The organism is Herbiconiux sp. A18JL235 (assembly GCF_040939305.1).
GTDB lineage: Bacteria > Actinomycetota > Actinomycetes > Actinomycetales > Microbacteriaceae > Herbiconiux.
Genome location: NZ_CP162511.1, coordinates 3212743 through 3270413, shown reverse-complemented (window position 1 = coordinate 3270413; position 57671 = coordinate 3212743). Strand labels below are relative to the sequence as shown.

General features: G+C 72.0%; 47 protein-coding genes and 1 tRNA gene (1 of these 48 running past the window's edge). 27 read left to right on the top strand and 21 right to left on the bottom strand.

Features of this window, described 5'->3' with window-relative positions; all coding sequences use genetic code 11:
• Nucleotides 1–30: 30 nt before the first annotated feature.
• Nucleotides 31–1305 (top strand): alpha-hydroxy-acid oxidizing protein, encoded by a 1275-nt coding sequence (locus tag ABFY20_RS15310; protein WP_368497099.1) that lies wholly within the window; start codon nt 31–33, stop codon nt 1303–1305.
• Nucleotides 1306–1774: 469 nt separating this feature from the next.
• On the opposite strand, the gene ABFY20_RS15305 is transcribed toward ABFY20_RS15310, so the two are convergent.
• The 3 genes from ABFY20_RS15305 to ABFY20_RS15295 all read right to left on the bottom strand — a co-directional run bounded on the left by ABFY20_RS15305 (nt 1775) and on the right by ABFY20_RS15295 (nt 3809).
• Nucleotides 1775–3007, bottom strand: coding sequence for an LLM class flavin-dependent oxidoreductase (locus ABFY20_RS15305; protein WP_368497098.1), 1233 nt, complete (start codon nt 3005–3007; stop codon nt 1775–1777).
• A 156-nt stretch (nt 3008–3163) separates the two neighbouring features.
• A complete protein-coding gene (locus ABFY20_RS15300) occupies nt 3164–3352 on the bottom strand; it encodes a hypothetical protein (protein ID WP_368497097.1) in 189 nt (62 codons plus the stop codon).
• Between the two features lie 130 nt (nt 3353–3482).
• Entirely contained in the window at nt 3483–3809 is a 327-nt protein-coding gene (locus ABFY20_RS15295; protein WP_368497095.1) for a hypothetical protein, read from the bottom strand.
• 122 nt (nt 3810–3931) lie between these two features.
• Here ABFY20_RS15295 and ABFY20_RS15290 point away from each other — a divergent pair, with 122 nt between their 5' ends.
• Nucleotides 3932–4216 (top strand): GNAT family N-acetyltransferase, encoded by a 285-nt coding sequence (locus ABFY20_RS15290; RefSeq protein ID WP_368497094.1) that lies wholly within the window; start codon nt 3932–3934, stop codon nt 4214–4216.
• A 78-nt stretch (nt 4217–4294) separates the two neighbouring features.
• On the opposite strand, the gene ABFY20_RS15285 is transcribed toward ABFY20_RS15290, so the two are convergent.
• Nucleotides 4295–4717: a nitroreductase/quinone reductase family protein gene (locus tag ABFY20_RS15285; RefSeq protein ID WP_368497093.1), complete on the bottom strand. Its 423-nt coding sequence runs from the start codon at nt 4715–4717 to the stop codon at nt 4295–4297.
• 88 nt (nt 4718–4805) lie between these two features.
• Nucleotides 4806–5927: a hypothetical protein gene (locus tag ABFY20_RS15280; RefSeq protein WP_368497091.1), complete on the bottom strand. Its 1122-nt coding sequence runs from the start codon at nt 5925–5927 to the stop codon at nt 4806–4808.
• Nucleotides 5928–6171: 244 nt separating this feature from the next.
• On the opposite strand from ABFY20_RS15280, the gene ABFY20_RS15275 reads away from it, so the two are divergent.
• Both ABFY20_RS15275 and ABFY20_RS15270 read left to right on the top strand, forming a co-directional pair.
• A complete protein-coding gene (locus tag ABFY20_RS15275; RefSeq protein WP_368497090.1) occupies nt 6172–7584 on the top strand; it encodes a glycosyltransferase in 1413 nt (470 codons plus the stop codon).
• The gene (locus ABFY20_RS15270) at nt 7581–10370 is read left to right on the top strand and encodes a right-handed parallel beta-helix repeat-containing protein (protein WP_368497089.1); all 2790 of its coding nucleotides are present in this window, start codon (nt 7581–7583) and stop codon (nt 10368–10370) included. Before ABFY20_RS15275 ends, ABFY20_RS15270 begins: the two co-directional genes overlap by 4 nt.
• Before the next feature lie 142 nt (nt 10371–10512).
• On the opposite strand, the gene ABFY20_RS15265 is transcribed toward ABFY20_RS15270, so the two are convergent.
• Nucleotides 10513–11085, bottom strand: coding sequence for a TetR/AcrR family transcriptional regulator (locus ABFY20_RS15265; protein ID WP_368497088.1), 573 nt, complete (start codon nt 11083–11085; stop codon nt 10513–10515).
• A 138-nt stretch (nt 11086–11223) separates the two neighbouring features.
• On the opposite strand from ABFY20_RS15265, the gene ABFY20_RS15260 reads away from it, so the two are divergent.
• Together ABFY20_RS15260 and ABFY20_RS15255 are read left to right on the top strand one after the other, a co-directional pair.
• Nucleotides 11224–15351, top strand: a complete 4128-nt coding sequence (locus ABFY20_RS15260) for a Pls/PosA family non-ribosomal peptide synthetase (RefSeq protein WP_368497087.1) — start codon at nt 11224–11226, stop codon at nt 15349–15351.
• A 34-nt stretch (nt 15352–15385) separates the two neighbouring features.
• Nucleotides 15386–16723 (top strand): M1 family metallopeptidase, encoded by a 1338-nt coding sequence (locus ABFY20_RS15255; protein WP_368497086.1) that lies wholly within the window; start codon nt 15386–15388, stop codon nt 16721–16723.
• Nucleotides 16724–16853: 130 nt separating this feature from the next.
• Here ABFY20_RS15255 and ABFY20_RS15250 read toward each other — a convergent pair whose 3' ends face one another.
• Nucleotides 16854–17525: a 4'-phosphopantetheinyl transferase superfamily protein gene (locus tag ABFY20_RS15250; RefSeq protein WP_368497085.1), complete on the bottom strand. Its 672-nt coding sequence runs from the start codon at nt 17523–17525 to the stop codon at nt 16854–16856.
• Nucleotides 17526–17652: 127 nt separating this feature from the next.
• Between ABFY20_RS15250 and ABFY20_RS15245 the strand changes: the two genes are divergently transcribed.
• Nucleotides 17653–17973, top strand: coding sequence for a putative quinol monooxygenase (locus tag ABFY20_RS15245; RefSeq protein ID WP_368497084.1), 321 nt, complete (start codon nt 17653–17655; stop codon nt 17971–17973).
• Between the two features lie 64 nt (nt 17974–18037).
• Nucleotides 18038–20200, top strand: coding sequence for a cell wall-binding repeat-containing protein (locus tag ABFY20_RS15240; RefSeq protein ID WP_368497083.1), 2163 nt, complete (start codon nt 18038–18040; stop codon nt 20198–20200).
• Between the two features lie 143 nt (nt 20201–20343).
• Here ABFY20_RS15240 and ABFY20_RS15235 read toward each other — a convergent pair whose 3' ends face one another.
• Nucleotides 20344–21480: an LLM class flavin-dependent oxidoreductase gene (locus tag ABFY20_RS15235; RefSeq protein WP_368497082.1), complete on the bottom strand. Its 1137-nt coding sequence runs from the start codon at nt 21478–21480 to the stop codon at nt 20344–20346.
• Nucleotides 21481–21571: 91 nt separating this feature from the next.
• Between ABFY20_RS15235 and ABFY20_RS15230 the strand changes: the two genes are divergently transcribed.
• Together ABFY20_RS15230 and ABFY20_RS15225 are read left to right on the top strand one after the other, a co-directional pair.
• Entirely contained in the window at nt 21572–25327 is a 3756-nt protein-coding gene (locus tag ABFY20_RS15230) for an AAA family ATPase (RefSeq protein ID WP_368497081.1), read from the top strand.
• Nucleotides 25328–25474: 147 nt separating this feature from the next.
• Nucleotides 25475–25696, top strand: a complete 222-nt coding sequence (locus ABFY20_RS15225) for a hypothetical protein (protein ID WP_368497080.1) — start codon at nt 25475–25477, stop codon at nt 25694–25696.
• An 86-nt stretch (nt 25697–25782) separates the two neighbouring features.
• Here the strand turns inward: ABFY20_RS15225 and mscL are convergent, their stop codons facing one another.
• The 3 genes from mscL to ABFY20_RS15210 are packed head-to-tail and all read right to left on the bottom strand — an operon-like array spanning nt 25783 to nt 27219.
• The gene (gene mscL / locus ABFY20_RS15220) at nt 25783–26241 is read right to left on the bottom strand and encodes a large conductance mechanosensitive channel protein MscL (RefSeq protein WP_368497079.1); all 459 of its coding nucleotides are present in this window, start codon (nt 26239–26241) and stop codon (nt 25783–25785) included.
• Nucleotides 26242–26250: 9 nt separating this feature from the next.
• Nucleotides 26251–26610, bottom strand: coding sequence for an FmdB family zinc ribbon protein (locus ABFY20_RS15215; RefSeq protein ID WP_368497078.1), 360 nt, complete (start codon nt 26608–26610; stop codon nt 26251–26253).
• A 21-nt stretch (nt 26611–26631) separates the two neighbouring features.
• Nucleotides 26632–27219, bottom strand: a complete 588-nt coding sequence (locus tag ABFY20_RS15210) for a 5-formyltetrahydrofolate cyclo-ligase (RefSeq protein ID WP_368497077.1) — start codon at nt 27217–27219, stop codon at nt 26632–26634.
• Between the two features lie 93 nt (nt 27220–27312).
• Between ABFY20_RS15210 and galU the strand changes: the two genes are divergently transcribed.
• The 8 genes from galU (at nt 27313) to ABFY20_RS15170 (ending at nt 35098) form a co-directional block, all read left to right on the top strand.
• Nucleotides 27313–28203, top strand: coding sequence for a UTP--glucose-1-phosphate uridylyltransferase GalU (gene galU / locus ABFY20_RS15205; RefSeq protein WP_368497076.1), 891 nt, complete (start codon nt 27313–27315; stop codon nt 28201–28203).
• A gap of 48 nt (nt 28204–28251) precedes the next feature.
• Nucleotides 28252–28905 (top strand): GNAT family N-acetyltransferase, encoded by a 654-nt coding sequence (locus ABFY20_RS15200; protein WP_368497075.1) that lies wholly within the window; start codon nt 28252–28254, stop codon nt 28903–28905.
• Between the two features lie 90 nt (nt 28906–28995).
• A complete protein-coding gene (locus ABFY20_RS15195; RefSeq protein ID WP_368497074.1) occupies nt 28996–31566 on the top strand; it encodes a LuxR C-terminal-related transcriptional regulator in 2571 nt (856 codons plus the stop codon).
• 75 nt (nt 31567–31641) lie between these two features.
• A complete protein-coding gene (locus ABFY20_RS15190) occupies nt 31642–32691 on the top strand; it encodes a hypothetical protein (RefSeq protein ID WP_368497073.1) in 1050 nt (349 codons plus the stop codon).
• 124 nt (nt 32692–32815) lie between these two features.
• Nucleotides 32816–33082, top strand: coding sequence for a Rho termination factor N-terminal domain-containing protein (locus tag ABFY20_RS15185; protein WP_368497072.1), 267 nt, complete (start codon nt 32816–32818; stop codon nt 33080–33082).
• A 70-nt stretch (nt 33083–33152) separates the two neighbouring features.
• Nucleotides 33153–34526: an acyltransferase gene (locus tag ABFY20_RS15180; protein WP_368497071.1), complete on the top strand. Its 1374-nt coding sequence runs from the start codon at nt 33153–33155 to the stop codon at nt 34524–34526.
• A 29-nt stretch (nt 34527–34555) separates the two neighbouring features.
• Nucleotides 34556–34631: transfer RNA gene (locus ABFY20_RS15175), tRNA-Ala, on the top strand.
• Nucleotides 34632–34657: 26 nt separating this feature from the next.
• On the top strand, nt 34658–35098 hold the full coding sequence (locus ABFY20_RS15170; RefSeq protein ID WP_368497070.1) for a hypothetical protein: 441 nt from the start codon (nt 34658–34660) through the stop codon (nt 35096–35098).
• A 127-nt stretch (nt 35099–35225) separates the two neighbouring features.
• On the opposite strand, the gene ABFY20_RS15165 is transcribed toward ABFY20_RS15170, so the two are convergent.
• Nucleotides 35226–35639: an NUDIX domain-containing protein gene (locus ABFY20_RS15165; protein WP_368497069.1), complete on the bottom strand. Its 414-nt coding sequence runs from the start codon at nt 35637–35639 to the stop codon at nt 35226–35228.
• Between the two features lie 59 nt (nt 35640–35698).
• Between ABFY20_RS15165 and ABFY20_RS15160 the strand changes: the two genes are divergently transcribed.
• Entirely contained in the window at nt 35699–37156 is a 1458-nt protein-coding gene (locus tag ABFY20_RS15160) for an SDR family NAD(P)-dependent oxidoreductase (protein ID WP_368497068.1), read from the top strand.
• A 27-nt stretch (nt 37157–37183) separates the two neighbouring features.
• On the opposite strand, the gene ABFY20_RS15155 is transcribed toward ABFY20_RS15160, so the two are convergent.
• Complete coding sequence (locus ABFY20_RS15155; RefSeq protein ID WP_368497067.1) at nt 37184–38731, bottom strand: family 43 glycosylhydrolase; 1548 nt, start codon at nt 38729–38731, stop codon at nt 37184–37186.
• Nucleotides 38732–38785: 54 nt separating this feature from the next.
• Nucleotides 38786–39796, bottom strand: coding sequence for a LacI family DNA-binding transcriptional regulator (locus tag ABFY20_RS15150; RefSeq protein WP_368497066.1), 1011 nt, complete (start codon nt 39794–39796; stop codon nt 38786–38788).
• 148 nt (nt 39797–39944) lie between these two features.
• Here ABFY20_RS15150 and ABFY20_RS15145 point away from each other — a divergent pair, with 148 nt between their 5' ends.
• The 7 genes from ABFY20_RS15145 to ABFY20_RS15115 all read left to right on the top strand — a co-directional run bounded on the left by ABFY20_RS15145 (nt 39945) and on the right by ABFY20_RS15115 (nt 48718).
• Nucleotides 39945–41234 (top strand): extracellular solute-binding protein, encoded by a 1290-nt coding sequence (locus tag ABFY20_RS15145; protein ID WP_368497065.1) that lies wholly within the window; start codon nt 39945–39947, stop codon nt 41232–41234.
• Nucleotides 41235–41277: 43 nt separating this feature from the next.
• Nucleotides 41278–42258, top strand: coding sequence for a carbohydrate ABC transporter permease (locus ABFY20_RS15140; protein WP_368499804.1), 981 nt, complete (start codon nt 41278–41280; stop codon nt 42256–42258).
• The gene (locus ABFY20_RS15135) at nt 42255–43142 is read left to right on the top strand and encodes a carbohydrate ABC transporter permease (RefSeq protein ID WP_368497064.1); all 888 of its coding nucleotides are present in this window, start codon (nt 42255–42257) and stop codon (nt 43140–43142) included. Before ABFY20_RS15140 ends, ABFY20_RS15135 begins: the two co-directional genes overlap by 4 nt.
• A gap of 3 nt (nt 43143–43145) precedes the next feature.
• Nucleotides 43146–45473, top strand: coding sequence for a beta-glucosidase (locus ABFY20_RS15130; RefSeq protein WP_368497063.1), 2328 nt, complete (start codon nt 43146–43148; stop codon nt 45471–45473).
• A 190-nt stretch (nt 45474–45663) separates the two neighbouring features.
• On the top strand, nt 45664–46746 hold the full coding sequence (locus ABFY20_RS15125; RefSeq protein ID WP_368497062.1) for an acyltransferase family protein: 1083 nt from the start codon (nt 45664–45666) through the stop codon (nt 46744–46746).
• A 26-nt stretch (nt 46747–46772) separates the two neighbouring features.
• Nucleotides 46773–47921 carry a Dyp-type peroxidase gene (locus ABFY20_RS15120; RefSeq protein ID WP_368497061.1) on the top strand — a complete coding sequence of 383 codons (1149 nt, stop codon included), beginning with the start codon at nt 46773–46775 and terminating at the stop codon, nt 47919–47921.
• A complete protein-coding gene (locus tag ABFY20_RS15115; protein WP_368497060.1) occupies nt 47918–48718 on the top strand; it encodes a family 1 encapsulin nanocompartment shell protein in 801 nt (266 codons plus the stop codon). The genes ABFY20_RS15120 and ABFY20_RS15115 overlap by 4 nt, the downstream gene beginning before the upstream one ends.
• A gap of 100 nt (nt 48719–48818) precedes the next feature.
• Here the strand turns inward: ABFY20_RS15115 and ABFY20_RS15110 are convergent, their stop codons facing one another.
• From ABFY20_RS15110 to ABFY20_RS15085, 6 genes are all read right to left on the bottom strand, one after another.
• Complete coding sequence (locus ABFY20_RS15110; RefSeq protein WP_368497059.1) at nt 48819–49097, bottom strand: hypothetical protein; 279 nt, start codon at nt 49095–49097, stop codon at nt 48819–48821.
• Nucleotides 49098–49304: 207 nt separating this feature from the next.
• Nucleotides 49305–51101, bottom strand: a complete 1797-nt coding sequence (locus ABFY20_RS15105; RefSeq protein ID WP_368497058.1) for an ABC transporter ATP-binding protein — start codon at nt 51099–51101, stop codon at nt 49305–49307.
• On the bottom strand, nt 51098–52900 hold the full coding sequence (locus tag ABFY20_RS15100) for an ABC transporter transmembrane domain-containing protein (protein WP_368497057.1): 1803 nt from the start codon (nt 52898–52900) through the stop codon (nt 51098–51100). Before ABFY20_RS15100 ends, ABFY20_RS15105 begins: the two co-directional genes overlap by 4 nt.
• Before the next feature lie 38 nt (nt 52901–52938).
• Nucleotides 52939–54021 (bottom strand): FecCD family ABC transporter permease, encoded by a 1083-nt coding sequence (locus ABFY20_RS15095; RefSeq protein WP_368497056.1) that lies wholly within the window; start codon nt 54019–54021, stop codon nt 52939–52941.
• On the bottom strand, nt 54018–55058 hold the full coding sequence (locus tag ABFY20_RS15090; RefSeq protein WP_368497055.1) for a FecCD family ABC transporter permease: 1041 nt from the start codon (nt 55056–55058) through the stop codon (nt 54018–54020). The genes ABFY20_RS15095 and ABFY20_RS15090 overlap by 4 nt, the downstream gene beginning before the upstream one ends.
• 7 nt (nt 55059–55065) lie before the next feature.
• On the bottom strand, nt 55066–56118 hold the full coding sequence (locus tag ABFY20_RS15085; protein ID WP_368497054.1) for an ABC transporter substrate-binding protein: 1053 nt from the start codon (nt 56116–56118) through the stop codon (nt 55066–55068).
• A 120-nt stretch (nt 56119–56238) separates the two neighbouring features.
• Between ABFY20_RS15085 and ABFY20_RS15080 the strand changes: the two genes are divergently transcribed.
• Nucleotides 56239–57042, top strand: coding sequence for a helix-turn-helix domain-containing protein (locus ABFY20_RS15080; protein WP_368497053.1), 804 nt, complete (start codon nt 56239–56241; stop codon nt 57040–57042).
• An 84-nt stretch (nt 57043–57126) separates the two neighbouring features.
• On the opposite strand, the gene ABFY20_RS15075 is transcribed toward ABFY20_RS15080, so the two are convergent.
• A protein-coding gene (locus ABFY20_RS15075) for an Fpg/Nei family DNA glycosylase (protein ID WP_368497052.1) crosses the window boundary here: on the bottom strand, nt 57127–57671 show its 3' portion. Its footprint extends 322 nt past the window's final position; the window shows 545 of its 867 coding nt (coding positions 323–867); the start codon falls outside the window, past its right edge; the stop codon is at nt 57127–57129.

The window sequence follows — 57671 nt, the reverse complement described above, 5'->3', positions numbered from 1 at the left end:
CCGACCACCCCACCGACCGACAGGATCCCCATGGTTCAGCGCCGCATCCCGAAGATCAGAGACCTCGCGCCCCTGATGCAGTTCAAGAAGCCCGAGCTCGACGCGAAGAAGCGCAGGCTCGACTCGGCGCTCACCATCTACGACCTGCGTGCCATCGCCAAGCGCCGCACCCCGAAGGCGGCCTTCGACTACACCGAGGGCGCGGCCGAGGCCGAGCTGTCGCTGGCGCGGGCGCGGCAGGCGTTCGAGGACATCCAGTTCAACCCGGCGATCCTCCGCGACGTGTCGACTGTGTCGACGGGGTGGGACGTGCTCGGCGCCCCCGTTTCGATGCCGTTCGGCATCGCGCCCACGGGCTTCACGCGCATGATGCAGACCGAGGGCGAGATCGCCGGTGCCGGTGCTGCAGGTGCTGCGGGCATCCCGTTCTCGCTGTCGACGATGGGCACGACCGCCATCGAGGACGTGAAGAAGGCGAACCCCGCGGGCCGCAACTGGTTCCAGCTGTACATGTGGAAGGACCGGCCGCGCTCGATGGCGCTCGTCGAGCGGGCGGCGGCCGCCGGGTTCGACACCCTGCTCGTCACCGTCGACGTGCCTGTCGCGGGTGCGCGGCTGCGCGACAAGCGCAACGGGTTCTCCATCCCGCCGCAGCTGACGCCCGGCACCGTCATCAACGCGCTGCCCCGGCCGGAGTGGTGGATCAACTTCCTCACCACCGAGCCGCTCTCCTTCGCGTCGCTCGACCGCTGGTCGGGCACGGTGGGCGAGCTGCTCGACTCGATGTTCGACCCGACCGTGACCTTCGACGACCTCGAGTGGATCAAGGCCCAGTGGCCGGGCAAACTCGTCGTCAAGGGCGTGCAGTCGATGTCGGATGCGCGCCGGCTCGCCGAGCTCGGTGTCGACGGCATCACCCTGTCGAACCACGGTGGGCGACAGCTCGACCGGGCCCCCATACCCTTCCACCTGCTGCCGGACGTGGCCCGCGAGTTCGGCAAGGACTACGAGGTGCACCTCGACACCGGCATCATGTCGGGCGCCGACGTCGTGGCGTCGGTCGCGCTCGGCGCGCGGTTCACGCTGGTCGGGCGCGCGTACCTGTACGGGCTGATGGCGGGTGGGCGCGAGGGGGTCGATCGCATGATCGCGATCCTCGGCGAGCAGATCACCCGCACCATGCGGTTGCTCGGCGTGAACTCGCTCGAGGAGCTGAACCCGTCGCACGTCACGCAGCTCGAGCGCCTCGTGCCGCGCGCGGTCACCCCCGCGGCGGTCGCCGCCGCGGAGCGCGTAGGCGCGTAGCGCGCGCGGTCGCGGGGCGCGCGCGGGCGCGGGGCGCGCCCCTTGCGGCGCCCGCACTGGCAGCGAGTGGGCGCGAAGTGCCGGCTCGGCGCCGGGGAGGCGGCACTTTGCGCCCAGTCGAGGGTTGGCGCCGCCGCCTCGGGGGTCGAGCGCCTGGGGGAGCGTGCGCTCGGTGCCCTGGACGGGGCGCCGTCGGCCCGGTCGGGTGGTGGCCCCCGCCTGGGATGCGAGTGGGCGCGAAGTGCCCTCTCCGCACCGGGGAGGCGGCGTTTTGCGCCCTGTCGCGGAGTGGCGGATCCGCCGGGTGGGATGCGAGTGGGCGCGAAGTGCCCTCTCCGTACCGGGGAGGCGGCGTTTTGCGCCCTGTCGCGGAGTGGCGGATCCGCCGGGTGGGATGCGAGTGGGCGCGAAGTGCCTGGTCGGCGCCAGGGACGCGGCGCTTTGCGCCCGGTCGGGACCGTGGGCATAGTCACGGGAGGGCGGTGGCCAGGGAGTCGAGGGCGGCGAAGGGGTCGGGGCCCGCGGGGATGAGCACCGAGCTCGTCACGCCGGCGCGCGCCAGCGACTCGTGGCGGGCACGCACCTCGCCGGCGGTGCCGGCGAGCGCGAGGCGGGCCACCCACTCGTCGGGGAGGGCGGCGGCGAAGCCGGCGCGGTCGTCGTCGGAGAAGCGGGCGCGCAGCGCGGCGAAGTCCTCGGCGAAGTCGAGCGGCGCGATGTGCGGGGCCCAACCCGAGTCGCCCACGTACTCGAGCCCCGGGCGGGCGAGCTCGAGCGCCGTCGCGGTGTCGGCGGCGACGGCCGCGACGTTGTAGGCCACGAGCGCGTGAGGACCGGATGCGGCGATCGCCTCGAGCGCCGCCCGCGCGTACTCGGGCGTGGTCGGCTCCGCCAGCACGGTGCCGTCGGCGACCCGCCCCGACAGCGCGAGGGACTTCGGCCCCCTCACCCCGAGCAGCACGCCCGGAACCACCTCGGGCACCGAACCCGGCTCGAGCGCCACGCCCCGCAGCCCTCCCGGTCGCTCCGCGGCGTCGGCCCGCGCATTCGCTCGCGAGGCGTCGGGCGTGGTGCCGACATGGCTGCCGCTAACGGTGCCAACCCTTTCCGCGCCGACGACTTGGGCGTCCGCGCCAGGGGACGTAGGGATGGTGCCGAGGGTGTCTCCGCCCCGGTGGGGCGGTTGCGTCATCGGGTGGAGCTGCGCGTCCGCTCCGGCGGGCTGCGCGCCTGCGCCGGCGGGCTGCGCGTCCGCGCCGGCGGGCTGCGCATCCGGGCCGGTGGGGGTGGGTGCGGTGCCGACGCGCTCGCCGCGGAGGAGGGAGCGGAGGGCGGTGGTGTGCTCGCCGAGGTAGCGGAGGGGGCGGTCGGGCCAGGCGCCGACCGAGCGCATCCAGTCGGGCATGCCGTGACCGATGCCCACATCGAGGCGGCCGGGGAAGAGCTGGGCGAGGGTCGCGACCTCCATCGCCTCGAAGGCCACGTTGCGGGCCGCCGCGGGCAGGATGCCGATGCCCACCCGGATGCGCGTCGTCACCGCCAGCACCGCCGCCGCCTGCGCGATACCTCCCCGGAACCCCATGTCTTCGACCACCCACAGCTCGTCGAAGCCGAGCTCCTCGGCGCGCCGAGCGAACTCCAGCACGCGGGCGGGGTCGAGGTCGCGGGGCAGCATGACCCCGACTCGGAGTGGTGCGGTCACGGCTCGTCCTTCGGCGTCGGCGGCGGGGTTCCTTCAGGCTAGCGGGCGACCCGCCCACGACCCGCCCACGACGTTCTTGCGGACAAAGTCCGTGATAACGGAGTTCTTCATGGACTTTGTCCGCAAGGAACGGAGGGGTGGCCGAGGCGGGAGGCCCTACGGCCTCCGTGAGCGCGGCCGCCGCACACCCGGGAGGGTGGCGACGGAGGCGACGCCGATCACCGCGAACACCGCCGCGATCTCGGGGTGGCCGACGGCCAGGGCGAACACGCCGAAGCCGAGGCAGACGCCCATGGCGAGGATTCCCGCCACCCAGAAGAAGGTGGTGCTGCGTGATGCGGTCATGGACGGTCCCCTTTCGTCACCACCACGCTACGCAGACCCGACGGGCCGCCGCCTCCACCGATCGGGCGATCCGCCTCCACCTGAGGAAGGAGGCGGACGGCCCGAGGACGGGGAAGCGAGCGCGCGCGCCCTACGCCCGACCGGGGTAGTTCGCGTCGATGCGCGCGGCGACGTGCTGCGCCATGCTGTGGATGCGCCAGTGCTCGTCGACCCCGTCGGGCGCGGCATACGGTGCCTGCCGAGCGTACGCCGCCGACAGCGCCGAGGCGTACTCCATCGCCGACTCGGGCGTGGGCGAGACCAGCAGCCGGGCCTCGTCGAACCTCACGGGCAGGTCGCTGCGCCGCAGCCTGATGTCGCGCAGCACCAGCACCGTTCCCGTCACGACGATGCGATCGGAGAGGTGCATCGCCCCCACCCACGCGGCCGGCCGTACCGTCTCGGTCTCCACACCCATGAGCCCGAGGGTAGCGAGAATGCATGGGACGGGTACTCCCAAACCCTGCAGATCAGCCTGAAGGATGAGTGATCCCGGCCCCGAACGGCCCGCCCCCGCGCGCCCCGTCGTAGGCTGACGCCATGGCACGCGAATTCGAGCACGACGCCGAGCGGCGCCGCTACACCCTCAAGGTCGACGGGGCGCTCGTGAGCGCCGTCGACTACGTCGCGAACGAGGGGACCGTCTCGTTCACCCACACCTTCACCGACCCGAAGCAGCGCGGGCACGGCTACGCCGGCGAGATCGTCGCCTACGCCGTCGACGACGTCGAGCAGACGACGGATGCGCGCATCATCCCCATGTGCTGGTACGTCGGCAAGTGGTTCGACGAGCATCCGGAGCGCGCATCCCTCCTCAACCGCTGAGTGTTGCTATAGTGGTGTGTGGGGAGGGCTTCGGCCCTCTCCACCAATGTTTAACGGGGGGCTGCACGGTCTGGCTGCTCAGCCGCGACGCGTGAGCATCAGCACCGGGATGGTGCGGTTCGCCGCCTTCACCCGGTAGTCGTCGAAGCCGGGGGCGTCGGCGACCACCCGTTTCCAGGCCGTGGCGTACTCGTCTCCCGACAGCGCTCGGGCCGTGACCTCGACCGTCTCGATGCCGTCGCCGGCGGGCGCTTCGACCGTGGCATCCGGATGCGCGACCAGGTTCGCGTACCAGGCGGGGTTGTCGGGCGCGCCGGCCTTCGAGGCCACGACGAGCCAGCCGTCGGGCTCGGGAAAGCCCATCACGGGGCTGATGCGCGCGGCGCCCGTCTTCGCGCCCGTGGTGTGCAGCAGCACCAGCTTGTCGCCGAATCCGGCGGTGGTGACCGTGCCCCCGTTGGCACGGAACTCCTCGACGATGCGCTCGTTGAAATCGCTCATGTGCTCACGCTAGCGGTCACCGCAGACCGGTGGCAGCCCCGTCGATGTCGAGTCCCGGCGTCGAGCAGCGGCCGCCACCACCGCCCGCTCAGCGGGTGCACGCGACGTTGCTCACCGCATCCGGCTCGTCGACGCCGTCGATCTCGGCCACGTTGTCGCAGCCGACCCGATTGCGCGCGCCCGACGCGGTCGCCGCCGTGCGCGCATCGCCCACGAGCCGAACCGCGACACCGCCGGCGGGCACGGCGAAGCGGTTCGCGGTGAACACGGTGCCCGCGCCGCCCAGGCCGTCGATGACGTGCACCTGGGCGCCGTCGCCCGGGGCCGCCGTGCCCCGGTTGTCCGAGACGACCCAGCCGGACCCTTTCACGTCGATCAGCGAGTCGGCGTCGGTGACCGACGAACCGTCGAGCACGTTCCCGCTGAGCTCGCCTCCGGTCGTACCCTCTTTCACGTCGATCGGCTCGGCCGTCGTGCCCGAGACGGTGGTGCCGGTGACGCGGTTGCGGTCGCTGGCATCCGGCTCGCAGTCGGTCAGGTCGCACCAATTCGAGCGGGCACTGCCGATGTAGACGCCCTCGCCGAAGCGAGGCTCCCGCAGGCCTGTGCGGTCGATCACGGAGTCGGCGAGCACGTTGTCGCTCGAACCGGAACGGAAGTGCACGGCCTCGTCCCCGGTTCCCGACACGGTGAGGGAGCGCAGCTCGTTGTGCGAGGAGCCGTCGAGCATGACGCCCTTCTGGCCGCCGGTGACGGTGAACCCCGCGACGACCCAGCGGGAGGCGTCGTCGAGGTGGAGGGTGTAGCCGGTATCGGTCGAGCCCCCGTCGAGCACGGCGTCGGCGCTGCCGCAGAGGGTGATCGGGTCATCGGCGGTGCCCTGGGCGCTCGCCGTGAAGGTGCCCGCGAAGCGACCGTCAGCGAGCACGATGCGGTCGCCCGCCGACGCGTCGCGGAGTGCTTCGACGAGCTCGTCGGCGGTCGACACGACGATCGCGCCGGTGGGGTCGCAGTCGACGGATGCGCCGGACGACCCGCCCGCACCCTGCCCGGAACCCGGAGCGGCAGAGCCGGAGTCAGCGCCGGGAGAAGGTGCCGCAGACGACGCGGAACCGCTGCCGCCCGTGCCGCCCGGCCCACTCGGGCCACCTCCGTACCCGCCGGGTTCGGCCCAGTACGCACCGTTCGCGCATCCGGACAGCAAGCCCACGACCAGTCCTCCCAGCACGACGGCCCGCACCCGCCCTCGACCGCTGCGGCGCACGCCCGCCCACCGCGCGGAACGCGCCCAGAAAGGGGGGTCCGACGGGTCGCGCGGTGCAGGGGTCACGGTCACTACACTGACAGACGGCCGGAGTGCGACGCGGCCGAGCGCACCGCGGGCCACCCATCCGCCGTGTCGCGCACCCTCCCGAGCCCCGTCGCGCATCCGTTGAGAGGCTGGCGGCGACCCCGTGCCCAGCGAGCTTTCGTCGTTCCTCGGCGACCTCGGCCGCACCGTGATGTGGCTGCTGCCCTTCGGGGTGTTCGGCATCGTGTCGTGGAGCTTCTGGCTGGTGCGCAAGGTCATCTCGGCGTCGACGAGGCCGGTGGTGAACGACTACCGCACCACGACGACCGTGGTGGTGCCGTCGTACCACGAAGACCCGGATGTGCTGCTGCGCTGCCTCGAGACCTGGCGGCGGCAGCATCCGTCTCGCATCGTGATCGTGCTCGACGTCGCCGACGTCGAGGCCGAGCAGCGCATCGAGGCGCTCGGGCTGCCCGAGGTCGACGTCATCATGTTCGAGCACCGGGGGAAGCGGTCGGCGCTCGGGGTGGGCATCCGTGCCGCCGACACCGAGCTCGTCGTGCTCGTCGACTCCGACACGGCGTGGGAGGACGGGATGCTCGCGGCTGTGCAGATGCCGTTCATCGACGCGGCGGTCGGCGCGGTGAGCACGCGGCAGAACGTGTACCTGCCGAAGACGAGCACCTGGCGGCGGGTCGCGGACTGGATCATCGACCAGCGCTACTACGACTACGCCCCCGCGATGGGGCGCTTCGGCGGGGTGATCTGCGCGTCGGGGCGCACGAGCGCGTACCGGCGCGAGGTGATCCTGCCGAAGCTGCCCGATCTCGAGCACGAAGTGTTCATGGGCCGCGAGTGCGTGGCGGGCGACGACGGGCGGCTGACCTGGCTGGTGCTGTCGGAGGGCTATCGCGTCACCCACCAGGACTCGGCGCGGGCGTTGTCGATGTTCCCCGACACCTTCCGGGCGTTCGTGAAGCAGCGGGTGCGGTGGAGTCGCAACTCGTACCGCTGCTACCTCACGGCGATCCGCCTCGGGTGGATCTTCAGGGTGCCGTTCATCTCGCAGATCACGGTGATGCAGATCCTCTTCACCCCCGTGTCGATGGCCATCGCCGTGGCGTACGTGTTCCACTCGCTGTCGTCGCCGGTGCCGTGGCTCGCGTTCTCGATGGCGTTGCTGTGGGCGTTCGTGGGGCGGGGCATCCGCGGGGTGTCGCACCTGTGGCGGCGGCCGGAAGACATCGTCATCCTGCCGCTGGTCACGGGCATCACGGCCCTCGTGGCGTTGCCGATCAAGCTGTTCGCGCTGTTCACGATGAACACGCAGGGCTGGCTGACGCGCTCGGCCGACAGCGTCGGCGGGGAGGGGCAGACGGAGCGCTCGCTGCGGCCCGAGCCGCAACCCCCGCACCAGGCGGCGCCGCACGGTGGTGCGGGCGATGGGGATGCTGCCGTGGGTGGTGCCGGTGGTGCGGGTGCCGTGGGTGGTGCCGGTGGTGCGGGTGCCGTGGGTGGTGCGGGTGCCGTGGGTGGTGCGGGTGCTGTGGTGACGGATGCGGTGACCACCCGATGAACGACGACGATCAGCCCGACGACCATGCCGCCGCCGGTGCTGACGAGGTGGCGGAGGATGGTCTCGTCGCCGCGGATGACGCGGATGACGCCGAGGTGGCGGCCGACGGTCTCGTCGCCGCGGATGACGCCGATGAGGCGGACGGGTCGGCCACAGCCGACCTTCCCCCGGCGGACGGCGTCGACGATCGGGCGGAGGGTGGCGACAGCGGATCGCTGACCGCGGTCGAGCGGGGCGACACGATGGGGCGCGGCAGGCGGATGCTCGTGCGGCTCGGTGTGGGCATCCTCATCGTCGGATCGGTGGCAGCCGTGGTGCTGGTGTTGAACGGCGTGCCGGCGCGGGTGAGCGCGTTCCTCGGCAGCGTCGCCTCGGCGGTCGTGGGCGCCCCGGCCACGCCCGGAGCGAGCGGCACTCCTTCGGCCCCCGCGGCCACCACGACTTCCGCGGCAGACACCCCCGCGACTGCAGCTGGGCCCGCCACTCCCGTGGAAGCCGCGCCCGCCGTCGACGGTGAAGGCACCATAGACGTTCCACCCGCGCCCGGCGACGGCACCACCGATGCGGCCCCCGCGCCCGGCGACGGCACCACCGATGCGGCGCCCGCCACCGGCGACGGCACCACGGACGTGGCCCCCGCCACCGGCGACGGCACCACCGATGCGGCATCCGCCGCCGGCGACGGCGAAGCCGATGCACCACCGGTCTCGGGGGACAGGGCGCTGGTGGAGGCCGCGGCGCAGGCGGTGGCGACGATGGGGCCGACGCCGACGTGGGCGCCGTACCCGGTCGACGAAGACTCCGCGTACGAGGCCGCCCTCGTTGCCGCCCATGACGCGCGGTGGTCGATGCTCGCGCGCGGGCTCTCGATCGTGAGTGACCCCGCCGGGTCGGTGATGGTGCTGTCGCCCATCGGCCGCCCCTACACGCTCGACGACCTCATCGATCTCGGCGGCATCACCCGGGTCGACGACACCACGGTGCTCATGACCAAGACGATCTTCGTGGGGCGAGGTGCCGAGCTCGACCTCTCGGCGCCGGGGCAGACCCTGCGGATGTCGAGCGGAGCATCCGGATTCACCCCCCTCGTCGTCTGGGGTGGCACGCTGAAGCTGACCGGCGCCGAAGACGCCCCCTTCTCCGTGACCTCGTGGAACGCCGCAGACGGCGGGCCCGACCTCGACACGAACGACGGACGCGCCTACATCCGTGTGCATGAGGGCACCCTGGTCGCCGATCGCATCGCCGTGGCGAACCTCGGCTTCTACAGCGGACGCACCGGCGGCCTCGCCCTCACCGGGTCGACCGCCGCTCTGTCGACCGGCACCATCTCGCACTCCCGCGTCGACGGCGACCACATCGGGCTCTTCCTCGACTCCGCGACGAAGGTCGCCGTCGACGACACGACCTTCGCCGGGTCGCTCGACAGCGGGGTGCTCGTCAGCGGTGTGCTGGGCCTCGAGCTCGACACGGTGACGGTCTCCGGCTCGGGGGCGCAGGGCGTGGAGGTGCGTCCGGGCAGTGCGGATGTCGCCATCCGCTCGTCGACCCTCAGCGACAACGCGCGCTACGGCCTCGACTTCGACGGCACACCGCCGGTCGCGGGCGCGAACCCCGGCGGGCTGTCGCCCGGCAACGCGTGGTGGCTGACGCTCGAGAAGAGCACGCTCTCCGGCAACGGCTCGGGCGGGGCGCAGGTGAGCGGCACCAGCGGGGTGCAGCTCACCGACAACGCGGTCGAGCAGTCGCGGCTCGGCCTCCGGCTCACCGACTCGCAGGGATCGGTGACGGGCAACCGGGTGTCGGTCGCGTCGGGCTCGGGCATCGTCGTCGAGGGCGCCCACACGTCGCTGACGGTGAGCGGCAACACGGTCTCCGGCGAAGGGCCCTCGGCCATCGTCACCCGCGACGGCGCCGACGACGTCACCGCCACCGGCAACGACGACTCCGGCTGGACGGAGCGCTGGGAGGTGCTGCTCTGGGTGGAGGCGCATCCGCTCGCTCTGCTGTGGGGGCTGCTGCTCGTCATCCCGGTGCTCGGAATCGCCTTCGTGTTCTACCGGGTGCGGCGGCAGCGCACGATCCGTGAGCTGGTCGAGTCGACGACCATCGCGCTCGCGCGCGCCGACCTCGAGCGGTACCGGCTGGCGCGCGGCGTCGCGGTGTCGGCGGATGCTCCGAGTGCGATGGTCTCGGATGCGGTGGTCGCGGATGCGGTGGTCGCGGATGCCGTGCTCGCAGGCGCCCCGTCGACGGGCGCCGGGCTGGGGGTCGGGCTCGTGGCGGCTGCCGGTGCGGGGGTCGGGGCCGCGGCCGGGGACCCGCTCGTTCCCCGGCGCACGAAGCTGTCGGGCGTCGCGGCCTCAGGCGGATCGAGTGACGTGTGGCTGGTCGGCGGCCCGCCAGGGCGCGACGTGGTCGAACCGGCGCCGCGTGGTGCTGCGTCGCCGCCGGGAGCGTCTGCCGCGCCGGGCGCCCGATCAGCGGTGGCCGCGGCCCCGCGATCAGGGGTGGACGCGGGGGCGGGTGCTGCGCCGTCTGCGAGCGCGGTTCCGTCGAGGAACTCGGTGCCGAGCCTGCCCGCGTCGATCGCCTCCCTCTCGACCGGACGTGGCGCACCGGGTGCCGGCCTCGGAAGCTTCTCCTCCGTCGAAGAACTGGCCGTCGCCGCCGTTCTCGACGCAGGCAAGCCCATCGACCGCGTCGCGCATGCCCTCCGCGTGCCCGTCGGCTCCGTCGCCGGCTGGGTCGCCAAGGCCCGCCGCGCCCGCGAGTCCGCCCTCTGAGCTGCGGGCTCGCGCTGCGCTCGTCACGCATCCTGCATCGAGTCGTCACGAAGCGCCCTGTGCGGGGCTCGAGAGGGCGGATCGTGACGGGTCGATCGTGCTTGGGTCAACGCGCGCAGGGCGCGGCGCGGCTGCCGCCCGCTCAGAACAGGGCGCGGGCGGTGGCGAGGAAGGCCGTGCGGGCGGTGGCGGGGTCGTCGAGGTAGCCGCCGACGAGGGCGCCGTCGCGGAGGAGCACGATGGCAGCGGTGGTGGTGTCGGGGTCGGGAGCGCCGGCGAGCGCGAGGCGGGAGCGCACTGCCGACGCGAACCAGTCGCGGTGGGCGCGCACGATGCGGCGCACCTCGCTGTCGGGGTCGGGGTACTCGGCCGCAGCGTTGATGAACGGGCAGCCGCGGTCGTGGTGCCGCACCACGTCGTCGGCGATGCCCACGAGCAGTTCGTCGAGGGCCGCCCGCGACTGCTCGGGGGACGTGCGCGGCAGCGCCTCGGCCTGCGTGCCGCGTGACGGGTCGGGGAACGCGGCGCGCAGCGCCTCGTCTTCGCGTCGCAGGTAGGCGGCGACGAGCTGCTCCTTGCCGTCGAAGTACCGGTACATGGTGGCGCGGGTGACACCGGCCTCGCGCAGGATGCGGTCGATCCCGACCCGCGTGATGCCTTCGCGGTAGAACAGCTCGGAGGCCACTCGTAGCAGCCTCTCCCGCGCTTCCGACATGCCCCCACGGTAGCAGAACAGTCGTTCTGCTCGGTCGCCCACCCCATCCGTTCACCTCCGTGTCACCTGCGCTCAGTAGCTTGTGCGGCGCGTACGGTGGTCGAACGAACTCGCCGGCCGAAGTGAGAGGTTCACCGGGTGACTGACGACGCCGATCCGCAGAACGTGCTCGACGCCGGAGACCGCGCCGCGCCGGCCCGCACGCTGATCGACATCGTGATGAGCGCCGCCGCCGACCACCCGGATGCGCTCGCCCTCGACTCGCCCGAGGGCGCGGTGAGCTACCGCCGACTGGTGCGACTGCTGAACGCGCAGGCCGCGGCGCTCACCCTCGCGGGCGTGCGCCGGGGAGACAAGGTGGGAATCCGCATCCCGTCGGGCACCCGCGAGCTGTACGTCTCCATCCTCGCCGTGCTCACCGTCGGCGCCGCCTACGTGCCCGTCGACGCCGACGACCCCGAGGAGCGGGCACGCCTGGTGTTCGGCGAGGCCCGCGTCGTCGGCGTCATCGGCGCCGGCGGCGTCTTCGCCGCGGGCAACCCCGCTTCGGCACCCGATGGTGCGGGCGCGCGCCCCGCCTCGGCCGCTGACGGCACCGATGTGGGGGAGCACCCGGCCCCCACCCCGCTCGACCCGGCCGCCGCATCCGCCGCCGTCGACCCCGCCGTGGCGCTCGCCGCACGCGAGCTCCCGCTCGGTGCCCCGCCCACCCTCGCCACGCCCACCGGCACCGTGCCGGCGCTCGGTACCCCGACGCCCGACGACGACGCGTGGGTGATCTTCACCTCGGGGTCGACCGGGGTGCCCAAGGGCGTCGCCGTCACCCACCGCTCGGCAGCCGCGTTCGTCGACGCCGAGGCGCGTCTGTTCCTGCAGCGCGAGCCGATCGGCCCCGGAGACCGGGTGCTGGCGGGCCTCTCGGTCGCCTTCGACGCCTCCTGCGAGGAGATGTGGCTCGCCTGGCGCCACGGCGCCTGCCTCGTTCCTGCCCCGCGTTCGCTCGTGCGCTCGGGTGTCGACCTCGGTCCCTGGCTCATCGCCCACGGCATCACGATCGTCTCGACGGTGCCCACCCTCGCCGCCCTGTGGCCCGAGGAGGCCCTCGAGTCGGTGCGCCTCGTCATCTTCGGCGGCGAGGCCTGCCCGCCCGAGCTCGTGGCCCGCATCGTCGCCCGCGGCCGCGAGGTGTGGAACACCTACGGCCCCACCGAAGCCACCGTCGTCGCCTGCGGCGCCCTGCTCGACCACGGCCCGGTACGCATCGGTCTGCCCCTCGACGGGTGGCGCCTCGCCGTCGTCGACGCCAGGGGCCACCGTGTCGCCGAGGGTGAGGTGGGCGAGCTCATCATCGGGGGAGTGGGCCTCGCCCGCTACCTCGACCCGGCGAAGGACGCCGAGAAGTACGCCCCGTTCCCCACGCTCGGCTGGCAGCGCGCCTACCGAAGCGGCGACCTCGTGCGCTACGAGCGTGCCGGGCTCGTCTTCGTGGGTCGCGCCGACGACCAGGTGAAGCTCGGTGGTCGTCGCATCGAACTGGGTGAGGTCGACGCCGCGCTCCAAGGGCTTCCCGGCGTGGCGGGTGCGGCGGCGGTGGTCAAGACGACGGCTGCCGGCAACCAGATCCTGGTGGGCTACCTCGCCCTCGCCGACGGAGCCGAATTCGACCGTGACGCCGCGAACTCCCGCCTGCGCGAGGAGCTTCCGGCAGCTCTGGTTCCCCTGCTCGCCGTCGTCGACTCCCTTCCCACCCGCACCTCGGGCAAGGTCGACCGCGCGGCGCTGCCCTGGCCCCTGCCCGGGGCGGGCGGCGGCACCGACGGTGCCGAGAGCCTCGGCCTCACCCCGACCGCGGCCTGGCTGGCAGGCCACTGGTCGGCGATCCTCGGCACCCCGGTCGAGAGCCCCGACGACGACTTCTTCGCCCAGGGCGGCGGCTCGCTGTCGGCGGCTCAGCTGGTCTCCGCCATCCGGGAACGCTACGCAGACACCCGCGTCGCCGACATCTACGACCACCCGCGCATCGGCTCGCTCGCCGACGAGCTCGACGCCCGCGATCCCCAGGCCGCAGCGCAGGCGGAGGGTCGGGGCGAGGGCAGGGCGACGGATGCGCGCACCGGCACCTCCGCATCCGCCCCCGTCTTCCTCACCCCCGCCTCGAGCCGCCTTGCGCAGACCCTCCTCGGCATTCCCCTGCACGTGCTCGTCGGCCTGCGCTGGCTCGTCTACCTCGCCACCGCGAACAACCTTCTCGACGCGTTCACCGGCAGCAGCTTCGCCCCCACGCTCTCCTGGTGGTGGGTCGCCGCGGGCTTCGTGCTCTTCGTCACACCGCCGGGCAAGATGCTCGTCTCGGTGGTGTTCGCCCGCCTCCTCCTGGTGGGCGTGAAGCCGGGTGCCTACCCGCGCGGCGGCGGCGTGCATCTGCGCGTGTGGCTCGCCGAGCAGGTCGCGAACACCGTCGGGGCCGTCAGTCTCGCCGGGGCGCCGTGGATGGTCTACTACGCCCGCGCCCTGGGCGCCAAGATCGGCGACGGGGTCGACCTGCACACCCTTCCACCCGTGACGGGCATGCTCAGCATCGGCAGCCGCGCGGCGATCGAACCCGAGGTCGACCTGGCGGGCCACTGGCTCGACGGCGACACCTTCCACCTCGGCCACGTGCACGTGGGCGCCGACGCCACCGTCGGTTCCCGCAGCACGCTGCTCGGGGGCACGAACATCGGTCGCGGTGCCGAGGTCGAGCCCGGAGCATCCGTGTCGGGTCGCGTGCCGGCCGGCGAGCGCTGGGCCGGCTCGCCCGCCTCCAGGGTCGGCCAGGCCCGCCGCCCCTGGCCGTCGGTGCGGCCCGAGCCGGCCCGCCAGTGGCTCGTCGCCTACGCCCTCGGCTCGCTCGCCATGGCCGCGATGCCCGCGGTCGCCGTCATCGCGGGCGCGTTCGTGCTCGGCGCCGGCATCGGCGGCTCGACGTCGCTCGGCGAGGCGGCCGTGCGCGCCGCGCTCGTCCTCCCGCTCGCCGTCGTCGTGACGGGGTTCGTCTACGCCCTGCTCGTGCTCGGCGCCGTGCGCCTGCTCGGCATGGGCCTCCACGAGGGCTTCCACCCGGTGCGCAGCCGCATCGGGTGGAAGGTGTGGTCGACCGAGCGCATCCTCGACGCCGCGCGCACCCTCCTCTTCCCGATCTACTCGAGCCTGTTCACCCCGATCTGGCTCCGGATGCTCGGAGCCAAGGTGGGCAAGAACGTCGAGGCCTCGACGGTGCTGCTGCTGCCGGCGCTCACGACGATCGCGCCCGGCGCGTTCCTCGCCGACGACACCATGGTCGGCTCGTACGAGCTCGGCGGCGGCTGGTTGCACATCGCGCCGGCGAAGGTGGGCCGGCGCGCCTTCCTCGGCAACTCGGGCATGGCGGGCCCGGGCCGCACGGTGCCGCGCAACGGCCTCGTCGCGGTGCTCTCCTCGGCGCCGCGCAAGGGCAAGCGGGGGTCGTCGTGGCTCGGCAACCCCGCGGTGCGGCTGCGCCGCACGGTCACCGACTTCGACGAGGCGCGCACCTTCGAGCCGCCCACCCACCTCAAGGTGGCGCGGGCGGTGTGGGAGATCCTCCGCATCGTCCCCGTCGTCGTCACCGGGTGGGTGGCGCTCGGCATCCTCGCGGTGCTCGAGCTGCTCTGGATCGAACTCGGACTCGGCTGGGCCGTCCTCCTCTCCGGCGTCGTGATGCTCGCCGCGGGCGGGGTGGCCGCGCTCGTCACCACCGTGGCGAAATGGCTGCTGGTGGGGCGCATCCGGGCGGAGGAGCATCCGCTCTGGTCGTCGTTCGTCTGGCGCAACGAACTCGCCGACACCTTCGTCGAGACCGTCGCGCGGCCCTGGTTCGCGGCGAACGCGGGCGGAACCCCGGCGCTCGCCGTCTGGCTGCGAAGCCTCGGCGCCCGCGTCGGGCGCGGCGTCTGGTGCGAGTCGTACTGGCTGCCCGAAGCCGACCTCATCACCCTCGGCGACGGGTCGACGGTGAACCGCGGCTGTGTGGTGCAGACGCACCTGTTCCACGACCGCATCATGCAGCTCGACCGGGTGGCGATCGCCGAGGGTGCGACGCTCGGCCCGCACAGCGTCATCCTGCCTGCCGCCTCCATCGACCGGCTCGCGAGCGTGGGGCCGGGGTCGCTCGTGATGCGGGGGGAACGGGTGCCGAAGGGAACGGTGTGGGCGGGCAACCCGATATCACCGTGGGTGCTTCCCGTCGAGCCCCGAGTGAGATCCTGAGCGTGCGCGGCGTCGGGCGCGCGGAGTGGCAGACTTGAGCGCACCCATGGCCTCCCACCCCTCCACCTTCGGTGCGTCGACAGCCGGAGACGACTACCTTCCGACGAGCGGCAACGGCGGGTATTCGGTCGTGCGCTACGACCTCGACCTCGACTACCGGGTCGCCACGAACAGGCTCACGGCGACCGCCCTCATCACGGCTCGGGCGACGATGGACCTCACCCGGTTCAGCTTCGACTTCGCCGGGCTCAGCGTGGTGCGGGTGACCGTGAACGGCGTGCGCCCGCGCAAGATCGCCGAGACGGTGCGCAAGCTCGTGGTGACCGTCGACGAGGTCATCCTCGACGGCACCGAGTTCGTGGTGGAGGTGCGCTACCGCGGTGCGCCGCATCCGGTGCGCAGCGCCTGGGGCGAGGTGGGCTGGGAAGAGCTCGCCGACGGGGTGATCGTCGCCGGGCAGCCCTGCGGCGCCGCGTCGTGGTACCCGTGCAACGACCAGCCGGCCGACAAGGCGACCTACCGCATCACCATCACCTGCGAGGCGGCCTACACCGCCGTCTCGAACGGGCCGCTGGTGGCGCGGTCGACGCGCTCGGGGCGCACCTCGTGGACGTACGAGATGCGGCAGCCCATGGCGAGCTATCTCGCCACCGTGCAGATCGGGCGGTACCGGTCGCGGCGGCTCGCCGCCGAGCCCGTCGTGCAGACGGTGTTCCACCCCGGGCGGCTCGAACGCGAGGTGTCGATCGACTTCGCACCCGTTCCGCAGATGATGGCGGTGTTCTCCGAGTTGTTCGGGCCCTACCCGTTCGACGAGTACACGGTGGTGGTCACCGACGACGCGCTCGAGATCCCGCTCGAGGCTCAGGGGCTCGCCGTGTTCGGCAGCAACCACGTGAACGGGATGCACGGGGCCGACCGCCTCATCGCCCACGAGCTCGCGCATCAGTGGTTCGGCAACAGCCTCACGGTCGCGCGCTGGCGCGACATCTGGCTGCACGAGGGCTTCGCCTGCTACGCCGAGTGGCTGTGGGCGGAGTCGAGCGGGGGAGTGACCGCCGACGCGAACGCAGCCGTGCACCGGGCCGCGCTCGAGGCCCAGCCGCGCGACATCGTCATCGGAGACCCCGGCCCGCGCGCCATGTTCGACGACCGCGTCTACAAGCGCGGGGCGCTCGCGCTGCACGCCGTGCGGAGGGCCGTGGGCGACGAGGCGTTCTTCGAGGGGCTGCGGGCGTACGTCGCCGAGTGCACCCACGGGCTCGTCGCGCCCATCGACTTCGTCGAGATCATGGAGCAGCACTCCGGCGGCGTCGACGTGGGGTCGGTCGTCGACCGCTGGGTGGAGAAGCGCTCGCTGCCGAAGGGGTAGGGGCGCGGCGCACCGCCTGGCCGGTGCCGTTCGAACCACGGAGTTGCGGCGCGAAGGCGGGCCGTGCATCCGTCGTTCGGCTGCGGGTGGGATCGCATCGTTTCGCGCGGCGCAGACGCGGGCGGTGCGGTCAGAGCAGGGTGATGCGGATGCTCGGGGTCGGGGCGCAGAGGAGGGCCAGCGTTGCGATGAGATCGGCGGGGGTCGGGGTGGGGAGGCCGATCACGGTCGTGGTTGACGGAGCGACGCCCGGAACCGAACTGCGCGCCAGGCGGACGGCGGTCGTCGTGGAGCCCGGGTCGACGGGGGCTGAGGGGGCCGCGAAGTCGAGGGTGAGGAGGCGGGGGTCGGTGAGGAGGCCGGTGCGGTGGGCTTTGAGGATTGCTTCCTTGGCTGTCCAGGCGGTGACGCGCATCCGGTCGGCGGTGTGTCGGGGGAGGGCGGCGAGGGCGCGGATCTCGTCATCGGTGAAGGCGACGTCGTCGAAGGGGGCGGCGCCGGCGGCGGCGAGCGACTCCAGGTCGACACCGACGGGCGCGGCCGTGGTCGCCGCGAGGGCGACCCAGCCGCCGGTGCGGCTCAGGCTCACGTGCACGAGGGATGCCGCGGTCTCGGCTGCGGCTGCCACCCGAAGCGGGCCGTGGTCGGGGGAGTCGCAGCGGGGGCAGCGCTGCTCGAGGCGCGTCATCGTGGTCTCGGCGCATCGCGCGGCGAGGTCGAGCAGCGCCGCGTGATCGGCCTGCCGATCGCCGCCGTCGGGGATGAAGGTCACCAGCACCTCGGGTGGCGGGGCGGCGGGCATGGGGCAATCGTACGCATCCGGCGCCCCGCGCCTGCGCGCAAGCTCGCATGCCCGCGGGCTCGCAGGCTCGCAGGCTCGCATGCCCGCGGGCTCGCCATCGTCTGATCGTCATACATAGAATGGGCGCATGTCCGACTCCGTCGTCGCCGTCGTCACCTTTCGTCCACTGCCCGGTCGTGGGCCCGAGGTGGTGGAGCTGCTCGCGCCGATCATCGCGGGGGTGCACGAGGAGCCCGGATGTCTGCTCTACGCGCTGAACGAAGCATCCGACGGCAGCTTCTGGTTCGTCGAGAAGTGGGCGACCGCCGCTGATGCCGAGCGTCACAGTCGCTCCAGCCCCGCACTGCCCGTGCTCGCGGAGCGGCTCAGCCCGTTGCTCGAGGGGGTGCCGGTGATCGTGCAGGGTGTCGCGCATCCGCTCGGCGATCCGGTCAAGGGTGCGCTCTGACGCGCCCCGGATGTTCACCCTCCCGCTCTGGACGGCACCTGTCGTCTGCGCGTAGCATCGCCGAATGAGCTCACGCGGCAGGATGCGCACCACGGCCTCGGCAGGAGTCGCCGCGGCGGCGCTCCTCGCCTCCCTCCTCTCCGGGCCGGGCGCCGCGTTCGCGGCGGGTTCCGCGCCCACGCCGCCCCCTGCGCCCGCCGCCACGGCCGAGCCGTCGCCGGCCACCGCCCCCGAGCCGCCGACATCCGCCGCCCCCGCGACCGACACCGCCGAGGCCGATGCCCCTACTGGCGACGTGCCCACGCCCGCGACCGAAGCGCCCACCACTGACGCGCCCGCTCCGGCGACCGAAGCGCCCACCACTGACGCGCCCACCCCTGCGACCGGCGCGCCCACCACCGACGCGCCCGCTCCTGCGACCGACGCGCCCACCACTGACGCGCCCACCCCTGCGACCGGCGCGCCCACCGGCGCGCCCGCAGCCGATACCCCCACCCCCCGGGACGACGCGCCTGGCCCCGCCATCGACGCGCAGGCCCCCGAGCCGACCGCCGAGCCCACCCCCGAGCCGCGCTCTAGCGACGAGTTCCCTGGCGACCTCTCGCCGCTCGCGTCGTTCTCGACGCAGAGCTTCACCGCGAGCGACATCGTCTCCGACCGGCACATGTTCACGGGTGGCGAGCTGTCGGCCGCCGAGGTGCAGGCCTTCCTGCAGCAGCAGGTGCCCACCTGCCGCGACGGCTACACCTGCCTCAAGGACTACCGCGTCACCACGACCACCATCGCCAAGAGCGACGAGTGCAAGGCCTACCAAGGAGCCTCGAACGAGTCGGCGGCGACCATCATCTCCAAGGTCGGCGTCGCGTGCGGGGTGAGCGAGAAGGCGCTGCTCACGCTCATCCAGAAGGAGTCGCAGCTGGTCGAAGACGACTGGCCCGTGAAGAAGCAGTACGACCAGGCGACGGGTTTCGACTGCCCCGACAGCGCACCCTGCAACCCCGACTACGCCGGATTCTTCAAGCAGGTCTACTGGGCCGCCTGGCAGCTCGAGAACTACCGCATCAAGCCCGACCAGGCGCAGTACCGCGTCGGCCAGACCGCACCCGTGCTCTTCTTCCCGGGGAAGGCCGGCGACACGTGCAACCCGACGAGCGCGCTCAACCTCACCTTCCGCACCGCCGCCACCGCCGCGCTCTACAACTACACGCCCTACCAGCCGAACGCCGCGGCCCTCGCGCCCGGCGACGGCGACGCCTGCTCGAGCTTCGGCAACCTCAACTTCTGGGGCATCTACACCGACTGGTTCGGCTACGCCCAGGTCGACGTCGACCGCGTGAGCGGCGCCGACCGCTACTCGGGCGCCGTCGCCATCGCGAAGGCCGCGTACCCGGGCACCGCCCCCGTCGTCTACGTCGCGAGCGGTCAGAACTACCCCGACGCCCTCTCGGCCGGCCCCGCCGCCGCAGCGGGTGGCGGACCGCTCCTGCTCACCGACCCCGCCTCCCTCCCGCAGTCGGTCGCCGACGCCATCAGGGTGCTGGCGCCGAAGCGCATCGTGGTGGTGGGCGGCACCAACTCGGTCTCGGATGCGGTGAAGACCCGCCTCGCCGGTCTCGTCCCCGGCGTGAAGGTCGATCGCCTCGGCGGCGCGAGCCGCTACGCCACCTCGCTGCTGCTCGTGAAGGACGCGTTCAAGACGGGCGCATCCGGGGCCTACCTCGCCACCGGCGCGAACTTCCCCGACGCCTTGAGCGCGGGTGGCGCGGCGGGCTCGAAGTCGCAGCCCGTGGTGCTCGTCGACGGATCGGCCGGCTCCCTCGACGCCTCGACGACGGATGCGCTCCGCGGCCTCGGCGTCTCATCCCTCACCATCGTTGGCGGTGTCAACTCCGTGAGCACGGGTGTGGAGAACTCGGCGAAGGCGATCACTCCTGGAAAAGTCACCCGAGCATCCGGTGCCGACCGCTACGCGACCTCGCGCGCGGTGAACGCCGCCGCCTACACCTCGAGCGATCGGGCGTTCCTCGCCACGGGCGCGAACTTCCCCGACGCCCTCGCCGGCTCCGCCTGGGCGGGCGCGGCGAAGGCGCCCCTCTGGGTGGTGCCCGGCACCTGCGTGCCCACCGAGGTGCGCACCTCGCTGAAGCCCCTCGGAGTCGTGAACGTCACCCTCCTCGGCGGCCCCAACTCCCTGGCCCCGGCCGTCGAGTCCCTCAGCCCGTGCTGACGGGGGGCCTTCCCGACCCTCGGGTTTCGCCCCCACCCCACGTTCTCGCGGACAAAGTCCGTGATAACTGACGTCTTCACGGACTTTGTCCGCGAGAAATCGGATGCGCGGGGGAGGTGGCGCGTGGGAGGGGTGGGCCGCGGCTACGCCGCGGCGCCGGTGGGGGCGGCAGCCGCCGCCCCCACCTCCACAGCGAGCTCGGGGAACTCGGGGGCGAGCAGCTCGAGGGCGCGCGAGCGCGCCGGGGTGCGGTCGAGCGGGTCGGCGTCGCGGACGCCCGCGACGGGGGAGAGCATGACCTCGTCGACCCCGTAGCGCGAGGCGGCCGAGCGGATGCGCGCCGCCACCTCGTCGGGCGTGCCCACGAGCCAGCGTTGCGCCTGCTCCTGCACCGACTGCTCCTCCATCGGCGACAGGGCGGTGGCCTGCGCCTCCTCGATGGTGAGCTGGGCGGCGAGCGCGCCGCCGGTGCGCAGCCGCGCCATGGTGATGAGCTGGGGGAGTGCCTGCGCGTACGCCTCGGAGGCCGTCGGCGCCACCGAGGTGTTCAGGGTGAGGAACGTCTTCGGCGCCTCGAGCGTCAGCGACGGCTGGAACCGCTCGCGGTAGAGCGCGAGCGCCTCGTCGAGCCCGGGCTGCCCGAAGTGGTTCGCGAACACGAACGGCATGCCGAGCGAGGCCGCGAGCGTGGCGCTGAAGTTGCTCGACCCGAGCAGCCACATCTCGGGGGCGCTGGCGACCACGGGCGTCGCCTTCAACTCGTACGACCGACCCCGGATGTTGAGCCCGACCCCCGGCTGCTCGTCACCCCCGAAACCGTCGCCGACCCCCCGATCCGACCCGAGCAGTGCCGCCACCGTCTCCACGTCGGTCGGGAACGTCGCCGCCGGGTCGGAGTCGGTCGTCGACCGCTGCCCGCGCAGCATGTAGGAGGTCACCGGGTCTGACCCGGGCGCACGTCCGAGCCCCAGGTCGATGCGCCCCGGGTGCATCGCTTCGAGCAGCGCGAACTGCTCGGCGATCGACAGCGGCGCGTGGTTCGGCAGCATCACCCCGCCCGACCCGAGGCGGATGCGCGAGGTCTGCGCCGCGAAGTGCGCGATGAGCGTCGACGGCGAGGTGGAGGCGACGGCGGGCATGTTGTGGTGCTCCGCCACCCAGTAGCGGGTGAAGCCGAGTCGCTCGGCGGTGCGCACGAGCTCGAGGCTCGCCGCGATGGCGTCGCCTGAGCTCTGACGGCTGCGGACGGGGATGAGGTCGAGAACGGAGAGTCGCGTCATGGCTCTCTTCTCAGCCACCGCATCCGTCGCTTTATTCCGAAACTCGCGCGGATTGCCGGGCTTTTCCGCCACCCGCACGTACGGTAGCGGTGTGTGGCGCGCCGATAAGAAACGAGAAGCAGACGATTCGACGTCTGCCGCCGACTCCGTCGAGTCGGCGTGGGGTCGGAACGGTCAGGCCGCGGAGGGTTCGCAGCTCGGTCAGGTGTACACGACCGAGAGCCTCGTCGAGCCCACCCGTGAGCGCTGGCGGGAGGAGATCGCGGCGCTCGGAGGCGAGTCGCCGCTGTTGCACTTCGACGATTCGCCCAGGTCGCGCATCGAGCTGAGCACCACGCATCCCGGTGGTCTCGCGCAGTTCATCACGGGCAACACGACGCTCTTGTCGAGCCTCATCCGCGACGAGCTCGCGCTCCGCAACGCCCGCATCGCCGCCGGCGCCATCACCGACAAGGGTGTCGAGCTACGGTCGGTGCGCGGCATCGACTCGGTGCAGCTCGCGATCGGCCTCGCCGAGTGGCGGGTCGAGGAGCAGCAGTTCCGCGCCCCCGTGCTCCTGCGCCCCATCTCGGTGCGCCGCTACGGCCGCGACTTCGAGCTGAAGCTGCGCGGCGTGCCGTTCGTCAACCCGGTGCTCGCCGCCGTGCTGCAGGAGCAGTTCCAGATCACCGTCGACCGCGAGAGCCTCGTCGCCCTGGCGCAGCAGAACGGCGTGTTCAAGCCGCAGCCCGTCATCGACCGGCTGCGCAGCCTCACCTCGCACCTGCCCTGGTTCCAGGTGCAGCCGCGGCTCGTGGTCTCCAGCTTCGCCGATGTCGCCAGCGGCATGCTCGCCGACAGTGCCGAGCTCGCGCATCCGGTTCTCGACGCCCTCGCCGGCAACCTCACCAGCCGCCGTGCGGTGCAGGATGCGTACCGCCCCGTCGAGCCGTCGCCGCAAGACAAGCGCGCCCCCAGCACCGACACCCTGCTGCTCGACGCCGACAGCGAGCAGGAGAACGTGATCGCGCAGATCGCGGGCGGCAACTCGCTGGTCGTGAAGACGCTTCCGGGTACCGGTGGCACGCAGACCATCGTGAACGCCATCGGCGCCCTGGTGGCGCAGAACAAGCGCGTGCTCGTGGTGAGCCCGCGGCGCCTCAGCCTGAGCGGCATCGACCGCCGGCTGTCGGATGTGGGTCTCCCCGGTGTGGCGGTGTCGCCGCGCACGCTGCGGCGCGACCTCATCCAGTCGATCGGCCGCAACGAGAAGGCGAAGCAGCCGCAGGTGGCCGATGTCGACGACGCCCTGGTGCGCCTGCGCACGGTGCTGCTCGACTACCGCGCCTCGATGTCGCGGGTCGACCCCACCCTCAAGGTGTCGGTGCTCGACGCCCTGCGCGAGCTCGCGCGCCTCGCGCTGCTGCCGAACCCGCCGGCCACCACGGCGCGGCTCGACCGCAGCGCCCTCGAGTCGCTCGCCTCGGGCCGGTCGAAGGCTGCCAAGACGCTCAGCCGCGCCGCCGAGCTCGGCCAGTTCCGCTACGGGCCCGACGACTCGCCGTGGTACGGCGCCCAGTTCTCCTCGAGCGACGACGCCCAGCGCGCCCACCAGCTCGCCAAGCGACTCGACCGCACCGACCTCCCCAAGCTGCTGAGCGGCGCCTACGAGCTCATCGGGCAGACCCGCATGCGCCCGTTCACCTCGCTCGCCGAGCTAGGCACCTACCTGCGCCTCCTCGCCGACCTGCGCGAGACGCTCGACAAGTTCCTCCCGGTCGTCTTCGACCGCTCGCTCACCGATCTCATCGCTGCCACCTCACCGCGCCGCGACGCCCCGCAGATGTCGTCGACCTCGCGCCGACGCCTGAAGTCGCTGGCGAAGGAGTACGTGCGCCCCGGCGTGCACATAGGCGACATCAACGAGTCGCTGCGCCGCATCCAGCAGCAGCGCACGCTCTGGTACCGCTTCGCGGCAGCGGGCATCCCGCCCGAGATCCCCGTCGGCATCAACGAGGTGCAGATGGCGTTCCAGCGCGTCACCGAAGACCTCGCGCAGCTCGACCTGCCGCTCGGCAACGTCGGCACCGCGCGCCAGCTCTCGACGCTGCCGATCGACCAGCTCATCGGCATGGTGGAGGGGCTCGCCGCCGACTCCGAGGTACTCGCGAACCTGCAGGAGCGCACCGCCCTGCTCGACTCGCTGCACGAGCACGCCCTCGACCCGCTGCTCATCGACCTGTCGAACCGGCACGTGCCCGAGACCGCCGTTCCCGACGAGCTCGAGCTCGCCTGGTGGCAATCGGTGCTCGAGCTCATGCTCGCCGGCGACCGTGCGCTGCTCGGCGCGAACACGGGGGTGCTCGACCGGCTCGAAGGCGACTTCAGGCTGGTCGACGAGGCGCACGCCTCGATGAACGGGCAACTGCTGGCCTGGCAGCTGGCCGACACCTGGAGCGTCGGGCTGCTCGACCACCCCGAGGAGGCCGCCGCGCTCAAGCAGCTGCTGCGCTCCGACTCGGTCACCTCCGAGTCGCTGCACGCCGCCGCCCCGCACCTCGGCAAGGTGCTGGCGCCGGTGTGGCTGGCGTCGCCCTACGAGGTTCCGCGCATCACGGATGCGGTCACCTTCGACACGGTCGTGCTCGTCGACGCCGGGGCCACGACGCTCGCCGAGAACGTGGGCGCCATCCGTCGTGCCCGCCAGGTGGTGGCGTTCGGCGACCCCGTCACGCAGACCCCCTCGCACTTCGAGATAGCGATCAGGGCCGTCGACCAGCAGCGCACGCGCCCCGCATCCGACGCCGTCGTCGCCGAGGAGCTGCACACCGACTCGGCGCTGGCGCGCCTGGCCGACCTCGTGCCGACGCTGTCGCTCACCCGCAGCTACCGGGCCGGCGGTGAAGACCTCGCCGAACTCGTCAACCACCGCTTCTACGGCGGCAAGATCGACTCGCTGCCCTGGGCGGGAACCTTCCTCGGCCACGGGTCGCTGGCGCTGCACTACGTCGAGGGGCGCGGCGGCATGCCCGACTCCGAGACCGGAGCGGTCGAGTCGATCGACGCCGAGGTCGATGAGGTCGTCTCGCTCGTGCTCGACCAGGCCATCAACTACCCGCGCGAGTCGCTCATGGTCATCACGGCCTCGGCGAAGCACGCGGTGCGGGTGCAGCAGGCGGTGCTCGCCGCGTTCGCGAAGCGCAGCGACCTCGCCGACTTCATCCTGAAAGAGCGTGCCGAGCCGTTCATGGTGGCGACCCTCGAGCAGTCGGTGGCGCAGAGCCGCGACCGCGTCATCTTCTCGGTCGGCTACGGCAAGACCACCCACGGGCGTGTGCTGTCGAACTTCGGCGGGCTCGCCCGCCCGGGGGGCGAGCGGCTGCTCGCGGTGGGCATGACCAGGGCGCGCCGCTCGATGGACATCGTGAGCTGCTTCACCCCCGCCGACATCGACGAAGACCGCATGAACTTCGGCGTCGTCGCGCTGCGCCAGATCCTGCAGGAGGCCGAGAACGGCCCCACGCCCGACACCTTCTCGTCACCCGGCGACGCGCTGCTCATCGACCTCGCACGGCGCCTCGGCGCCCGCGGGCTCGAGGTGGCCTTCGAGCACCGCGGCAAGCTCACGCTCGTTGCCTCGCACGACGGCCGCGCCATCGCCATCGAGACCGATGCGGTGGTGCACTCCACCTCGCTCCGCGAGTCGCTGCGCCTGCGCCCCGACATGCTGCGGCGCCTCGGCTGGCACTACCTGCGGGTGCACTCCTTCGAGCTGTTCGCGAACCCCGAGGCGGTGGCGGCACGCATCGCCGACGTGCTCGGCATCCGCGAGCTCTCCCTGGTCGAGACCGCCCCCATCTCCATCTGACCTCCTCGCGAGTCGTCCCACCTCCTCGCGAGTCGCCAATATCCGGCCCATCCGCGCCATTTCAGCCCGTATTCTGGCGAGTCGCGAGGAGGGCGGGCGCGGCGGGCGCGGGCGACCCCGCGAGGGTGGAGGGCGTAGGGTGCTGGGGTGCAGGTGAAGAAGACGGGTCGGCGGCGGGTGTCGACGGATGCGGTGGCCGGCAGCGACCCCACACCCCAGACCGCGCCCCCCGGCTCCACCACCGCACCCACCCGGGCCGCGGAAGACACCGACGAGGCCTGGGGTGCCGCACCGGCCGCCTCGCCTGCGCGAGCATCCGAGGGCCCGAACGACGACCGCCTCCGCCGCGACGTCCCCCCGCACTGGTAGAGGCCGCGAGAAAGCGCGAAGTGCCCCCTTCCAGGACGGGAGGGGGCACTTCGCGCTCTCTCGCGGCGGGAGACGCGCGCGGGGGCCTAGTGCTTGGGGGTGTGGGGCGTGGCGGGGGGCTCGCCGGCGGCCTCGGCGCGCTGGTCGGCGAGGAGGTCGCGGATCTGGATGAGCAGCTCGGTCTCGGTGGGCGGCAGCTCCTCGTTCTGCTCCTCGAGCGACTCCGCGGGAGTCTTCTTGAGCGAGAACGCGACCTTCTTCAAATGGTTGATGGGCACGACGAACACGAAGTACACCACGATCGCCACGAGCAGGAACTGGATGAGCGCGCCGAGCACGGCACCGAACTTGATCTCGGCGTCGCCGATGGTGACGGTCGCCACGTTGTCGAGGCTGTCGGCCTTGAACAGGGCGCCGATCAGCGGGTTGAACACGCTGTTCACGATGGCGTTCACGACCGCGGTGAAGGCGGCTCCGATGACGACTGCGACGGCCAGGTCGATGACGTTGCCGCGGAGGATGAACTCCTTGAATCCCTTGATCATGGCCCCAGCCTAGGGGGTGGGCTTCGTCGCGGCCTTGGGTGCTGCGGCGGGTGCCGAACCCGAGGACGAGCTCGACGAGGAGCCCTTGTCGCCCCCGCCCGAGCTCGACGAGGACGAGGACGAGCTCGACGACGAGGAGTCGGACCCCGACCCCGACGACCCTGATGACCCGGACCCCGATGACCCCGACCCGCTGCGCGAATCGGTGCGGTAGAACCCCGACCCGTTGAACGTCACGCCCACCGGGCTGAACACCTTGCGCAGCTTGCCGCCGCACACCGGGCAGACCGTGAGCGAGTCGTCGGTGAAGGACTGCTGGATGTCGAACGCATTGTCGCACTCGGTGCAACGGTAGGAGTAGGTGGGCACGAGGCTCGATTCTACCGGCGACTACCGACGCTCGAAGCGCAGGATGCGCGTCGGCGTGACGATGCCGTCGACCGGCGCGTCGTGCACCTCCCGCGGCACCTCGTCGAGCACCTCGTCGTCGAAGACGACCGCGTACACCGGGGGGCACTTCTCCATCGATCCGAGGGTGCGGTCGTAGTAGCCGCGCCCCCACCCCATGCGCGTGCCGGCGACATCGACGGCGGACGCCGGGATGACGATGAGGTCGGCGTCGTTGATGGCGATCGGCCCGAGGATGCCGCCCACCGGTTCCGGCATGCCGTACAGCCCCTCGGTCTCGGTCTCGCCGTCGCCCTCGGCCCAGTCGAGCAGGCCGTCCTGCCGGGCGATGGGCAGCAGGATGCGCCGGCCGTCGGCGAGCGCCCAGTTGAGGAAGGGCCGCGTGTCGGGCTCGAAGGAGTTCGAGAGGTACGCAGCGATGGTGCGCGCCCCGGTCTCCAGAGCGAGCTCGGTGAGTCGGGCCGTGAAGCCCTCGTTGGCGGTGTCGACCTGGTGCGCAGGCCTCGTGCGGCGGCGCTCACGCAGCTCGGCGCGCAGCGCCCTTTTGTCGAGAGTCGCATCCTCAGCCATGGTGGCCAGTGTAGATCGCACAGTGTGTCGCGGGTGTTTCGGCGTACCGGTCGCGCGCATCCGCTCGACTCCGATCCCCGATACGCTTTCCCCATGGGGACACCTCTGACGAAAGCAGTTATTCCGGCGGCCGGACTGGGCACGCGCTTCCTCCCGGCCACGAAGGCCATGCCGAAGGAGATGCTCCCGGTCGTCGACAAACCGGCGATCCAGTACGTGGTCGAGGAGGCCGTCGACGCCGGCCTCAACGACGTGCTCGTCGTCACCGGCCGCAACAAGGCCGCCATCGAGAACCACTTCGACCGGGTCTACGAGCTCGAGTCGACGCTCGAGCAGAAGGGCAAGGGCGACATGCTCCGGGTGGTCAACGAGTCGACCGCCCTCGCCGAGATGCACTACGTGCGTCAGGGCGACCCGCTCGGCCTCGGCCACGCCGTGCTGCGCTCGAAGATGCACGTCGGGCACGAGCCGTTCGCCGTGCTGCTCGGCGACGACATCATCGACGCTCGCGACCCGCTGCTGAAGCGGATGCTCGAGGTGCAGTCGGCCCGCAGCGCCACCGTCATCGCACTGATGGAGGTCGACCCCTCGATGACCCACCTCTACGGTGTCGCCTCGGTCGAGTCGACCGACGAAGACGACGTGGTGAAGGTCACCGGCCTCGTCGAGAAGCCCGAGGCGGGCACCGCCCCCTCGAACCTCGCCGTCATCGGGCGGTACGTGCTGATGCCCGAGGTGTTCGACATCCTCGAGAACACCCCTCCCGGAAAGGGCGGGGAGATCCAGCTGACGGATGCGCTGCTCACCCTCGCCGACGACGACACGATCGCAGGCGGTGTCTACGGCGTCGTCTTCGGCGGCCGCCGCTACGACACCGGCGACAAGCTCGACTACATCAAGGCCATCGTGCAGCTCGCGAGCGACCGCAAAGACCTCGGTCCGTCGCTGCGGCCGTGGCTGCAGGAGTTCGTGAGCGGACTGTAGCTCGGCGTCGCGGCGGCGCCCCCGACTAGGCGGTAGTGTTCGACCACCATGTTCGTCCCCACTCTCTCCGAGGGCCCGATCGCGATCAGGCCCATCCGCGTGCGCGACGCGAAACCACTCGAGCGTGAGCTCATCGAGAACCGCTCGTGGCTGCGCAAGTGGGAGGCGACCAATCCCGGCGGACCGATGTCGTTCGACACGCGGGCGAGCATCCGTTCGTTGCAGTCGAACGCGCGGGCGGGGCTCGGGCTGCCGTTCATCCTGGAGTACGAGGGTGAGCTCGCCGGGCAGTTGAACGTGTCGTCGATCAGCTACGGCTCGGTCGCCTCGGCGTCGATCGGGTACTGGGTGTCGGAGCGATTCGCCGGCAGGAACATCACCCCCGTGGGGGTGGCGCTCGCCACGGACTACTGCTTCTACTCGGTGGGGCTGCACCGCATCGAGATCTGCATCAGGCCCGAGAACGGGCCGAGCCTTCGGGTCGTGGAGAAGCTGGGGTTCCGGTACGAGGGCCTGCGGCGACGCTACATCCACATCAACGGCGACTGGCGCGACCACTTCTGCTTCGCGCTCGTGCGCGAGGAGCTGCCCTCTGGTGTGCTCCGCCGGTGGCAGGAGGGACGCATCCCCTCCGGCGCCGGCACCGTCCCCGAGACCGATCGCACCGCCGCCACCCACCCCCTCCCCACCCCCGCCCGCTGACCCATGCACCTGGTCGCGCGGGCGCCGGCCGCCGCGCTTCCTCGCGCGCACCCTTTACAGCGCACGCGTCCCGGCCGCACAATCGGGTCTGTGAAGGGCGAACGTGCGTACTCCGAGCCGTTCCTGGGCCGAGCCGACGAGTTCGCCCACGCGTCTGCCTGTCTCGCAGCCGGCACCGGCCTGATCATCGTCGGCGCCGAGGGATCGGGGCGCACACGATTCGCACGAGAGCTCGGGGCCCAAGCCGGTACCGAGCTGCGTGCCCGGCTCCGGGTGGGCGACGACCTGGCCCTGTTCAGCGATGACGACCTCGGGCGATGGGCGGCAGCGGTGCGGTCGGGGAGCATTCTGCCCATCGCCACCGCGCCGGCGTTCCACAGCCAGCCCGTCATCGACGATCTCGTGCGGCGCGGGCGGGTGAGATCGATCGTGCTGGGGGCTCTCACGGCGCGCGAGCTCCACGCGATCGTCGAGCACGACCTCGGAGCACCGGTCCATCCGGGTAGCCTGCCCGAGCTCGTGCCGGCTCGTGGGGGAGACGACATCGTCTCGCTCCGCGAGACCGTCGCCGAGGCGACGAGGACGGGCGCCCTCGTCCTTCGCGACGGCTTCTTCGTCATCGCCGACCAGGGCATCCGTGCCGAGTCGGCCAGGAGCCGAGCCTTCAGTCGAGCGGGCTCCGATGTGCGGCTCGAGGTGGCCGAAGCCGAGGACATCCTTGACCTCCTTGCTCTGGCGCCAGGGCTGGAGCTGACGAACGCGCGGGCAGTCCTCGCCACCCTCGAGCGCTCGCCGGCAGACGTCGCCGCCGCCCTCGAACGCCTTGAGGCATCCGGCTACGTGGCCGTAGACCGGCACGCGTCGACCCTGCACCTCGCCGTCCGCGACGGTGTCGACGAGTTGCTGATCCCGCGCGGAATGGGCGTCTTTCGGCGATACCGTCTGGCGAACGCTTTGGCCGAGGCGTTGAGTCGCGTCGCGCCGGCCCGCCTGTCGGCGGCCGAGACGATCGCACTGGCCCGGCACGGAACCGATCTGGGGATCCCGGTGGCCGCCGAGGTTCTCGTCGCGGCTGCGCGCGCATCGCTGCGCACCCCGCGTATACAGGAGTCTCTGGCGTTCGCGTCTGCTGCCATCGACGCAGGAGGTGGATTCGAAGCCGAGCTCGCGCGGGCAGACGCCGAGGCTCAGGCGGGACGAGACGACGAGTCCCTGAAACGGCTGCTGCGGCTGCAGACCGACGAGGCCGATCACGAGAAGCGCGCGAGGGTTCTGCACTCGATGAGCGGCTACGCGAGAGACCGGAACCGACGGGTCGCCGAATCAGTCGATGGCGATTCCCTGGCGCAGCTGTCGATCAGTCCGCTTCGCCGCGATGTCCTCCGCGGTTTCCGGCATTACAACCTCGGCCGGGTGGTCGAGGCCGCCGCCCTCATCCGGCCCGCGCTCGCCGTGCTGACCGGGATGGAACGGGCCGAGGGGTACCTTCAGATCGGAGTGATGGATCTGATGCTCGGACACATCACGGATGCCGCTGCCGCCCTCGACGAGGCCGAGACCGCTTACCTGGCGGAAGGCGCTGACGCCTCGCATGTCCACTTCGTGAGGTCGAACGTCAACATCCTGAGGGGGAGAGCCGAGGAATCGCTCCTGGTCACCCGCGCGGCGCGGGAGCAGGCTGCCGTGTTCGGTCAGCCGGTTGCGCAGGCGTACTGCGGATGGGCCATCGGGACCCTGATCATGGCGTCGGGCTCTCTCGCGGAGGCGTCCAGGGAGTTGCGGACGTCCCTGGACATCCTTGACGTCGCCGGAGTCGAACGCATCGCGGAACTCGTCAAGCTCGACCTGGCCCTGTGTCTGGCGCAGGCCGGCGACGGGGAGGCCGCGCGAGAGGTGGGGTCTCGTTCGAGCGAAGACGACGACGGATCGGAGCTTGCGGTCAGCGGCAAGATCCTCGTGGTGGAGGGGTGGATGCATCTCGACGACGGCGACCGAGACCGCGCTCGAGCCAGCTTCCTTCAGGCGGCGGACGTCTATGCGCGCGGGGGTTTCCATCTGCCGAGCGTCGCGGCGCTGCTCGACGCCGCTCGGGTCGGCGGTGCGGCCGAACTCGCCGATCGCATCGCGACGTCGGCTGCCGGAATGGAGGGCGAGTACATCGTCATGGTGCGGTCGCTCTCCTCCGCCCTGGGTGCACTCGACGAGCTGAGCCGTTCCGGAAGGGACCGGGGATCCGACCTCGCTGCGCGGTTCGAAGCCGCAGGCGTCGCCGCGTCACGCATCGGACACCACGTCATCGCGGCTGAAGCGTTCGACTACGCGGCAGTCCTCTACGGGTCGGACGGGCTTCCGAGAGAGGCAGCCGCTGCTGCCCGGTCACGTGACGATCACCTCGCGGCCTGCGGTCTCGACCGAACGCCGTCGGGTGTGACAGCTCGATCGGCTCCGCTGTCGGGCCGGGAGATCGAGATCGCGAGACTAGCCGCCGATGGTGCGTCCAATCGGGAGATCGCCGAGAAGCTCGTGCTCTCCGTGCGCACGGTGGAGACCCACCTTCAGCGCGTCTACGCGAAGGTCGGCGTGCGGCGTCGATCCGACCTCGCCCGAGCGCTCCGCGGGGAGCTGCAGTCCACAGCGGAGAAGCGAACCCAGCGGGGCTGAAAGTTGCTCGGGGAACGGGCCGACACGCGCCCCTCATGCGGGGGCTTGTGGCGGTGGCGCCCCTACCGTAGACGCATGACAACGGAATGGCTCGGCGGAGGCCTCATCATCGCTCTCGCCGCCGTTCTGTGGCTGGTGTACCTGGTGCCGTCGTGGTTCCGCAGCCGGCAGTACCTCGCCACCGAGCGCAACGCGGTGCGCTTGCAGCAGACGCTGCGCATCCTCGCCGAGACGGCGGAGGTGCCCGAGGAGGTGCGCGTCGAGGCGAACGCCCGCAGCATCGCCGAGCAGGAGCGTCTGCTCAGGCACCGAGCCGCTCAGCGGGAGACCGAGGCCGTGCCGCCCGCCATCCGGGCCGCCGACCGGCTGCGCCGCTCCCGCGTCGTGACCGCTCTCGTGCTGGGTCTGAGTCTCGCCGTCGCCGCCCTCGGAGGTGTGCAGCTCGCCACGAACGGCACCTGGCTGCTGCTCGCGGCGGGCGGGTTCGTCGCTGCGATGTGCCTCGTCGGGCTCGTGAAGATGGCCAAGGCCGGCCGCCGCCTCAAGCTCCCGCTGCCTGAGCAGTTCGCCCGCCCCCTCGGCGTCGCGCACGCTCCCGTACACCTCGGTGCCTTCGACGAGACGGATGCGCGCGACACCCTCGCCGACGCCTCCCGCATCGTCGGCGACGGCACGGCTGCGCGGCAGAGCGACTCGACAGACGGCGGCTGGGTTCCCGTGGCGATGCCGCGGCCGCTCTATCTCGCGTCGTCGGGAATGACCCGGTTCGGGGCATCCGATGCGATTCTCGCTGAGCTCCCTGAAGACGAGAACGACGCCTTGGAGGCGGACGCGGAGGCCGAAGCCGGAGCCGCCCAGGCGGCCGAGGCTGAAGCCGAGCGCTCCGCCCAGGCCGAGCGCGCCGCGCACGAGGAGTCGCTCCGCCAGGCCGCCGCCGAGGCCGAGGCCGCCCTGCGCGAGCGGATGCGCGCCCAGCTCGAAACCGTCGCCGAACTCCAGCTCGCCGAGGAGCCCGCCGCTCCACCCGCAGCCCCGTCCCGCTTCGCCCGCATGGGCGTCATCGACGCCGACCCCGCCTCGACCCTCGACCTCGATGCGGTCTTGGCCCGGCGTCGCGCCGTCTGATCCGAGCACCTCCCGGCCCGCGAGCAAGCCGTCTGGCTCCGCCGGGGTTGGCGCCTCCCGTGCCCAGGCGTACGGTCGCCCGCAAGTGGGCCGCCACGGGCCCGCCCGAACCGGGAGGTGCCTCATGCCGGGCAAGAGCACGCCGCAGATCAAAGACCAGAAGCTCTACGAAGAGCTGCGCGACGAGGGCAACTCGAAGCAGAAGTCGGCACGCATCGCCAACGCCGCTGCCGCCAAGGGCCGCTCTGCGGTGGGGAAGAAAGGGGGGAAGTCGGGCTCGTACGACGACTGGACCGTGCCGGAGCTGAAGAAGCGCGCCAAGGAGATCGGCCTCACGGGCTACTCCGGCATGCGCAAGGCCGAGCTGGTCGAGGCCCTCCGAGACTCGTGAGGTCGCGGCGGCATCCGCCATTCGGCGCATATGCCCTGGCGGCGATGACCGAAGCTCATACACTGACCCCATGAGCAGCGCGGCCTCTACGACCTCGTCGATCGACCTCTCGAAGCGTGACCTCACGCTCGACCTGGCGCGCGTGTTCTGCGTGCTCCTGGTGGTGCTGATCCACCTCCTCATGGTCGGCGTCGGCATCGGTCCCGACGGTCAGGTGGAGGTGTCGCGCCCGCTCGAGGAGCAGTGGTGGTTCGCGCCCGTCACCTGGGCGGGCCAGATCATGCCGCTGTTCTTCGTGGTGGGTGGTTTCGCGTCGCTGACCGCGTGGCGCAGCCTCGTGCGTCGCGGCGGCACCGGTGCCGACTACGTGCGCAGCCGTGTGCTGCGCCTCGCGCAGCCCGCCCTCCCGCTGTTCATCTTCTACGCCGTCGTCATCGGCGGCGCCCGTCTCATCGGCATCGACCCGCAGCTGGTCGAGCTGGCCGTCACCGGCGCCGCGTCGCCCCTGTGGTTCCTCGCCGCCTACACGCTCTGCCAGGCGCTCGTGCCGCTCATGGCGCACTGGCACGCGACGGCGCCCAAGGCGACCCTCCTGGTGCTGCTGGCCGGGGCCATCGTGGTCGACGTCATCCGCTACAGCGTGGGCATCGACGCCATCGGCCTCGCGAACCTGTTCTTCGTCTGGTTGCTCGTGCAGCAGCTCGGCTTCTGGTATGCCGACGGCTGGTTCGCCGCGCGGCGGTGGTGGACGCTCGTGGCCATCGCGATCGTCGCCTACGCCTCGCTCGTGCCGATGACCGTGGTGGGGCCCTACGCCGACGACATGCTCACCAACCTCAACCCGCCCACGCTGCCGCTGGTGGCGCTCGCGGTGGCTCAGGCGTGCATCCTGAAGCTGTTGCGGCCGGCGCTCGCCCGGCTCATGAACACGCACGCGGCGCGGGCTGTGGTGTTCCTCGTCGGCACGCGGTTGATGACGATCTACCTGTGGCACCTGCCGGTCATCCTCATGCTCTCGGGTCTGGCCCTGCTGGTTCCGTTCGCGAGCCCCGAGCCGGCGAGCCTCGCCTGGTGGTGGACGCGCCCCGTCATGTTCGTGCTGGTCATGGCCGCCGTGTTCGGGCTGTCGTTCGTGGTGGGCCGTTGGGAGGCTCCGCGCGAGGTGGGGCCGACCCCGCGCACCTGGGTGGTCGCGGTGGCGACGGTGCTCGCGTTCCTGCCGCCGTTCGCGGTGATGGAGTTCTTCATGGACCTGCCGATCGCCATCGCCGGCAGCGTGCTGCTCGCCGTCGCCGTGTTCATGTTGGGGCGGTGGCGGGCGGCGGCGCCCGAGGTGCCTGCGACTTCCGCGACATCGGCGTCTGCCGCGTCTGCGGCAGGCCGGGCGGATGCTCGCCTCGGCACCACGACCCCGCATTCGCATTCGGGGCCGGTTTCGTCGTAGAATTTCGGGGTTGTCGTTTCGACGTCAGCGGGGCTATGGCGCAGTTGGTAGCGCGTCTCGTTCGCAATGAGAAGGTCAGGGGTTCGAATCCCCTTAGCTCCACCACCGGTCATCACACTTTGGGGGTCTTGATGTCTGAAATCCAGAAGTCCGACGGCTTCTCGCGTCGCACCATGCTGCAGGCGGGTGCCTGGGCGGTTCCCGTCATCGCCGTCGCCGCGGCCACCCCCGGCGCCGCCGCCTCGCAGGCGGGCGACTTCACCATCTACAACCAATCGTGGTCGTACTTCAGCTTCTCGAGCGACTTCCAGTACGTTCGCCTCGTGGTGCAGAACGCCGGCTCGACCGCTCCCACGGGCGGCTTCGTGCAGATCTCGACGCCCACCGCCTCGGGCCCCTACAACCTCGACCCGTCGCGCACCCAGCCCTTCACCGACGGCACAGGAACAGCGTGGGTGCTGATCTTCCCGCTCACGCAGCGCCCCGCGAACGACGGCGAGACCCTCACCGGCACCGTCACGCTGCTCGGCCTCGGCTCGGTGCCGCTCACCGACATCATCTCCGACTTCTGATCCCTCGCCGCCCCGGGGCTCGGGTCAGAACAAGCGACGGCCATGCCCTTGTCGCCGGGTTCGAGGTGCGCGCAGCTGGGGGCACGTCCAGGTCGCCCTCGGCGGCGATGGGCATGAAGCGTGCAGCTCAGCGCAGGAAGTACTCGCGCGCGAGCGGCGCCACGTCGAGCGCCTCGGCCGCGGCCGACTCGGCGCTCGCCCACCGCAGCTCCGCGATCTCGGCGGCGGCGACGGGATGCTGCGTGCCGATGTCGACGGTGAACACGTCGGCGACCACCAGGAACCCCGGCTCGTTCGCCGCTGAGGCCGTGAACCGCCCGAGTGATCCGAGTGCGGCGGGGTCGATCCGCAATCCGAGCTCCTCCTCGAGTTCGCGTACGAGGGTCTCGGCCGGGGTCTCATCCGGCTCCGGCTTGCCGCCGGGCTGCATGAACGCGGTGGTGCCCGCCTTGCGCACGAGCAGCAGCCTGCCCGACGCATCCGTGATGACGGCGGCGGAGACGAGGATGCTCGCGGGGGTGGGGGAGGTGGGGTCGGTCACCCCAGCACGCTAACAGGCGGCGTCGCAGCCGGCGGCGCACGAGTCGCATAGAATCTCCTGTGCCCGAACAGACCCCCGCCATCGACCCGGCCGACCTCGCCACCACCCTCCGGGTGCTCGAGAGCATGGCCGGCCTCGACGAGGAGCACCCTGATTTCGTGGCCGTGCGCCACGCCACCGCCCGCATGTTCAAGGCGGTGAAGCGGGTGCGCCGGCGCGAGATCCGTGCGGCCGTGGCCGCGGCCGACAAGGCGGTCATCGCCGCGACCGCCACGGGCGCCGCCGATCGCATCGACGACGAGACCCGCGGCATCCCGATCAGCGCCTCCACCACGGCGGCCACCGCCGGAACCCTGGTGAAGTCGCGCGCCTGCTACATCTGCAAGCAGCACTACACGCTCGTCGACGCCTTCTACCATCAGCTCTGCCCCGACTGCGCAGCCCTCAACCACGCCAAGCGCGAGGCCCGCACCGATCTCAGCGGCAAGCGCGCGCTGCTCACCGGCGGCCGCGCGAAGATCGGCATGTACATCGCGCTCCGCCTCTTGCGCGACGGCGCCCACACCACGATCACCACCCGCTTCCCGCGCGACGCGGTGCGCCGTTTCACGAGCCTCCCCGACTCGGCCGACTGGCTCCACCGCCTCAAGGTGGTGGGGATCGACCTGCGCGACCCGGCCCAGGTGGTGGCGCTCGCCGAGGAGGTGGCGGGTGCGGGCAGCCTCGACATCCTCATCAACAACGCCACGCAGACGGTGCGGCGCTCGCCCGGTGCCTACCAGCCGCTGGTGGATGCGGAGCTCGCGCCCCTGCCCGACGGCCCGCTCCCCGAGCTGGCCACCTTCGGCCACACCAACGACCCGCACCCGCAGGCCCTCGAGCGCTCGGTCTCGGCCCACCCCATCCTCGCCGCCGCGGCGTCGCGGGCGGAGGCGCTCACCGAGCAGGCGATGACCGCCGGGTCGAGCTCGCTCGAGCGCCTCGCCGCCGGCACCGCGATCGACGCGGGCGGGCTCATCCCCGACCTGCACGACGTGAACTCGTGGACGCAGTCGGTCGACGACGTCGACCCGCTCGAGATGCTCGAGGTGCAGCTCGCCAACACCACGGCCCCGTTCCTCCTGGTGTCGAAGTTGCGCGCCTCGCTCGCGGCGAGCGAAGCCCGCCGCACCTACGTGGTGAACGTGAGCGCGATGGAGGGCGTGTTCAACCGCGGCTACAAGGGCCCAGGCCACCCGCACACCAACATGGCGAAGGCCGCCGTGAACATGCTCACCCGCACGAGCTCCCGCGAGCTGTTCGAGACCGACTCCATCCTCATGACGAGCGTCGACACCGGCTGGATCACGGATGAGCGCCCGCACCCCACGAAGGTGCGGCTCGCCGAGGAGGGCTTCCACGCCCCGCTCGATCTCGTCGACGGCGCAGCGCGGGTCTACGACCCGATCGTGCGCGGTGAGGCGGGCGAAGACCTGTTCGGCGTCTTCCTGAAGGACTACCGGCCCGGCGCCTGGTGAGGTGCGGCCCCGCGCGGTGGGGCGGTCTCATCGCGGGGTGATGACGACCTCGCGCACCCGCACCCGGTCTTCGGGCGCCCCTACGGCCACCGGCCCCACCCACACCCCGACGAACCCGGATGCGGGGTTCGGCACCAGCGGAGAGGTGTCGGCTTCGACGACGAACGTCCCGTCTACGAACGCGCGGAGGCCCAGGCCGCGGATCTCCACCGTCAGCTCCACCGCCTCACCCCGCGAAAGGCCGTTCAGCTGTCCGTCACCGAGCGTCGTCGGCACCCCGTCGTCGGTGAGCACGCAGCTCACCCGGCCGGCGCCGTTGAGGCCGAGCTCGAGGTGGGCGAGCTCGCTCGTGCGCAGCAGCAGACCCGCCCGCATGTGGGGACCGGGAAGCTCGAGCGTGAGGGTCACATCGGCGTCGGCGGCGGGCAGGCGGCGCCCGAGGAACGACTGCGGTGCGAGCGACGACGGCTCGGCCCCGCCGTCGAGGCTCACCGCCCACCCCTCGGCCCCGAGGTCGAGGAACGAGGCGAACTCCTCCGGGTGCCGCCCCACCCCGTTCCACGCCGCATCGAACCGCCCGCTCGCGAAACCGTCGCCGAACTCCTCCGCGGGCGGCAGCTGGTCGGGAACCCCCTCCGCCTCGACGACCTCGCCCACCCGCCCGATCCCTGGCGCGAACACCGGCCGACGCTCCTCCCACCCCACGGGCACGAGGTGCGTCTGCCGGCCGAGCAGCCCGTCGGCCCCCTCGGTCAGCCGGGTGGCGAGCACGGTGGCCCAGGTGCGCCCGGCGCCGTCGTCGACCAGGTCGGCGTGTCCGACGGAGGCGATCGCCGCCGTGCCACCGAGGTCGCGGTGGCTCAGCCGCGGGTTGCCGGGGTCGCCCTCGTACGGGCCGGTGATCGAGTCGGCGTAGGCGACGCACACCGCGTGGTCGCGGGCGGTTCCTCCCTCGGCCGCGACGAGCATCCAGCCGCCGCCCGGCCGGGGGAGGACGTGGGGGCCCTCGGCCCACACGGCGCCGAGCATCGCGCCCTCCCAGATGACCGCGGGAGCGCCGAGCGGCTGCAGCGAGCCGGGGTCGAGCTCGACCAGCCACACCCCGGTGTGGCCCCGCCAGCGGGGTTCGGCCATCGGCTCGGTGCCGACGAGCCAGACGCGGTCGCCGTCGAAGGTGAGCGAGGGGTCGAAGCCGCCGACGCCGTCGATCCACACCGGGTCGCTCCACGGGCCCGCCGCGTCTCGTGCGGTGACGACGAAGTGCCCGGTGCGGCCCGCCCAGCCGCCGTCATCCGGACCCACCACCGTGCACACCACGAAGAAGGTGTCGTCGTGGTGGCGGATGGTGGGGGCGTAGAGTCCGCGCGACGACGCCAGGCCGCCGAGGTCGAGCTGGCCGGGCCGGTGCAGGGCGTGGCCGAGGGGCGACCAGTCGACGAGGTTCGTCGAGGTGTGGAGGGGCAGCCCCGGCAGGTACTCGAAGCTCGAGGTCACGAGGTAGAAGTCGTCGCCCACCCGGCAGATGCTCGGGTCGGGGTGGCAACCGGGCAGGACGGGGTTGCGGTAGCGGCCCATCGGGCTCCTCTCGGTCGGGGGTGCGGCGACTCGGTCGGCGGTGCGGCGACTCGGTCAGGGCTGCGGCGACCGCGGCGGTGCGGTCGTCGCGCGCTGCACCAGTCGCGTCGGCAGCAGCAGGTGGGTCGAGGTCAGCTCGTCTCCGGCCATGAGCGTCATGAGCATGCGGGCGGCGGCCTGCCCGATGCTCTGCATCGGCTGCCGCACGGTGGTGAGTGGCAGTGCGAGGCGGGAGGCCTCCGGCACGTCGTCGAAGCCGATCACCGAGAGGTCGCCGGGCACGTCGAGGCCGAGCCCCTGGGCCACCTCGATGAGCGCCATGGCCGACAGGTCGTTGGCCGCGAACACGGCGGTGGGCCGTTCCGTCTGCGTGAGCAGGTCGTGCGCCGCGCTGCGGGCGGTGTCGGCGTCGTAGAAGCCCACCCGCACGAGCGCGGGATCGAACGGGATGCCCGCCGCCGACAGCGCGTCGCGGTAGCCGGCGTCGCGCAGCCTCGACGAGGTGAGGTCGGGTCGGCCGGCGATGAAGCCGATGCGCCGGTGCCCGAGTTCGACGAGGGCGGTGGTGGCCTCGACGGCACCGCCGCGGCTGTCGGCCTCGACGGTGGGCAGGTCGGCCCGCCCGGTGTGCGGGTCGACCGCCACCACGGGGATCTCGGCCGCGGCGTTCACGACCGTGGGCGTCACCAGGATGGCACCGTCGATGAGGGTGCCGCTCAGCCTGCTGAGCGAGCGCCGCTCCCATCCCTCTCCGTCGCCCTGGCGGGAGCCGCTGTAGGCCAGCAGGTCGTAGCGCGAGCCCTTCAGCCCCACACCGACGCCCTTGAGGATTTCGGCGCTGAACGGCTCGAAGTCGGCGACCAGCACCCCGATCACGCCGGTGCGCCGCGAGCGCATGCTGCTCGCCACGAGGCTCGACTCGTAGCCGAGCCGCTCCACCGCCTCGAGCACGCGCACCGCTGTCTCGCTCGCGACGCCGTAGCGGCCGTTCACGGCCTTCGACACCGTCGCCACCGAGACGCCCGCCGCCGCGGCGACGTCGTGGATCGTCGCCCTCGCCATCATGCGAGGAAGTCTATTGCCGTGGAAAAGGTTTTCGAAAACGTTTGACGACCCCTTCGCCCGTTGCGACACTGAGCACGCCTTGAAGCACCAGCGGCGCATCCTGACGACGACGGATGCGGACTCAACGAAGAGAGCAGGTACGGATCACATGAAGACGACCAGGTTCCTGGCGGTGTCCGCGTTAGCGGTCGCCAGCGCCCTCGCACTGACCGCATGCGCGGCCGGATCGGAAGGGGGCGACTCGTCGAGCGGCGACGTCACGCTCACCTTCTGGCACAACTCCACCACGGGTGACGGCAAGCAGTACTGGGTTGACACGGCGGCGGCCTTCGAAGCGGCGAACCCCGGCGTGAAGGTCGACATCCAGGCCATTCAGAACGAGGAGATGGACGGCAAGCTGCAGACGGCCCTCAACTCCGGCGACGCCCCCGACATCTTCCTCGCCCGCGGCGGCGGCAAGCTCGCCGACGTGGTGAAGGCCGGGCAGGCGATGGACATCACCGACGGCATCTCGGCCGACGCGAAGGCAGCGGTCGGCAACTCGCTGAGCGCGTTCGAGATCGACGGCAAGAACTACGGGATGCCCGTCTCGGTGCTGCCCTCCGGCATCTACTACTCCTCCGACCTGTTCACGCAAGCCGGCGTGACGGCGACGCCCGGCACCATCGACGAGCTCGAGGGGGTCGACGAGCAGCTGAAGGCGGCCGGCATCGCACCCATCGCCGTCGGCGCCAAAGACGCCTGGCCCGCCGCCCACTGGTACTACAACTTCGCGCTGCGGGCCTGCTCGAAAGACGCCCTCGACGAGGCGGCGGCGAGCCGCAGCTTCGACGACCCGTGCTGGCTGAAGGCGGGGGAGAACCTGCAGTCGTTCCTCGAGAGTGAGCCCTTCAACGAGGGCTTCCTCACCACCGCGGCCCAGCAGGGCGCGGGGTCGTCGGCCGGTCTCCTCGCCAACCACCAGGCCGGCATGGAGCTCATGGGCGCGTGGGACCCGGGCGTGATCGCCTCCCTCACCCCCGACGAGAAGCCGCTGGCCGACCTGAAGTGGTTCCCGTTCCCCGAGGTCGCTGGCGGCGACGGGGAGCCCGGCGCCATGATGGGCGGCGTCGACGGCTTCACCTGCTGGGTGAACGCGCCGAAGGAGTGCGTCGACTTCCTCGACTTCATCGTCGAGAAGGAGAACCAGGAGGGCTACGCCACGGCGTTCCAGACCCTCCCGGCGTCGAAGGATGCGCAGGGAGTCGTCACCGACCCGGCCCTGAAAGACGTGCTGGCCGCCTACACCGACGCCCCCTACGTGGTGCTCTGGCTCGACACCCTCTACGGGCAGAACGTGGGCAACGCGCTGAACGTGGCCGTGGTCGACATGTTCGCCGGCAAGGGCGACCCGCAGGGCATCGTCGACGCCGTGAACGCGGCGGCGGCGAAGTCGTAGGGCAGTCGTGACCTCCCTGCGCGAAGACACCCGCCGCTCCGGCCTGCCCACCGCAGGCCGGAGCGCGGCGGGGGGCGACGCCCCGGCGCCGGCCCCCGCCGCCGTGCGGCGTCGCCGCTCCCGCTGGCCGGAGCGCGGCGAGCTGCTACTGCTGCTCGGCCCCGCGCTCGTGGTGTTCGTCGGCTTCGTCATCCTCCCGGTGGCGATGGCCGCCTACTACGGCTTCTTCAGCTGGTCGGGCTACGGCCCCGCGACCGACTTCGTCGGCCTCCGCAACTACGTCACCATCCTCACCGACCCCGCCTTCCACGAGGCGCTCGGCCACAACGCCTTCATCGTGGTGATGTCGCTCGTGCTGCAGGGGCCGCTCGCCTTCGGGCTGGCGCTGCTGCTCAACCGCAAGCTGCGCTTCCAGTCGCTCATCCGCGTGCTCATCTTCGTGCCCTACGTCATCTCCGAGGTGGTCGTGGGCATCGGCTGGAGCCTCATGCTGCAGTCGAACGGCGCAGTGAACGGGCTGCTCGACCGGGTGGGTCTCGGCGCCCTGACGACCGACTGGCTCTCCGACCCGGCGGTTGCGATCTGGACCCTGCTCGTCATCATCACCTGGAAGTACGTCGGCTTCGCCGTCATCCTCTTCCTGGCCGGCCTCCAGGGCATCCCGGATGAGCTCACCGAGGCGGCCGCCATCGACGGGGCGAGCTTCTGGCAGATCCAGCGCCACATCGTGCTGCCACTCATGGGCCCGACGGTGCGCATCTGGGCGTTCCTGTCGATCATCGGCTCGCTGCAGCTGTTCGACCTGGTCTGGATCATCTGGGGCCAGTACGTCGCCTCGACGGCAGGAACCTCGACGATGGCGACCTACATGGTGGCGAACGGCCGCAACGCCGGCAGCTACGGCTACGGCAGCGCCGTCGCCCTCGTCATCTTCCTCATCTCGCTCACCGTCGCGCTGCTCTACCAGCGCTTCGTGCTGCGCCGCGACACCGCCGGCGCCCTCACCGGAGGGAAGAACCGATGACCGTCGCCGCCCCGCGACTGAGCCAGGTGGGAGCACCCCGCCCCGCGCATCCGTCGACCCGGTCGCGCACCAGGCGCCCGCGCTTCCTCATCTACTTCATCGCGCTGGTGCTGGTGGGAGCCATGCTCGCGCCCGTGGTGTACATCATCCTCGGCGGGTTCCGCTCGAACTCCGAGATCACCGTCGACCCTGCGGGCCTGCCCGCGGAATGGCAGTGGTCGAACTACCTCGACGTTCTCACCGGGGCGGCGTTCTGGGGCCAGCTCGGCAACTCGCTGCTCGCCGCAGGCTGCACCACCGTCGCCGTCGTCGTGCTCGGGCTCATGGCCGCGTTCGCCCTCTCGCGCTACACCTTCCGGGGTCGGGGCGCGGTGTACGCGCTATTCACCGCGGGACTGATGTTCCCCATGACGGTGGCCATCACGCCGCTCTACATCCTGGTGCGCGACGTAGGGCTGATGAACTCGCTCGGCGGCGTCATCGTGCCGCAGATCGCGTTCCAGCTGCCGATGACCATCATCATCCTGGTGCCCTTCCTCGCGGCCATCCCGCAGGAGATCCAGGAGGCCGCCGCCATCGACGGGTGCGGCCGGCTCGGCTTCTTCTGGCGCATGGTGCTCCGGTTGTCGCTGCCCGGGGTCATCACGGTGGGCATCCTCGCCTTCATCGCGAGCTGGAACTCGTACCTGCTCCCCCTGTTCATCCTCAACAACGAGGCCGGCTACACGCTGCCCCTCGGCACCCAGGCCTTCGCCTCGCAGTACGCGGTCGACACGGCCAAGGTGCTGGCGTTCACCGCGCTCTCCATGATCCCCGCCCTCCTCTTCTTCAGCCTGTTCGAACGCCGCATCGTCGGCGGACTGACCGGCGCCGTCAAAGGTTGACCTATGACCCTCGAACAGACCCTCGCCTCTGCGCGCGTCGTCGCCCTCCTCTCGCGGATGACCCTCGACGAGAAGCTCGCCCAGCTCGTCGGGTTCTGGGTCGACCAGGGAGACGAGGTGGTCGCCCCGATGGCGGGCGAGATGGCCACCTCGACCCGGTACGAGGATGCGACGGCCTTGGGTATCGGGCACCTCACCCGGGTGTACGGCACCCGTCCGGTCGACCCGGTCGAGCGCGCCCGCTGGCTGTGGGCCGAGCAGCGCCGGCTGCAGACCGAGACCAGGCTCGGCATCCCCGCCATCGTGCACGAGGAGGTGCTCACGGGAGTCGCCGCGTGGAAGGCGGCGACCTTCCCGACGCCGCTCGCCTGGGGCGCCTCCTTCGACCCGGAACTGGTGGAACGGATGGGCGGGGCGATCGGACGGTCGCTCCGTGAGCTCGGCGTGCACCAGGGCCTCGCCCCCGTGCTCGACGTCGTCCGCGACCCGCGCTGGGGCCGGGTCGACGAGTGCATCTCCGAAGACCCCTACGTGGTGGGCACGGTGGGCACCGCCTTCGTGCAAGGGCTCCAGGGCGAGGGCGTCCACGCCACGCTGAAGCACTTCGTGGGCTACTCGGCGTCGCAGGCCGGTCGCAACCACGCCCCCGTTCACACCGGCCCGCGCGAGCTCGCCGACGTGCTGCTGCCGCCGTTCGAGATGGCCGTGCGCCTCGGCGGGGTGCGCAGCGTCATGAACTCCTACGCCGAGATCGACGGGATGCCCGTGGCGGCCACCCGGGAGTGGCTCACGGGGCTGCTGCGCGACCGCTGGGGCTTCGACGGGGTCGTGGTGAGCGACTACTTCGCCGTCGCCTTCCTGCACTCGATGCACGCGGTCGCCGCGGATCGTGCCGAGGCCGCCGCCCTGGCGCTCGCCGCCGGCATCGACGTCGAGCTGCCGAGCGGCGACGCGTACCTCGAGCCGCTCGCCGCCGCCGTGCGCGACGGGCGGGTGCCCGAGTCGCTCATCGACCAGGCGGTCATGCGTGTGCTGGCGCAGAAGGAGGAGCTCGGTCTCCTCGACGCGCGCTTCGACGAGCCGCCCACGAGCATCGACCTCGACAGCGCCGAGCACCGCGACCTCGCGCGCCGGCTCGCCGAGGAGTCGATCGTGCTGGTCTCGAACGACGGGGTGCTGCCCCTCGCCGAGCCCGCGAGCATCGCCCTCATCGGGCCCAACGCCGACAGCGCCGAGGCGCTCATGGGCTGCTACTCCTTCGTCAACCACGTGCTCGCCCATCACCCCGGCGTCGAGCCCGGGTTCGCCCTGCCGACCGTGCGCGAGGCGCTGGCTGCCCGGTATCCGGATGCGCGCATCCGATTCGAGGAGGGCTGCGGCATCGAGGTCGAGACGTCTGCCTCTGTCGACGACGAGCGCATCGCCGCCTCGGTCGAGGCTGCGGCGTCGGCCGAGGTGGCGATCGTGGTGGTGGGAGACCGGGCGGGACTGTTCGGGCGCGGCACCGTCGGAGAGGGCAACGACGTGGAGTCGCTCGAGCTCCCCGGTCGCCAGCGCGACCTCGTCGAGGCCGTCGCGGCCACGGGAACCCCGGTGGTGCTCGTGGTGCTCTCGGGCCGCCCCTACGCCCTCGGCTGGGCCGTCGACGGGGTGGGGCCGGAGGCGAGTGGCCGGGTGGCGGCGGTGGTGCAGTCGTTCTTCCCGGGGGAGGAGGGGGCCGTCGCGCTCGCCTCGATCCTCTCGGGCGACGCCGAACCGTCCGGCCACCTGCCGGTGTCGCTGCCGCGGTCGGCGGGGGCGCAGCCCTTCAGCTACCTGCATCCGCGCCTCGGCGGCCCGACCGAGATCACGAGTGCCGACAGCACGCCCGTGCGCCCGTTCGGGCACGGCCTCGGCTACACCGTGTTCGAGCGCACGGGCCTGCGGCTCGAGAACGCGGCGATGCCGACGTCGGCCGGCTTCGTGGCGACCGTGCGGGTGAAGAACACCGGGCGGCGTGCCGGCACCGATCTGGTGCAGCTCTACGGGCACGACGAGTACGCCTCGGTCACCCGGCCGGTCGCCCAGCTGCTCGGCTACCTGCGGGTGCCGCTGCAGCCGGGCGAGGAGGCCGAGGTGCGCTTCGAGGTGCCCGCGTCGCGGCTGGCGTTCTCCGACGCCCGTCTCGAGCGCGTGGTCGAGCCGGGGGCGATCGAGCTCTGGGTGGGCGGCTCGTGCGCCCACCGCGAGACGACCGCCGTCGTGGAACTGACCGGCGAGACCCATCGCATGGGCGACCAGCCGCCCGAGCTCACCCGGGCGGCCGTGGTGTCACGTCGCGGTCACGGCTGACCCGTGGTGGAGGTGCTGCGCGGGCTGACCGAGATCTCGGGCTTCCGCACGGTGCCGGGGTCGGGCGGGGTAGCCGAGTCGCCGGCGCTCGGCGGAGCGAAGGGGATAACGGCAGCGGCGCCGCGCGCGTTCGGACCGGCTCCGGTGCCCGATCTCGCCGCATCCGCGCCCGATGTGGGAGGTTGGAGAGGTGGGGCACACGACGAGCGGGGCAATGCGGGCCGTCTGGATCGACGTCGCGCGCGGCCTCTGCGTCGTCGCCGTGGTGCTGCTGCACGTGCGCATCTTCGTCTACGACCCCGCGGTGCCCGAGATCGACGGGCATGACGAGTGGCGCCGTATCACGGAGGCCTTCGGTCCGTTCCGGCTGCCGACCTTGTTCGCCCTCTCGGGCCTGCTCGTCGCCGGCCGGGTGCGGAACGGATGGAGCGACCGCCGCAACGCGGTGAGGATCGCCTCGTCGTACTGGATCTACCTGGTCTGGCTCACCGTGTTCGCGGTCATGTCTTTCGTCGTCACGGCACCGGGCATGCCCTTCCGTCTCGAGATCCCCGCCGACTACCTGAGGCAGCTCGTGCTGCCCGACACCATCCTGTGGTTCGTTCTCGCCCTCGCGCTCTACGTGCTCGTGCTCACCTCGGTGCAGCGGTTGCCGCCGCGCGTCGTGCTCGGCGCGCTCGCTCTCGCCGCCGCCCTCTCCGGCATCGCCCCTGCCGAGCTCGCCGAGGAGCAGTGGCTGCACATCCTCTACTACGGCGTGTTCTTCGCCGCGGGCGTCTACCTCCCGGAGGCCCTGAGGTGGTTCGCCGGTGGTCGCGTCGTGGTGAAGCTGGTGTGCTCCCTCCTGCTGTTCGCCGTTCTCGAACGGGTCTGGCAGCTCACCGAGATGGGCACCGCGCTCGAGAGCTCGGCGCGCCTCGGGCGCGATCTCGTGGCCGTCGCTGTGGCGATCGGCCTGTGCGCCCTGCTCGCCCGCGCCGCTTGGATCGCCCGCCCGCTCGCCCTGCTGGGTCGCCGCACGCTGCCCGTCTACATCCTGCAGCTGCCCGCCATCTGGCTGCTCTGCCTGATTCCCGTCGTGGCCGACCTGCACGAGATCCCTGTCGTCTTCGCGGCCGGCCCGCTGCTCGGCACGGCATTCGTGGTCGCCGCGTCGATGCTCTGCTACCGGCTCATCCGCGGCACCGTGCTCGAGAACCTGTTCCGCCTGCCGCGGCCTCTCGCCGCCCGGATCCTCACCCCACCCTCCGTGTCGAGAACGGATGCTCGCTAAGCTTCAGCTGTGAAGCGGGGGGTGCGATGAGCGCGAGCGACCGGCGGGTTCCGATCGAGGCACAGAGCGTCGATGCGCCGCTCACGCAGTCGGCGGTGTTCCTCGTGCTCGCCGTGGCCGAGGGTGACGAGGCGGCCGGCACCGTGCGGTCGGTGCTCGCCGGACTCGACGACCTGGTGAAGACCGTCGGGTTCCGCGACCTCGGTGCGGCGCTCACCTGCACGGTGGGCATCGGGGCGCGGGTGTGGCCGGCCGTGGCGCGCCGACCCCTGCCGGCCGAACTCCACCCGTTCCGCACCGTCTCCGGCGCGGTGCACACCGCCCCGTCGACCCCGGGCGACCTGCTGCTGCACATCAGGGCCGATCGGCGCGACCTGTGCTTCGAGTTCGAGCGGCTGCTGCTCGAGGCGCTCGGCAGCTCGGTCTCGGTCGTCGACGAGACCGTCGGGTTCCGCTACTTCGACGCCCGCGACCTGCTCGGCTTCGTCGACGGCACCGCCAACCCGGTGGGGCAGAGCCTCCCCGAGGCCACCATCGTGGGCGACGAAGACCCCGCCGCGGCGGGCGGCAGCTACCTGGTGGTGCAGAAGTACACCCACTCGATCGAGGCGTGGAACGCGCTCACCACCGAGCAGCAGGAGGCGGTGATCGGTCGGCGCAAGGCCGACAACGTCGAGCTCGACGACGCCTCGAGCGGCCAGAAGTCGCACAAGACACTGGCCACCATCGTGGGCGACGACGGTGTGGAGTACGACATCCTGCGCGACAACATGCCCTTCGGCAGCCCTGCCTCCGGCGAGTTCGGCACCTACTTCATCGGCTACTCCAGGCGGCTCTGGGTGATCGAACGGATGCTCGAGCGCATGTTCATCGGAGACCCTCCCGGGCTCCACGACCGCATCCTCGACTTCTCGGTCGCGCGCACCGGCTCCGCCTTCTTCGTCCCCTCGGCCGAGCTTCTCGCCTCGCTCGACGACGAGCCGGAGGAGGGGGAGGCCGCGTCTGCAGCTGCCGACCCGCCGGCCGTCGACGCCGCCGACGTGTCGCTCGGCCTCGGGGCGCTTCGGGCCGCGCCCCGCACGACAGCCGCCTCGTCGACTCCGTCTTCGCCGGTCGCTTCGTCTCCGGCCCCGTCATCGCCGCCTGCTCCGCCGTCTGAGAGGACACCGTCATGAACCACCTGTTCCGCGAGCTCGCCCCCATCACCCCCGAGACCTGGGCCCTGCTCGACGACGAGGCCCGCACGCGCCTGTCTCCCATGCTCGGCGCCCGCAAGCTCGTCGACTTCGCCGGGCCGCACGGCTGGCAGCACTCGTCGACGTCGATCGGGCGCGTGGGCGCCGTCGTCGACGCGCCGGCGGCCGGCGTCATCGCGCGCAGCCGCGTGGTGCTGCCTCTGGCCGAACTGCGCGCCGAGTTCACGCTGTCGCGCAGCGAGCTCGACGCTGCTGCGCGCGGCGCGATCGACGTCGATCTCGGTGCGCTCGACGACGCGGCGGCTCGGCTCGCGACCGCCGAGAACTCCGCGGTGTTCAACGGATGGGATGCCGTGGGGTTCGCGGGCATCACCCCGTCGATCCCGACGGCCACCCTGGTGCGCGACGACGACCCCAGCCGTTTCGCGCAGCAGGTCGCTGCGGCCGCCGCGGAGCTGAAGCGTTCGGGGATCGGAGGCCCCTACGGCATCGCCCTCGATTCCGACGCGTGGGTGAACGTCGAGGGCGGCAGCGACAGCGGTGGCACGCCGCTCATCGAGCACCTCCGCCGCATCCTCGACGGGCCGGTGGAGTGGGTGCCTGGCGTCTCCGGCGCCGTCGTGGTGAGCCAGCGCGGCGGCGACTTCGTGTTCGAGTCGGGCCAGGACGTGTCGCTCGGCTACTCGCACCACACCGCTGACTCCGTGACCCTCTACCTCGAGGAGTCGTTCTCGTTCCGCATCGCGACTCCCGAGGCCGCGGTCGCGCTCGCCTGAGCGGCTCGCCGCCGGCTGAGCCGCACCGGCCGTACACGACAGCGCACCGGGCCCGCGAGGGAACCCGGTGCGCTGTTCTCCGCGCTGTGCGCGGATGGGATCAGTACGACGTCGTCGACATGTCGACGGCGGCGATGCCGGCGACGACGCCGATGATGGCGAAGATGATGCCGAGCGCGAGCAGGATCGCGCCCACGATGATGCCGACGAAGGCGGGGGTGTTCTTGTACCCGGCGTTCTTCGACTGGTTGTAGGCGATCGCGCTCACGATCAGGCCGATGAGGTTGGCCACGATGGCGAGGATCAGACCGACGATTCCGAGGGTCTTTCCGGGGTAGTCGACCCCGGCGGCGGGAGTGGTGAGCTCGGGCTTGGACATCGAGGACTCCTTCGATCAGGGCGGCCGGCTGCCGCATCGCTCTTCACTGTGGCATGACTCGACATCCGTCGCTCTTGCGGATGAGAGATATTTAAGTGACCATTTATCGACTATCAGTCGAGGTGGGGAAGCATGAGCGACGAAGACCATGATCTACTCGGCCGACCGGGGGCCCGCTCCGTGCTCGGGCTCTGGCGAGGGGGTGCCTCAGCGCCCCGCGCTCCACGCCGTCCACAACCGGGAGTACTCCCCGCCGGCGGCGACGAGCTCGGTGTGGGTGCCGAGCTCGACGACCCTGCCGTCGCGGAGCACGGCGATGCGGTCGGCGGCCGCCGCCTGCGAGAGCCGGTGGGCGACGACGAGGGCGGTGCGGCCGGCAACGACGGCAGCGGCGGCGGCATCGAGGCGGTGCGCGTCGAGCGAACCCGCCTCGGCCGTCGCCTCGTCGAGCACGACGAGGGCGGGCGCGGCGAGCTCGACCCGGGCGAGCGCGATCTGCTGCGCCTCGGCAGACGACACCGTCGTCGCCGCGGCACCTAGCCGGGTGTCGAGACCGGAGGGGAGGGCGTCGATCAGGCCGGCGGCGCCGATCCGCTCGAGGGCCCGCACGAGCTGCTCGTCGCTCGCGTCGGGAGCGGCGAGCGTGAGGTTGTCGCGCAGGGAGCCGTCGAAGACGTGCACCTCCTGCGTCACCAGCGCGATGCGGTGCGGCGCCGTCGGTCGCGTCACCTCGCCCCGGGCCGCGTCGTGGGTGCCTGCGGCGAGGCCCGCGATCGTGCTCTTGCCTGCCCCGGTCGCGCCCACGACGGCGAGCGTCTCGCCAGGCTCGACGTCGAGTGTCACGTCGTGCAGCACCGGATGGCCGTCGCGATAGGAGTGGTGAACGCCTCGCAGCCGCAGCGCGTCGGGGGCCGTCGAGCGGAGGGTGTCGGCGGTGCCCACCGCAGCATCCGTGGAGCTCCCGGCGGTGCCCCTCGCCGCATCCGTGGCCCGCGTGGCGCGCGCCTCGGCGATCACACCCACGATGCGCCCGAGCGACGCGAGCGCCGACTGCAGCTGATCGACAACGAACAGCAGCGAGTTGATGGGTGCGAACAGGCGCAGGAACAGCAGCATCGCGGCGGTCGTCGCGCCGACCGTGCTCTGCCCGGCCCCGACGAGCACGAAGCCCGCCACGAGCAGGCCCGCCATGCCGAGGAACTCGGCGAGATTCAGGCGCGCGAAGAACGCGTTCTGCACGGCGACCGTGCGCATCACCCAGCGCACCACCTGCCACGACGACCGCGAGATGCCGTCGATGTGGCGGCGGTGCATCCGGTACGCCCGCACCGTGTCGAGCCCGTGCAACGAGTCGAGCAGCTGCTGGGCGCGGGCCGCCATGGCGGCGCGTTCCGCCGCGTAGACCTGGGGTGCCGTGCGCAGGTACCAGCGCACGGCCAGTACGTGAACCGGCACGACGACGAGCAGCACCAGCGCGAACCAGGGATCGACGACGGCCATGCCCGCCACCGTCAGCGCGATGGTGAACAGCGACCCGCTGAGGGCCGGAAGCACCTCGGGAATGGCGTTCGCCACCGCGGTGACGTCGTCACCCGCGCGCGACACCAGGTCGCCCGAGCCGCCACGCTCCACGCGCTGCTGGGGCAGCGCCAAGGCGCTCGCGACCATCCGCTCGCGCAGATCGGCGAGCACCGTCTCGAACAGGCGGGAGCCGAGAACGATCCCGCACCCGGTGAGCACCGCGGCGGCGACGATCGCGCCCGTCATCGTGGCGCCGAGACCCCAGAGCAGGCCGGTGTCGCTGCTGCCGGCAGCGATGGCGTCGACGACGGCACCCAGGGCGATCGGCGACACGATCCCGGCGGCGGCGGCGCCGAGCAGCACGAGGCCGAGCAGCATCAGAGTGGGGATGCGGCCGCGGAGGCTGCGGCGCACCTCGCGCCACACGACACGGGCAGGCGCGACCGGCAGGCGGTCGGTGGCGGGAGGAGTGGCGCCGGTCATCGGGGTTCGCCGTCGTTCGGCCCGCCGCCGCGGGGTGCGGTGCGCGGCGCGGCCTGCCCCGGAGTCTCGCGGGGAGCGACCACGCGGTCGGCGACCGCGAGCAGGGCGGGGGAGCGGGTGACGACGACGGTACGCGAACCCGCCCTCAGCTCGCGCAGACGACGCGCGATGCCGGCTTCGGTCACCGCGTCGACGGCCGTGGTGGGGTCGTGCAGCACGAGCACCGGAGAGCGTCGGGCGAGCGCCCGCGCCAGCGCTATGCGCTGCCGCTGGCCGCCCGAGAGCGACCCGCCTCGTTCGCCCACCACGGTGTCGTGCCCCTCGGACAGCGTCTCGGCGAGCTCGTCGCAGCCGGCTGCCGTGAGCGCCGCGGCTGCCGCGGCGGGTGAGACGCCGTCGAGCATGACGTTCTCGCGCACCGTGCCGGCGAACAGCTCGGGCGCGTGCGGAGCCACGAGCATCGCGGGATGCAGTCCGGCGCGATCGGGGCAACCCGCGCCCGGCTCGGCCACGACGTCCCCGTCCACCCTGATGCTGCCCGCCACCGGTGGTCGTCGTGCGCCCAGCACCTCGACGAGCTCGTCGGCGGCAGCGCCCTCGAGCGCGACGCAGACGAGCTCTCCCGCACCCACCTCGAAGCTCAACCCGGCCAGCGACCCCACGCGGAGGCCGTCCACCCGCAACGGCACGTCGTCGGCTGCGGCGCGGTGAGCATCCGTCTCGCTGGTATCGTCGCTCTCGTCTTCGCTCCGGCCCTCGCGCTCGGCTTCTGCCTCGCCCGAGCGCAGCAGCTCGAGCAGGCGGCCCGCGCTCGCCGTGGCTGCAGCCCAGAGGGTGCCGGTGTAGGAGGCCACGTTCTGCATCGGCTCGAGCAGGAACGAGGTGAGCCCCACCACCGTGATGAAGCCGCCCACGCTGAGGTCGCCGCTGAAGGCCGACAGGCCCGCGGCGAGCGCGACAGCGGTGACAAAGAGGCCGGTGACGAGGTCCATCGAGCCGACGAACATCCCCTCCGAACGGCGCGCCCGCAGGGTGCCGTCGAGCGCACGACGGCTCGCCCTGCGGTAGCGTTCCGCCGCCTCGGCCTCGGCGCCGATGCCGCGGATCACCCGGTAGCCGTCGAGCAGGTCGGCGGCGCGGCCGGCTGCGGCGGCGGCAGCGGCCTGCTCCTCGGCGCTCCGCCGGTTGAGCGGCCGCCCGAACAGCTCGGTGAGCCAGAGCACGAGCGGGGCTCCGACCAGCACGGCCACGCCGAGGGGCCAGGAGATCCCGAGCAGCACCACCCCGCCGAACAGCACGGCCGCCACCTCGCTCACCGGGTAGATCGCGAGGAGGGAGGCCCTGGCCAGGCGGTCGACATCGCTCGTGGCGAGCGAGAGGGCGACGCCCGGCCGTTTCGCCTCACCCTCCACGCCGGCCGGGTGCAGCAGGGTGCCGGCCACGAGCATCCGCAGCCGGTGCTGCACCGCCTGTTCGCCGAGCAGCCCGATGCGCGAGCCGAAGCGGTAGGTGAACGAGAGCATCGCGAAGTCGAGTGCGAGCAGCACCAGCCAGAGAACGAGCTGCGCCGCGTCTCCGGTGGCGACGGCCCGGTCGATGGCGAGACCCATGAGCACGGGCACGAGCGCCTCGCCGATCATGTGAGCCACGACGAGCAGAGACGCCGGCACGGTGTACCGGGGCGTCGCGGCGATGACGCGCAGGGTGAGACGCCGGGGAGTGGTGCGGTCGTCGATGCGCAGCCGTCGCACGGGAACCGGATGCTCGGGCGCCTGGATCCACATCGCGGGAGGGTGCACGGCGACAAGGGTATCGGGCGCGGCCGGGACGTTCCGGCTCACAGGCGCCTCCGCGCCTCGTGCACGAGCAGCCACACCAGATACAGGCCGCCCACGACGACGGTCACGAGACCCACCGGCAGGTCTTTCGGCAGAAGATGGGCGGCGACGACGTCGGAGGCGACGAGCAGCAGGGCGCCGGTCGCGGCGGCTCCGGCGAGCCCGACTCCCGCGGTGCGGGTGAGGCGCCGGGCGATCTGGGGTGCCGCGAGCGAGACGAAGTCGATGGGGCCGGATGCAGCGGTCACCACCGCGGTGAGCGCCACCCCGCAGAACACCAGCGCCAGACGCGTCGGCTCCACCCGGGTGCCGAGGGCGCGGGCCGCGTCGTCGCCGAGCTCGAGTTGCCGCAGGGGTCGCGACAGCCCGCCCAGCGCGACGAGGAGCAGTGCGACGGCGACGGTCGCGGGAACCGCCTGCGCCCACCCCACCGGGGCCAGTGACCCAGCACCCCAGGTCGCCGCGAGCATCGCGACCTCGAGCTTCGCGCGCAGGATGAGGAAGGTGCTGAACGCCGTCAGCATCGCCGAGATGCCGATGCCGACGACGATGAGCCGGAAACCGTGCATGCCGCGCTGGTAGGCGAGCAGGTACACCGCCACGGCGCTCAGCAGGCCACCGGCCAGTGCGCCTGCGGCGACGCCGAGGAAACCGCCGCCCACGAGAGTGATGACGAGCACGGCGCCGGCGTACGACCCCGCCGAGAAGCCGATGATGTCGGGGCTCGCCAGCGGGTTGCGGGTGAGTGACTGGAAGACGGCGCCCGCGACCCCGAGCGCCGCGCCGAAGACGAGGCCGCCGAGCACTCGGGGCAGCCGCCACTCGAACACGACGGTCTGCGCGATTCCCGAGTCGTTCCCGAGCAGCGCTGCCACCACCTCGGCAGGGCTGAGTCGCAGGTCGCCGAGACCGAGCGCGACGATCGCGAGCGCGACCACCGCCGCCCAGATGCCCGCCGTCACGGCGACCGGCCGCCACGCGAAGCGCGTCGAGAAGTGGAAGATCCGCAGCACCACCGTCGGCGAACCGAAGTCGAGCGGGGTGCGCCCCTGCGCCCCGCCGGTGCGGGCCGGGGCGTTCACAGCGACCGCATCCGGCTGCGGCGCACCACGGCGATGAGCACGGGCGCGCCGACGAACGCGGTGACGACACCCACCGGCACCTCGCCGGGTGCCAGCACGACGCGACCGAGCACATCCGACAGCAGCAGCACCGTGGGGCCGACGACGAGCGACAGCCCGAGGGTCCAGCGCTGGTCGGGCCCCGCGATCCAGCGGGCGACGTAGGGAACCATCAGCCCCACGAACAGGATGGGGCCCGCCATCGCGGTCGCCCCTCCGGCCAGCAGGGTGATGGCGACGACGGTGAGGATGCGCGTGCGGGCCACGCGGGCACCGAGCGTCGACGCGAGGTCGTCGCCGAGGGCGAGCGCGTTGAGGGGCGCCGCGAGGGCGAGGGCGAGCGCGACGCCCACCGCGAGGAAGGGGAGCACGGGCAGGTAGACGTCGGGGCCGCGCTCGACGATCGACCCGGCGTCCCACCCGCGCAGCTTCACGAACGAGACCGGATCGATGAGCATGACCGCCGTGATGATCCCCGACAGCACGGCGCCCACGGCCACCCCGGCGAGGGTCATGCGCAGCGGATCGACGCCCCGTCGCCCGCTCGCTCCGATGAGGTACACCACCACGGTGACGGCGAGCGCACCGACGAAGGCGAACCAGAGGTAACCCGTCGCGGTGCCGATGCCGAACGCGCCCACGGCGATCGCCACGGAGAAGGCGGCCCCGGCGTTCACGCCGAGGATGCCGGGGTCGCCGAGCGGATTGCGCGTGAGTGCCTGGATGAGCGTTCCCGCCACACCGAGGGCGGCTCCCACCAGGAGGGCGACCACCGTGCGGGAGACACGCAGCTCCGCGACGATGGTGTCGGTGGGCGACCCCGTGGGGGTGAACAGGGCGTGCACGACGGCCTCGACACCGAGGGGCCGTGAACCCACCAGCACCGAGAGCAGGCAGGCGGCGGGCAGCGCCACGGCGGCGATCACGGTGCCCAGCACCCGCCGACGGGCCTGCGGGCCGCGCCGAACCGTCTGCGGGAGCGTGGGCGTCGGGGTCACGGCTCGTTCAGCCCTCGATGCTGTGCGGCGCCTCGCCGGCGACGGCGTCGACCAGGCGCGGTACGAGCTTCTCGATCACGTACTTCTGGCTGAGCGGGGTGAGGAAGTAGATGGCACCGGCCAGCTCGCCGTCGGTGAACACCGCGCGATGGTTCACCACGGCGTCGAGGGTCGACACGGTGCCGAAGTCGAGCATCTCCTTCGGGCCGTCGGCGGTCTCGGTGGCGAACACGATGACGTCGGCGTCGATGAGGTCGACGTTCTCGGGCGACAGCACGGCCTGCTGGCCCTCCTCGAGCGCGTACTGCTCGAGCCCCTGGGTCATGGTGAAGCCGAGCTCGGTGAGGAAGTCGGTGTTGAGGCCGTCGGGGTAGACGTAGAGCACGCCGTCGTAGGGGGTTCCCTGCGAGAAGCTCGCCGTGAGGCCCTCGAACTCCGGATGCGCGGCCCTCGCCTCGGCCCACTGCTCCTCGACCCCGGCGATGAGCTCGTCGCCCGCCGCCGAGCGGCCGACCGCCGCCGCGATCTGCCGAGTCTGGTCCTGCCACGACGAGAAGTAGAGCTCCGACCCGGCGACGCTCGTCACGGTCGGCGCGATGGCGGTGAGCTTGTCGTACATCTCCTCGGTGAGACCGGCGTTGGTGCCCACGATGAGGTCGGGCTCGAGCGACGCGATCTTCTCGTACTCGAGCCCGTCGGTCTGGTCGAGAACGGTGGGCTGGGCGTCGCCCAAGAGGTCTTGGGCCCACGGCCACACGGCGTAGGGTTGCTCGCCGTACCATTCGGTGGTGGCCACGGGCACGACGCCGAGCTCGAGCAGGATGTCCTGCTCCGTCACGCCGACCACCACGACGCGCTGCGGTTCGGCGGCGATCTCGGTCTCGCCGAACTGGTGCTCGACGGTGAGGGGGAAGGAGTCGGTGGGCTCGGTGGTGTAGGCCGGGTTCTCGGCGACCGCCGCGTCGGAGCCGGTGCCGGTGGCGCATCCGGCGAGAGCCGCGCCACTGAGGGCGAGGGCGGTGGCGGCGGCAGCGAGGCGGCCGAGGGAGCGGGTGCGCATGGGTGTCCTCCGGTGATCGGGAGCGGGTGTGGCGATGCAGGCCGCCGTCAGGTTAGCCTTACCTAATCGCCTGGCGCCATCGCTCCGGATGGACGCCACTACTCCGGAAAGGACGCGACGGTGTCCGATGTCCCGTATCAGCCCGGTCTGACGGTGCTCCGATCGGCGGTCGATGTCGCCGAGCCGACACCCGAGGTTTTCGAGGCGTCTCGCACGGCCGTCGACATCGGAACGAGGTTCGACGCCCACCGTCACGAGGAGGACCAGCTGGCCTGGATGGCCTCCGGCGCGATGGGGCTCACCGTGCGCGGCGAGACCTGGCATCTGCGCGAGGAGCACCTCGCGTGGATCCCCGCGGGCGCGGTTCACGAGATGGCGTTCCCTGGGCGCGGTCTGCTGATCAGCCTGTACGCCGCGACGGGGCTGAGGCCGCGTGGCGAGGAGTGGACGAGGCCCCGCGTCGTGGCCGCCGACCGGCTCGCGACCTCGCTCCTGGAGCACCTCGTCGACGGGCAGCCGTCGCCGTCGCGCCGCCGGCAGTGCCGGCTCCTCCTCACCGACCTCCTGGAGGGTGCGGCCACGCGCCACGACGTCGTCGCGCTGCCGAGCGAACCGCGGGCGCGGGCCGTCGCCGAGGGCATCCTCCACGACCCGGCCGATCCGCGGGAACTCGAGGAGTGGGCGGCCGGCGAGGGTGTCAGTGGCAAGACCATCGGGCGCGCGTTCCTCGCCGAGACCGGGCAGAGCTTCCGGCGCTGGCGCATCCAGGCGCGGCTGCACACGGCGGCCGGCCTGCTGGCCGACGGCCGGCCGGTGCACGAGGTGGCTGCGGCGGTCGGTTACGCCACCCCGAGCGGCTTCATCGCGGCCTTCTCCGACCGCTTCGGAGCGACCCCGGCGCGCTACGCGCAGCGGCTGCGGTAGGGTCGGCGCGTTTCGTACGGACACAGTCCGTCGGAAGACGCGTTCTGTCAGACTTTGTGCGTCGGAAAGTCGAACCGACTCCCGCTACTTGAGGAGGCGGGAGAGTACGCGGTCGGCGAGCGGCTTGCCGCCGGTCTGGCAGGTGGGGCAGTACTGCAGGCTCGAGTCGGAGTAGGTGACCTGCCGCACGGTGTCGCCGCAGACCGGGCACGGCTGCCCCGTGCGGCCGTGCACCTGCAGGTTGGCTTTCTTCTCGCCCTTCAGCTCCGAGGCGGCGAGACCGTCGGCGCGGGCGACGGCGTCGCGCAGGGTCGTCTGCATCGCGTCGAACAGCGCCGCGACCTCATCGGCGCTCATCGCCGCAGGCTTGAACGGCGACATGCGCGCCGCGTGCAGGATCTCATCGGAATGGGCGTTGCCGATGCCCGAGATCGTCGCCTGGTTGCGCAGCACGCCCTTGATCTGCGCGCGACCCGCACCGGCCAGGATGCTCGCGAAGGCCTCCAGGTCGAAGGCCGGGTCGAGCGGGTCGGGGCCGAGTCGCGCGATGCCGGGCACCTCGGAGGGCGCGCGCACGACGTAGAGCGCGAGGCTCTTCTTCGTGCCGGCTTCGGTGACGTCGAACCCGT

Excerpts from the sequence above, each read along its gene's own strand:
- ABFY20_RS15310 (WP_368497099.1), top strand. The coding sequence starts at position 31 with ATGGTTCAGCGCCGCATCCCGAAGATCAGAGACCTCGCGCCCCTGATG.
- ABFY20_RS15300 (WP_368497097.1), bottom strand. The coding sequence starts at position 3,352 with ATGACCGCATCACGCAGCACCACCTTCTTCTGGGTGGCGGGAATCCTC.
- ABFY20_RS15295 (WP_368497095.1), bottom strand. The coding sequence starts at position 3,809 with ATGGGTGTGGAGACCGAGACGGTACGGCCGGCCGCGTGGGTGGGGGCG.
- ABFY20_RS15290 (WP_368497094.1), top strand. The coding sequence starts at position 3,932 with ATGGCACGCGAATTCGAGCACGACGCCGAGCGGCGCCGCTACACCCTC.
- ABFY20_RS15285 (WP_368497093.1), bottom strand. The coding sequence starts at position 4,717 with ATGAGCGATTTCAACGAGCGCATCGTCGAGGAGTTCCGTGCCAACGGG.
- ABFY20_RS15270 (WP_368497089.1), top strand. The coding sequence starts at position 7,581 with ATGAACGACGACGATCAGCCCGACGACCATGCCGCCGCCGGTGCTGAC.
- ABFY20_RS15265 (WP_368497088.1), bottom strand. The coding sequence starts at position 11,085 with ATGTCGGAAGCGCGGGAGAGGCTGCTACGAGTGGCCTCCGAGCTGTTC.
- ABFY20_RS15250 (WP_368497085.1), bottom strand. The coding sequence starts at position 17,525 with ATGCCCGCCGCCCCGCCACCCGAGGTGCTGGTGACCTTCATCCCCGAC.
- ABFY20_RS15245 (WP_368497084.1), top strand. The coding sequence starts at position 17,653 with ATGTCCGACTCCGTCGTCGCCGTCGTCACCTTTCGTCCACTGCCCGGT.
- ABFY20_RS15240 (WP_368497083.1), top strand. The coding sequence starts at position 18,038 with ATGAGCTCACGCGGCAGGATGCGCACCACGGCCTCGGCAGGAGTCGCC.
- ABFY20_RS15235 (WP_368497082.1), bottom strand. The coding sequence starts at position 21,480 with ATGACGCGACTCTCCGTTCTCGACCTCATCCCCGTCCGCAGCCGTCAG.
- mscL (WP_368497079.1), bottom strand. The coding sequence starts at position 26,241 with ATGATCAAGGGATTCAAGGAGTTCATCCTCCGCGGCAACGTCATCGAC.
- ABFY20_RS15210 (WP_368497077.1), bottom strand. The coding sequence starts at position 27,219 with ATGGCTGAGGATGCGACTCTCGACAAAAGGGCGCTGCGCGCCGAGCTG.
- galU (WP_368497076.1), top strand. The coding sequence starts at position 27,313 with ATGGGGACACCTCTGACGAAAGCAGTTATTCCGGCGGCCGGACTGGGC.
- ABFY20_RS15200 (WP_368497075.1), top strand. The coding sequence starts at position 28,252 with ATGTTCGTCCCCACTCTCTCCGAGGGCCCGATCGCGATCAGGCCCATC.
- ABFY20_RS15190 (WP_368497073.1), top strand. The coding sequence starts at position 31,642 with ATGACAACGGAATGGCTCGGCGGAGGCCTCATCATCGCTCTCGCCGCC.
- ABFY20_RS15185 (WP_368497072.1), top strand. The coding sequence starts at position 32,816 with ATGCCGGGCAAGAGCACGCCGCAGATCAAAGACCAGAAGCTCTACGAA.
- ABFY20_RS15180 (WP_368497071.1), top strand. The coding sequence starts at position 33,153 with ATGAGCAGCGCGGCCTCTACGACCTCGTCGATCGACCTCTCGAAGCGT.
- ABFY20_RS15170 (WP_368497070.1), top strand. The coding sequence starts at position 34,658 with ATGTCTGAAATCCAGAAGTCCGACGGCTTCTCGCGTCGCACCATGCTG.
- ABFY20_RS15155 (WP_368497067.1), bottom strand. The coding sequence starts at position 38,731 with ATGGGCCGCTACCGCAACCCCGTCCTGCCCGGTTGCCACCCCGACCCG.
- ABFY20_RS15150 (WP_368497066.1), bottom strand. The coding sequence starts at position 39,796 with ATGATGGCGAGGGCGACGATCCACGACGTCGCCGCGGCGGCGGGCGTC.
- ABFY20_RS15145 (WP_368497065.1), top strand. The coding sequence starts at position 39,945 with ATGAAGACGACCAGGTTCCTGGCGGTGTCCGCGTTAGCGGTCGCCAGC.
- ABFY20_RS15135 (WP_368497064.1), top strand. The coding sequence starts at position 42,255 with ATGACCGTCGCCGCCCCGCGACTGAGCCAGGTGGGAGCACCCCGCCCC.
- ABFY20_RS15130 (WP_368497063.1), top strand. The coding sequence starts at position 43,146 with ATGACCCTCGAACAGACCCTCGCCTCTGCGCGCGTCGTCGCCCTCCTC.
- ABFY20_RS15120 (WP_368497061.1), top strand. The coding sequence starts at position 46,773 with ATGAGCGCGAGCGACCGGCGGGTTCCGATCGAGGCACAGAGCGTCGAT.
- ABFY20_RS15115 (WP_368497060.1), top strand. The coding sequence starts at position 47,918 with ATGAACCACCTGTTCCGCGAGCTCGCCCCCATCACCCCCGAGACCTGG.
- ABFY20_RS15110 (WP_368497059.1), bottom strand. The coding sequence starts at position 49,097 with ATGTCCAAGCCCGAGCTCACCACTCCCGCCGCCGGGGTCGACTACCCC.
- ABFY20_RS15105 (WP_368497058.1), bottom strand. The coding sequence starts at position 51,101 with ATGACCGGCGCCACTCCTCCCGCCACCGACCGCCTGCCGGTCGCGCCT.
- ABFY20_RS15085 (WP_368497054.1), bottom strand. The coding sequence starts at position 56,118 with ATGCGCACCCGCTCCCTCGGCCGCCTCGCTGCCGCCGCCACCGCCCTC.